Origin of the sequence: Acidovorax sp. SUPP2539, from assembly GCF_030158975.1 — a bacterium.
Taxonomy (GTDB): Bacteria; Pseudomonadota; Gammaproteobacteria; order Burkholderiales; family Burkholderiaceae_C; genus Paracidovorax.
Window position 1 is genome coordinate 729,458 of record NZ_BQXJ01000002.1, and the last position, 54,964, is coordinate 784,421.

General features: G+C 67.4%; 54 protein-coding genes and 1 pseudogene (2 of these 55 cut by a window edge). 35 read left to right on the forward strand and 20 right to left on the reverse strand.

Annotation, left to right across the window (positions count from 1 at the left end; all coding sequences use genetic code 11):
* From AVTE2539_RS10905 to AVTE2539_RS10940, 8 genes are all read left to right on the forward strand, one after another.
* Positions 1-705: the 3' portion of an SMP-30/gluconolactonase/LRE family protein gene (locus AVTE2539_RS10905; protein WP_284410707.1), read on the forward strand. It extends 267 nt beyond the left edge of the window; only the last 705 of its 972 coding nucleotides appear in the window; the start codon falls outside the window, past its left edge; the stop codon is at positions 703-705.
* A 128-nt stretch (positions 706-833) separates the two neighbouring features.
* The gene (glcE, locus tag AVTE2539_RS10910; protein WP_284410508.1) at positions 834-1,958 is read left to right on the forward strand and encodes a glycolate oxidase subunit GlcE; all 1,125 of its coding nucleotides are present in this window, start codon (positions 834-836) and stop codon (positions 1,956-1,958) included.
* Positions 1,959-1,962: 4 nt separating this feature from the next.
* Positions 1,963-2,766, forward strand: coding sequence for a YoaK family protein (locus tag AVTE2539_RS10915; protein ID WP_284394659.1), 804 nt, complete (start codon positions 1,963-1,965; stop codon positions 2,764-2,766).
* Positions 2,767-2,789: 23 nt separating this feature from the next.
* Positions 2,790-4,049: a glycolate oxidase subunit GlcF gene (gene glcF, locus AVTE2539_RS10920; RefSeq protein ID WP_284410510.1), complete on the forward strand. Its 1,260-nt coding sequence runs from the start codon at positions 2,790-2,792 to the stop codon at positions 4,047-4,049.
* A gap of 78 nt (positions 4,050-4,127) precedes the next feature.
* On the forward strand, positions 4,128-5,093 hold the full coding sequence (locus AVTE2539_RS10925) for a ProQ/FINO family protein (protein WP_284410512.1): 966 nt from the start codon (positions 4,128-4,130) through the stop codon (positions 5,091-5,093).
* 115 nt (positions 5,094-5,208) lie between these two features.
* Complete coding sequence (locus tag AVTE2539_RS10930; RefSeq protein WP_284410514.1) at positions 5,209-5,607, forward strand: VOC family protein; 399 nt, start codon at positions 5,209-5,211, stop codon at positions 5,605-5,607.
* Positions 5,608-5,620: 13 nt separating this feature from the next.
* Entirely contained in the window at positions 5,621-6,097 is a 477-nt protein-coding gene (locus tag AVTE2539_RS10935; protein ID WP_284410516.1) for a GyrI-like domain-containing protein, read from the forward strand.
* Positions 6,098-6,163: 66 nt separating this feature from the next.
* The gene (locus tag AVTE2539_RS10940; RefSeq protein WP_284410518.1) at positions 6,164-6,868 is read left to right on the forward strand and encodes a helix-turn-helix transcriptional regulator; all 705 of its coding nucleotides are present in this window, start codon (positions 6,164-6,166) and stop codon (positions 6,866-6,868) included.
* 54 nt (positions 6,869-6,922) lie between these two features.
* On the opposite strand, the gene AVTE2539_RS10945 is transcribed toward AVTE2539_RS10940, so the two are convergent.
* Positions 6,923-8,509 (reverse strand): hypothetical protein, encoded by a 1,587-nt coding sequence (locus tag AVTE2539_RS10945; protein ID WP_284410519.1) that lies wholly within the window; start codon positions 8,507-8,509, stop codon positions 6,923-6,925.
* 667 nt (positions 8,510-9,176) lie between these two features.
* Here AVTE2539_RS10945 and AVTE2539_RS10950 point away from each other — a divergent pair.
* Both AVTE2539_RS10950 and AVTE2539_RS10955 read left to right on the forward strand, forming a co-directional pair.
* Positions 9,177-9,881, forward strand: a complete 705-nt coding sequence (locus AVTE2539_RS10950) for a hypothetical protein (RefSeq protein ID WP_272565948.1) — start codon at positions 9,177-9,179, stop codon at positions 9,879-9,881.
* A 14-nt stretch (positions 9,882-9,895) separates the two neighbouring features.
* Positions 9,896-10,366, forward strand: coding sequence for a hypothetical protein (locus AVTE2539_RS10955; protein ID WP_284410521.1), 471 nt, complete (start codon positions 9,896-9,898; stop codon positions 10,364-10,366).
* 31 nt (positions 10,367-10,397) lie between these two features.
* Here AVTE2539_RS10955 and AVTE2539_RS10960 read toward each other — a convergent pair whose 3' ends face one another.
* The 4 genes from AVTE2539_RS10960 to lplT form a co-directional block, all read right to left on the reverse strand.
* Positions 10,398-10,883 carry a glutathione peroxidase gene (locus AVTE2539_RS10960; RefSeq protein ID WP_284410523.1) on the reverse strand — a complete coding sequence of 162 codons (486 nt, stop codon included), beginning with the start codon at positions 10,881-10,883 and terminating at the stop codon, positions 10,398-10,400.
* Between the two features lie 68 nt (positions 10,884-10,951).
* A complete protein-coding gene (locus AVTE2539_RS10965; RefSeq protein ID WP_284410525.1) occupies positions 10,952-11,965 on the reverse strand; it encodes a TRAP transporter substrate-binding protein in 1,014 nt (337 codons plus the stop codon).
* 202 nt (positions 11,966-12,167) lie between these two features.
* Positions 12,168-13,040 (reverse strand): DMT family transporter, encoded by an 873-nt coding sequence (locus AVTE2539_RS10970; RefSeq protein ID WP_284410527.1) that lies wholly within the window; start codon positions 13,038-13,040, stop codon positions 12,168-12,170.
* Between the two features lie 202 nt (positions 13,041-13,242).
* Positions 13,243-14,523, reverse strand: a complete 1,281-nt coding sequence (lplT, locus tag AVTE2539_RS10975; RefSeq protein ID WP_272565936.1) for a lysophospholipid transporter LplT — start codon at positions 14,521-14,523, stop codon at positions 13,243-13,245.
* Between the two features lie 139 nt (positions 14,524-14,662).
* Between lplT and alr the strand changes: the two genes are divergently transcribed.
* Together alr and AVTE2539_RS10985 are read left to right on the forward strand one after the other, a co-directional pair.
* Positions 14,663-15,769 (forward strand): alanine racemase, encoded by a 1,107-nt coding sequence (gene alr, locus AVTE2539_RS10980; RefSeq protein ID WP_284410529.1) that lies wholly within the window; start codon positions 14,663-14,665, stop codon positions 15,767-15,769.
* A complete protein-coding gene (locus AVTE2539_RS10985) occupies positions 15,769-16,608 on the forward strand; it encodes a hypothetical protein (RefSeq protein WP_284410531.1) in 840 nt (279 codons plus the stop codon). The genes alr and AVTE2539_RS10985 overlap by 1 nt, the downstream gene beginning before the upstream one ends.
* 18 nt (positions 16,609-16,626) lie before the next feature.
* Here AVTE2539_RS10985 and AVTE2539_RS10990 read toward each other — a convergent pair whose 3' ends face one another.
* On the reverse strand, positions 16,627-17,562 hold the full coding sequence (locus tag AVTE2539_RS10990) for a LysR family transcriptional regulator (protein ID WP_284410533.1): 936 nt from the start codon (positions 17,560-17,562) through the stop codon (positions 16,627-16,629).
* 158 nt (positions 17,563-17,720) lie between these two features.
* On the opposite strand from AVTE2539_RS10990, the gene AVTE2539_RS10995 reads away from it, so the two are divergent.
* Complete coding sequence (locus AVTE2539_RS10995) at positions 17,721-19,313, forward strand: ABC transporter substrate-binding protein (RefSeq protein ID WP_284410535.1); 1,593 nt, start codon at positions 17,721-17,723, stop codon at positions 19,311-19,313.
* A gap of 129 nt (positions 19,314-19,442) precedes the next feature.
* Here AVTE2539_RS10995 and AVTE2539_RS11000 read toward each other — a convergent pair whose 3' ends face one another.
* From AVTE2539_RS11000 to AVTE2539_RS11010, 3 genes are all read right to left on the reverse strand, one after another.
* Positions 19,443-20,051 (reverse strand): glutathione S-transferase family protein, encoded by a 609-nt coding sequence (locus AVTE2539_RS11000; protein ID WP_284410536.1) that lies wholly within the window; start codon positions 20,049-20,051, stop codon positions 19,443-19,445.
* A gap of 135 nt (positions 20,052-20,186) precedes the next feature.
* On the reverse strand, positions 20,187-21,164 hold the full coding sequence (locus AVTE2539_RS11005) for a 2-dehydropantoate 2-reductase (protein ID WP_284410538.1): 978 nt from the start codon (positions 21,162-21,164) through the stop codon (positions 20,187-20,189).
* A gap of 110 nt (positions 21,165-21,274) precedes the next feature.
* The gene (locus tag AVTE2539_RS11010; RefSeq protein ID WP_284410540.1) at positions 21,275-21,598 is read right to left on the reverse strand and encodes a hypothetical protein; all 324 of its coding nucleotides are present in this window, start codon (positions 21,596-21,598) and stop codon (positions 21,275-21,277) included.
* A 222-nt stretch (positions 21,599-21,820) separates the two neighbouring features.
* Between AVTE2539_RS11010 and radA the strand changes: the two genes are divergently transcribed.
* From radA to AVTE2539_RS11045, 7 genes are all read left to right on the forward strand, one after another.
* Complete coding sequence (gene radA, locus AVTE2539_RS11015; protein WP_284394641.1) at positions 21,821-23,200, forward strand: DNA repair protein RadA; 1,380 nt, start codon at positions 21,821-21,823, stop codon at positions 23,198-23,200.
* Between the two features lie 82 nt (positions 23,201-23,282).
* On the forward strand, positions 23,283-23,732 hold the full coding sequence (locus AVTE2539_RS11020) for a glycerate kinase (protein WP_272565926.1): 450 nt from the start codon (positions 23,283-23,285) through the stop codon (positions 23,730-23,732).
* A gap of 42 nt (positions 23,733-23,774) precedes the next feature.
* Complete coding sequence (locus AVTE2539_RS11025; RefSeq protein ID WP_272565924.1) at positions 23,775-24,713, forward strand: branched-chain amino acid transaminase; 939 nt, start codon at positions 23,775-23,777, stop codon at positions 24,711-24,713.
* A gap of 5 nt (positions 24,714-24,718) precedes the next feature.
* Positions 24,719-24,925 carry a zinc-finger domain-containing protein gene (locus tag AVTE2539_RS11030; protein ID WP_272549760.1) on the forward strand — a complete coding sequence of 69 codons (207 nt, stop codon included), beginning with the start codon at positions 24,719-24,721 and terminating at the stop codon, positions 24,923-24,925.
* 3 nt (positions 24,926-24,928) lie between these two features.
* Positions 24,929-25,729 (forward strand): glycosyltransferase family 2 protein, encoded by an 801-nt coding sequence (locus AVTE2539_RS11035; RefSeq protein WP_284410542.1) that lies wholly within the window; start codon positions 24,929-24,931, stop codon positions 25,727-25,729.
* Positions 25,726-27,042, forward strand: coding sequence for an O-antigen ligase family protein (locus AVTE2539_RS11040; protein WP_284410545.1), 1,317 nt, complete (start codon positions 25,726-25,728; stop codon positions 27,040-27,042). Before AVTE2539_RS11035 ends, AVTE2539_RS11040 begins: the two co-directional genes overlap by 4 nt.
* Positions 27,043-27,061: 19 nt before the next feature.
* Positions 27,062-28,036, forward strand: coding sequence for a glycosyltransferase (locus AVTE2539_RS11045; RefSeq protein WP_272565920.1), 975 nt, complete (start codon positions 27,062-27,064; stop codon positions 28,034-28,036).
* Between the two features lie 24 nt (positions 28,037-28,060).
* Here AVTE2539_RS11045 and AVTE2539_RS11050 read toward each other — a convergent pair whose 3' ends face one another.
* The 4 genes from AVTE2539_RS11050 to AVTE2539_RS11065 all read right to left on the reverse strand — a co-directional run bounded on the left by AVTE2539_RS11050 (position 28,061) and on the right by AVTE2539_RS11065 (position 32,263).
* On the reverse strand, positions 28,061-28,576 hold the full coding sequence (locus AVTE2539_RS11050; protein ID WP_284410547.1) for a type 2 periplasmic-binding domain-containing protein: 516 nt from the start codon (positions 28,574-28,576) through the stop codon (positions 28,061-28,063).
* Positions 28,577-28,806: 230 nt separating this feature from the next.
* Positions 28,807-30,027 carry a HAMP domain-containing sensor histidine kinase gene (locus AVTE2539_RS11055; protein ID WP_284410549.1) on the reverse strand — a complete coding sequence of 407 codons (1,221 nt, stop codon included), beginning with the start codon at positions 30,025-30,027 and terminating at the stop codon, positions 28,807-28,809.
* A 3-nt stretch (positions 30,028-30,030) separates the two neighbouring features.
* Positions 30,031-30,747, reverse strand: a complete 717-nt coding sequence (locus tag AVTE2539_RS11060) for a response regulator (protein ID WP_272549751.1) — start codon at positions 30,745-30,747, stop codon at positions 30,031-30,033.
* 181 nt (positions 30,748-30,928) lie between these two features.
* A complete protein-coding gene (locus AVTE2539_RS11065) occupies positions 30,929-32,263 on the reverse strand; it encodes an AmpG family muropeptide MFS transporter (protein WP_284410551.1) in 1,335 nt (444 codons plus the stop codon).
* Between the two features lie 109 nt (positions 32,264-32,372).
* On the opposite strand from AVTE2539_RS11065, the gene AVTE2539_RS11070 reads away from it, so the two are divergent.
* From AVTE2539_RS11070 to AVTE2539_RS11080, 3 genes are all read left to right on the forward strand, one after another.
* Positions 32,373-33,044 carry a helix-turn-helix domain-containing protein gene (locus tag AVTE2539_RS11070; protein ID WP_284410553.1) on the forward strand — a complete coding sequence of 224 codons (672 nt, stop codon included), beginning with the start codon at positions 32,373-32,375 and terminating at the stop codon, positions 33,042-33,044.
* Between the two features lie 135 nt (positions 33,045-33,179).
* On the forward strand, positions 33,180-34,106 hold the full coding sequence (locus AVTE2539_RS11075; protein ID WP_284410554.1) for a DMT family transporter: 927 nt from the start codon (positions 33,180-33,182) through the stop codon (positions 34,104-34,106).
* Between the two features lie 112 nt (positions 34,107-34,218).
* The gene (locus tag AVTE2539_RS11080; protein ID WP_284410557.1) at positions 34,219-35,118 is read left to right on the forward strand and encodes a M48 family metallopeptidase; all 900 of its coding nucleotides are present in this window, start codon (positions 34,219-34,221) and stop codon (positions 35,116-35,118) included.
* Positions 35,119-35,146: 28 nt separating this feature from the next.
* Here the strand turns inward: AVTE2539_RS11080 and AVTE2539_RS11085 are convergent, their stop codons facing one another.
* Positions 35,147-35,785, reverse strand: a complete 639-nt coding sequence (locus AVTE2539_RS11085) for an MBL fold metallo-hydrolase (protein ID WP_284410559.1) — start codon at positions 35,783-35,785, stop codon at positions 35,147-35,149.
* A gap of 106 nt (positions 35,786-35,891) precedes the next feature.
* On the opposite strand from AVTE2539_RS11085, the gene AVTE2539_RS11090 reads away from it, so the two are divergent.
* Entirely contained in the window at positions 35,892-36,737 is an 846-nt protein-coding gene (locus AVTE2539_RS11090; protein WP_284410561.1) for a hypothetical protein, read from the forward strand.
* An 89-nt stretch (positions 36,738-36,826) separates the two neighbouring features.
* On the opposite strand, the pseudogene AVTE2539_RS11095 reads toward AVTE2539_RS11090, so the two are convergent.
* Positions 36,827-36,940: pseudogene (locus tag AVTE2539_RS11095) on the reverse strand (exodeoxyribonuclease III); the annotation flags it as partial.
* A gap of 418 nt (positions 36,941-37,358) precedes the next feature.
* Here AVTE2539_RS11095 and AVTE2539_RS11100 point away from each other — a divergent pair.
* The 5 genes from AVTE2539_RS11100 to AVTE2539_RS11120 are packed head-to-tail and all read left to right on the forward strand — an operon-like array spanning position 37,359 to position 43,846.
* Complete coding sequence (locus AVTE2539_RS11100) at positions 37,359-39,218, forward strand: ATP-binding cassette domain-containing protein (RefSeq protein WP_284410562.1); 1,860 nt, start codon at positions 37,359-37,361, stop codon at positions 39,216-39,218.
* The gene (locus AVTE2539_RS11105; protein ID WP_284410565.1) at positions 39,193-40,590 is read left to right on the forward strand and encodes an ATP-binding protein; all 1,398 of its coding nucleotides are present in this window, start codon (positions 39,193-39,195) and stop codon (positions 40,588-40,590) included. Before AVTE2539_RS11100 ends, AVTE2539_RS11105 begins: the two co-directional genes overlap by 26 nt.
* Positions 40,568-41,770 (forward strand): hypothetical protein, encoded by a 1,203-nt coding sequence (locus AVTE2539_RS11110; RefSeq protein ID WP_284410567.1) that lies wholly within the window; start codon positions 40,568-40,570, stop codon positions 41,768-41,770. The genes AVTE2539_RS11105 and AVTE2539_RS11110 overlap by 23 nt, the downstream gene beginning before the upstream one ends.
* Positions 41,757-42,701, forward strand: a complete 945-nt coding sequence (locus AVTE2539_RS11115; RefSeq protein WP_284410568.1) for a phospholipase D-like domain-containing protein — start codon at positions 41,757-41,759, stop codon at positions 42,699-42,701. The genes AVTE2539_RS11110 and AVTE2539_RS11115 overlap by 14 nt, the downstream gene beginning before the upstream one ends.
* Positions 42,701-43,846, forward strand: coding sequence for a hypothetical protein (locus AVTE2539_RS11120; RefSeq protein WP_284410570.1), 1,146 nt, complete (start codon positions 42,701-42,703; stop codon positions 43,844-43,846). The genes AVTE2539_RS11115 and AVTE2539_RS11120 overlap by 1 nt, the downstream gene beginning before the upstream one ends.
* A 259-nt stretch (positions 43,847-44,105) precedes the next feature.
* Here the strand turns inward: AVTE2539_RS11120 and AVTE2539_RS11125 are convergent, their stop codons facing one another.
* Complete coding sequence (locus tag AVTE2539_RS11125; RefSeq protein ID WP_284410572.1) at positions 44,106-44,921, reverse strand: exodeoxyribonuclease III; 816 nt, start codon at positions 44,919-44,921, stop codon at positions 44,106-44,108.
* Here AVTE2539_RS11125 and pyrE point away from each other — a divergent pair.
* Both pyrE and AVTE2539_RS11135 read left to right on the forward strand, forming a co-directional pair.
* Positions 44,920-45,618: an orotate phosphoribosyltransferase gene (gene pyrE, locus AVTE2539_RS11130; protein ID WP_284410574.1), complete on the forward strand. Its 699-nt coding sequence runs from the start codon at positions 44,920-44,922 to the stop codon at positions 45,616-45,618. The genes AVTE2539_RS11125 and pyrE overlap by 2 nt on opposite strands.
* Positions 45,619-45,623: 5 nt before the next feature.
* On the forward strand, positions 45,624-46,295 hold the full coding sequence (locus AVTE2539_RS11135; protein WP_502868902.1) for a DUF4124 domain-containing protein: 672 nt from the start codon (positions 45,624-45,626) through the stop codon (positions 46,293-46,295).
* 36 nt (positions 46,296-46,331) lie between these two features.
* On the opposite strand, the gene gatB is transcribed toward AVTE2539_RS11135, so the two are convergent.
* Genes gatB through gatC form a run of 3 tightly spaced genes read right to left on the reverse strand, consistent with a single transcriptional unit; the run spans position 46,332 to position 49,607 of the window.
* Positions 46,332-47,792, reverse strand: coding sequence for an Asp-tRNA(Asn)/Glu-tRNA(Gln) amidotransferase subunit GatB (gene gatB / locus AVTE2539_RS11140; protein ID WP_284410576.1), 1,461 nt, complete (start codon positions 47,790-47,792; stop codon positions 46,332-46,334).
* Positions 47,793-47,794: 2 nt separating this feature from the next.
* On the reverse strand, positions 47,795-49,297 hold the full coding sequence (gene gatA, locus AVTE2539_RS11145; protein WP_284410577.1) for an Asp-tRNA(Asn)/Glu-tRNA(Gln) amidotransferase subunit GatA: 1,503 nt from the start codon (positions 49,295-49,297) through the stop codon (positions 47,795-47,797).
* Between the two features lie 10 nt (positions 49,298-49,307).
* On the reverse strand, positions 49,308-49,607 hold the full coding sequence (gene gatC / locus AVTE2539_RS11150; RefSeq protein ID WP_284394626.1) for an Asp-tRNA(Asn)/Glu-tRNA(Gln) amidotransferase subunit GatC: 300 nt from the start codon (positions 49,605-49,607) through the stop codon (positions 49,308-49,310).
* A 207-nt stretch (positions 49,608-49,814) separates the two neighbouring features.
* Here gatC and AVTE2539_RS11155 point away from each other — a divergent pair, with 207 nt between their 5' ends.
* The 4 genes from AVTE2539_RS11155 to mrdA all read left to right on the forward strand — a co-directional run bounded on the left by AVTE2539_RS11155 (position 49,815) and on the right by mrdA (position 54,527).
* A complete protein-coding gene (locus AVTE2539_RS11155; protein ID WP_092745880.1) occupies positions 49,815-50,858 on the forward strand; it encodes a rod shape-determining protein in 1,044 nt (347 codons plus the stop codon).
* 181 nt (positions 50,859-51,039) lie between these two features.
* On the forward strand, positions 51,040-51,957 hold the full coding sequence (mreC, locus tag AVTE2539_RS11160) for a rod shape-determining protein MreC (RefSeq protein ID WP_272565891.1): 918 nt from the start codon (positions 51,040-51,042) through the stop codon (positions 51,955-51,957).
* Between the two features lie 64 nt (positions 51,958-52,021).
* Positions 52,022-52,540 carry a rod shape-determining protein MreD gene (mreD, locus tag AVTE2539_RS11165; protein ID WP_272565890.1) on the forward strand — a complete coding sequence of 173 codons (519 nt, stop codon included), beginning with the start codon at positions 52,022-52,024 and terminating at the stop codon, positions 52,538-52,540.
* 46 nt (positions 52,541-52,586) lie between these two features.
* Positions 52,587-54,527, forward strand: a complete 1,941-nt coding sequence (gene mrdA, locus AVTE2539_RS11170) for a penicillin-binding protein 2 (protein ID WP_284394624.1) — start codon at positions 52,587-52,589, stop codon at positions 54,525-54,527.
* 15 nt (positions 54,528-54,542) lie between these two features.
* Here mrdA and AVTE2539_RS11175 read toward each other — a convergent pair whose 3' ends face one another.
* Positions 54,543-54,964 carry the end of a DMT family transporter gene (locus AVTE2539_RS11175; RefSeq protein WP_284410578.1) on the reverse strand. The gene runs 493 nt beyond the window's last position, so the window shows 422 of its 915 coding nt (coding positions 494-915); its start codon lies off the right edge, out of view; its stop codon occupies positions 54,543-54,545.

Sequence of the window (54,964 nt, forward strand, 5' to 3'; positions counted from 1 at the left end):
CCGGTGGCCCGGCTGCCGATCGATCCGGCCACGGAGCGGGCCAACGATGGCAAGTGCGACGCGCTGGGCCGATTCTGGGTGGGCACGATGCACGAGCCCGCCGCGGGCCCCCGCCAACCGGTCGCCGCGCTGTACTGCGTGGATGGGCGCGGCGACGGGGCTCCCCTTGTGCGCCGGATGCTGGACGGGGTGGCCACGGCCAACGGCCTGGCCTGGTCGCCCGATGGCGGCACGCTGTACTGGGTCGATACCCCCTCGCACACCATCCGGGCCTGGGCGTGCGATGCCTCGGGCGAGCCCGTGGGCGCGCCGCGCGTGCTGCATGCCTTCGCGCCCAAGCCCGATGGCTGGAAGCCCGGCCAGCCGGGCTACGGCGGCCGGCCCGACGGCGCGGCGGTGGATGCCGAAGGCCACTACTGGTGCGCCATGTACGAGGGCGGCCGCGTGCTGCGGCTGTCGCCCGGCGGCGAGATCGTGGCCGACATTCCCGTGCCGGCGCAGTGCCCCACCATGCCCTGCCTGGGCGGCGACGGGCCAGAGGGCGCCACGCTGTTCGTCACCTCGGCCCGCCAGGGGCGCCCGGCCGACGAACTGGCGCGCGAGCCGCATTCGGGCCACCTGCTGGTCGCTGGCGAGCGCCTGCCGGTGGCCGGGCGGCCGGTGAACTGGTACGAAGAGGGACCGCTGCCCGCCGGCCTCGCCTGAGCACTGGGGCGCCGCGCCGGATGGCCTGCAGCCGGGACGGTGGATTCACGCCCGGCGTTCAAAAAATTCACGGCCGGCCGAGCCCCGCTGGCACCCGTTGGCGAAGGGGGGCCGGTACGATCCACGCCATGGACTCCGCCCTCCGCCAGATCATCGACCGCGTGCGCGACAGCGTCCAGCGCCAAGCCCCCGTGTGCATCCGCGGCGGCGGCACCAAGGACTTCCACGGCGGCGCCGTGCTGCAGGGCGAGCGCCTGGACACCACGGCCCTGTCGGGCATCGTGAACCACGAGCCGAGCGAGCTGGTCGCCACCGTGCGCGCCGGCACGCCGCTGGCCGAACTGGAGGCCGCGCTGGCGGCCCACGGCCAGTGCCTGCCCTTCGAGCCGCCGCATTTCGGCCCGGGCGCGACCGTGGGCGGCATGGTGGCCGCCGGCCTGTCGGGGCCCGCGCGCGCCAGCGTGGGCGCGGTGCGCGACTACGTGCTGGGGCTGGAGCTGGTCAACGGCCGGGCCGAGCTGCTGCGCTTCGGCGGCCAGGTGATGAAGAACGTGGCGGGCTACGACGTCTCGCGCCTCATGGTGGGCGCCTGGGGCACGCTGGGCGTGCTCACCGAGGTCAGCCTGAAGGTGCTGCCCGTGCCGCCGGCCGAGGCCACCCTGCGCTTCGATGCCAACCCCGCAGACGCGCTGCGCCGGCTGCAGGCCTGGGGCGGGCAGCCGCTGCCCCTGAACGCCAGCCGCTGGGAAGGCGGTCCCGGGGGCACGGGCACGATGTGGGTGCGGCTGCGCGGGGCCGTGGCCGCCGTGGAGGCCGCCTGCCGCAGCATGGGGGGCGAGCGCCTGGACACCGCTGCCGCGGCGCCCGCCTGGCAGGCCTGCCGCGAGCAGACCCTGCCGTGGTTCGCCGCCCGGGCCGAGCGGCCGGACCTGGCCCTGTGGCGCCTGTCGGTGCCCGCCGCCGCACCGATGCTGGCGCTGCCCGCCGGTGTGGCGCCGCCGCTGATCGAATGGCACGGCGCCCTGCGCTGGGTGCAGGCCCCGCCGGAAGCGGGCGCGGCGCTGCACGAGGCGGCGCAGGCCGTGGGTGGGAATGCTTCTCTTTTTATAGCAAACAAGGCAATCGGTACTAGGGTATCAGGCCATTTCGATCCGGTATTGCCCGCTACGCTGGCACAGATCCATGCGCGGCTGCAGCAGGCGTTCGATCCGGCGGGCATCTTCAACCCCGGCCGGATGGGCCCGGGGCGGTAGCGCCATGCGGCTGCTGCGGCACCTCACCGGCCGGCACCGGACCCCGTCCACCAACCGGCTGCTCGGCCTGCTGCTGGCCTTCAACGCCGGGGCGGTGAACGCGGGCGGCTTTCTGGTCGTGCATCGGTACACCTCGCACATGACGGGGTTCCTGTCGATGGTGGCCGACAACCTGGTGCTGGGCAACATGGCGCTGGTGCTGGGCGCGGTGGGCACGCTGTGGGCCTTCATGTCGGGCGCGGGCACCACGGCCATCCTGGTCAACTGGGCGCGCCACCACCGCCTGCGCAGCGGCTTCGCGCTGCCGCTGCTGCTGGAGGCCGTGCTGCTGCTGGTCTTCGGGCTGCTGGGCGCCATCACGCTGGAATGGCGCACGCCGTTTTCCGTGCCGCTCACCGTGCTGCTGCTGGCCTTTTTGATGGGGCTGCAGAACGCGGTGGTCACCAAGATGTCTTCGGCGCAGATCCGCACCACGCACATGACCGGCGTGGCGACCGACCTGGGCATTGAGATCGGCAAGATGCTGTACTGGAACCGCAACGGCACGCCGCCCGAGGCGCAGGTGCATGCCAACCAGGCGCGGCTGCGGCTGTTCGCCAGCCTGCTGGCCATGTTCACCGTGGGCGGCATCGTGGGCGCGGCCGGGTTCAAGCACGTGGGCTTCATCTGGGTCGTGCCGCTGGCCGCCATCCTGCTGGGCCTGTCGCTGCCGCCGCTGGCGGCCGATTTCGAACACCTGGCCCGGCTCTGGCGCGCCCGCCGCGCGCTGGCCCAGCGCGCGCCGCACGCCGAGCCCCCCGGCCCCTGACCCTCCCACCGCCGAGACACGCCATGCAAACCACGCTCGCCCCCGAATTCCAGGGCACGCCCGAAGGGCAGGAGGCCGAAGCCATCCTGCGCAAGTGCGTGCATTGCGGCTTTTGCACCGCCACCTGCCCCACCTACCAGCTTCTGGGCGACGAGCTGGACGGCCCGCGCGGGCGCATCTACCTCATCAAGCAGGTGCTGGAGGGCGAGCAGCCCACGCGCAAGACGCAGCTGCACCTGGACCGCTGCCTGACCTGCCGCAACTGCGAGACCACCTGCCCGAGCGGCGTGCAGTACGGCCACCTGGTGGACATCGGCCGCAAGATCGTGGACGAGAAGGTGCCGCGCCCGCTGGGCGAGCGCGCCCTGCGCTGGGCGCTCAAGGAGGGTCTGCCGTCGCCCTGGTTCGGCCCGGCCATGAAGGCGGGGCAGGCCGTGCGCGGGCTGCTGCCCGAGGGCCTGCGCGCCAAGGTGCCGGCGCCGCGCGACGCCGGGGCGTGGCCCGGGCGTGAGCACGCGCGCAAGGTGCTCCTGCTGGCCGGCTGCGTGCAGCCCGCCATGGCGCCCAACATCAACGCCGCCACGGCGCGCGTGCTCGATGCGGCGGGCATCCAGACCGTCATCGCGCCGCAGGCCGGCTGCTGCGGCGCGGTGCGGTTCCACCTGAACGACCAGGCGGGCGGCAAGGCGCAGATGCGCGCAAACATCGACGCGTGGTGGCCGTTCGTGGAGCAGGGCGGTGTGGAGGCCATCGTCATGAATGCCTCGGGCTGCGGCGTCACCGTCAAGGACTACGGCCACCTGCTGCGGGACGACCCGGCCTATGCCGAGCGCGCCGCCCGCATCAGCGCGCTGACGCAGGACCTGTCCGAGTGGCTGCCCGAGCTGCTGGCCGGGCTGGCCGGCACGCTGCGCGGCCGCGTGGTGCCGCCCGACACGCTGTTCGCCTACCACCCGCCGTGCACCCTGCAGCACGGCCAGAAGCTGCGCGGCGGCGTCGAGACGCACCTGAGCGCCCTGGGCTTTCGGGTGCGGGTGGCGCGCACCGAGTCGCACCTGTGCTGCGGCTCGGCCGGCACCTACTCGGTGCTGCAGCCGGAGCTGGCCTATCCGCTGCGCGACCGCAAGCTCGCGGCGCTGGGCGAGGCGTTCGGCGAGCCGCCGCCCGGGGCCATCCTGTCGGCCAACATCGGCTGCATCACCCATCTGCAAAGCGGCACGCCGCTGCCGGTGCGCCACTGGGTGGAAGTGCTCGACGAGGCGCTGTCGCCCGCCGCCCGCTGACCCTGCCGGCCCCGAGGCTGGCATGATGGTGGGTTTTGACCGCCGCGCTGACGCGCACCAACCGCGTTTTCCTCTGCCATGACCGACTCCGTGACCGCACAAGAACAACAGAACCACGTCCCCGCGCCGGCCCCCACCTCGGCGGCCGTGACCGACGCTTCCAGCGCACCGGTGGTGACCGACGCCGCTGCCGCCACGGCATCGCCCGCGGCCGATGGCCCGCAGGCGGGTGAAGGGCCGCAGGAGGCCGCGCCGCGCGCCGACCGCCCCGCCTCGCGCCGCGGCGGCCGCAACCGCCGCAAGCCCGGCGGTGCCCCGGTCGCCGAAGGCGCCGCGCCCGCAGCGCAGGCCGCGCCCCGCAACGGCAAGGGCGCCGCCCCGCAAGGCTCGCAAGGCCCGCGCCGCACGCATCCCGCGCTGGAACAACTGGCCGCGCTGTACCCGCACCTGTTCGGCGCGCAGTTCCTGCCGCTCAAGCGCGGCATCTTCCAGGACCTGCAGGCCGCCCACCCCGATCTGTTCGAGCGCGATGCGCTCAAGCTCGCCCTGGGCATCCACACCCGGTCCACGCGCTACCTGCAGGTGGTGGCCGAAGGCCGCCAGCGCCACGATCTGCAGGGCCATGCCGTGGAGGCCATGGCCCCCGAGCATGTGCACCATGCGCTGCTGGAAGTGTTCCGCCGCCGCAAGCCCCGCGACGGCGAGGACATGACGGCCAAGCTGCGCCGCCGCATCGCGCAGGCCTACGAGGCCTCGGGCCTCACCCGCGAGGCGTACGACGCGCTGGTGCGGGGCCGCGACGAGGCCGCCAATGCCCTGCTCGACGAAGCCTTCGCCGAAGTGGCCGAGCGCGACGCCAAGGCCGAGGCGCTGCTGCGTGCCTTCGAAGCCAGCGGCAGCACGGTGGCGCAGTTCGCCGACATGTACGGCATGGACCCGCGCACGGCCGAACGCTCGCTGCACCGCGCGCGCCAGCTGCGCGCCGCGCCGTTGGCGGCTGCGGCCGCACCGGCCGCCGACGCGCTGTCCGAGCCCGCCGCCTGAGCCCGCCGCCTGAGCCCGCGCGGCCGGGCCGGCGCAGCCTCCTGACACGACGCTGTCAGGAGGCCCCCCGCACCATGGCGTCCTTCGCAACAAAGACCGAAAGGACCTTTCCGCCATGACCTCTTCTGCCCCCGCTTCTTCCGTTTCCGCCATCAGCTGGTTCGAGATCCCCTGCGCCGACCTCGGCCGCGCCCAGGCCTTCTACGAACAGGTGCTGGGCCGGCCCATGCAACGCCAGACGATGGGCGGCGATCCGCTGGCCGTCTTCGCCTACGACCGGCCGGCCACCGGCGGCTGCCTCATCCAAGGCCCGAGCCGCCGCGTGGCGCCCGATGCCGGCACGCGCATCTACCTCGACTGCGCCCCGGGCCTGGACGCCGCCGTCGAGCGCATCGCCCCGGCGGGCGGGCGCGTGATCGACGCCTGCATCGAGCTGCCGAACGGCATCGGCTTCATCGCGCACCTGTGCGACACCGAGGGCAACACCGTCGGCCTGCACGCCATGGCGCGCTGAAGGAGCGGGCCGCATGACCCCCACCCTGGAAACCTTCGGCGCCTTCACCGTCGCCGGCATCACCACGCGCACCTGCAACCTCCAGGAGCGCGACCCTGCCCAGGCCCGCATCGGCCCGCTGTGGCAGCGGTTCGCCGCCGAGGGCGTGGCCCAGCGGTTGCAGCAGCCCGGCCTGGCGCCGCCCCGCGTGGTGGGCGTGTACAGCCGGTATGCGTCCGACCACGAGGGCGAATTCGACGTGCTCGCGGGCGTGGCCCTGGACGGCGCCGGTGCCGCGCCCGCGCCCGGCCTAAAGCGCGTGCAGGTGCCGGCCGGCACCTACCTCGTGTTCCGCCGGCAGGGCGCGCTGCCGCAGGCCGTGATCGACACCTGGGGTGCGGTGTGGGCGCACTTCGGGCAGCACCCCGTGCCGCGCCGCCGCTTCGACGTCGATTTCGAGGCCTACGAGGGCCCCGACCAGGTGGCCGTCTGCATCGGCGTGCAGGGCTGACGCGCCCTGTGCGGGGCAGGGCACAATCCTCGCCCACGCCCCGCTCCCGCCCCGATTGCCTCACCCATGCGCCGCGCCGACCGCCTGTTCCAGATCGTCCAGCTCATTCGGGGCCGGCGCCTGTCCACGGCCGACTTCCTGGCGAAGCGGCTGGAGGTCTCGGCGCGCACCATCTACCGCGACGTGGCCGACCTGCAGCACCAGGGCGTGCCCATCGAGGGCGAGGCCGGCGTGGGCTACCGCCTGGGCGCAGGCTTCGACCTGCCACCGCTCATGTTCAGCCAGGGCGAGGCCAACGCGCTGGTCGCCGCCGCCCGGCTGGCGCAGTCCTGGTTGGACACCGGCCTGGCCGGCGAGGTGGAAAGCGCCCTGGGCAAGATCCTCTCGGTGCTGCCGCCCGCGGCGCGCGCGGCCGCCGAGGCCCAGGCGCTCTATGCCCCGGCCGTGGCGGTGGACCCGCGCACCCAGGCCCTGCTGCGCCCGCTGCGCGAGGCCGTGCAGTCCCGCCACGTGGTGCGGCTGAACTATGCCGACGAACAGGGGCGCCCCAGCGAGCGCCGGGTGCGGCCGCTGGGGTGCTTTTACTGGGGCAAGGTCTGGACGCTGTCCACCTGGTGCGAGCTGCGCGATGACTTTCGCGGCTTTCGCGTGGACCGGATCGTCTCGCTCGACGTGCTGGACGAGCGCTTCACCGTGGAGCCCGGCCGCTCACTCGCCGACATGCTGCGCCACGTGTGGGGCCGTCCCGGGGTCGGGCCCGGCGGCGGCTGAGGATGGGCCGCCAGCAGGCGCCTGCCTGCGGCCCCTGGCAAGGGCCGGTGCCTGTCAGCGCGGCAGTTCCAGCTCGGGCGGGGTGCACAGGCGCCCGTTCCAGCAGGCCCCCAGGACCAGGGTCCGGGCGCCCGACGCGCTTTGCATCAGGCCGCGCAGCAGGCCGTTGCGGTCCACCGTGAACTGCTCGGCTCGGTAGGCCTCGCTCGTGGTGCCGCTGGGGGCCGTGCAGGTGCGCGTGCCTTCCGAGTCCAGCCCCTCGCCCGACAGGCGGTAGGTGCCGCGGTACTCGCAGGCCGTCAGCAGGTCCGCGGTCCGCGTGTCCATGCGAAAGATGCCGTCGCGCACCACCATGTCGATGCTGGTGGCGGTCGGGGTGGGTGACCAGAACGGATACACCTGGGCGGAGAAGGCCTTGTTGAAGCGCACCAGATGGTCTTCATAGCGGAAGCGGGAAATGCGGCGCGGCGTGTCGAAGGGCAGCGTGATGGTCGCGGTCGTGGGGCTGTCGAACACGATGGTTGCTGCGCCCATGGTCGTGGCCACTTCGGCCGGGCGGATGGCGCCACCGATCACCGGGCCGTTGCGGAATTCGGTCAAGGGCACCGTGAACTGGGCGTTGGTGTCGCGGTTCGCGGTGCTGCCCTGCATGAACAGCGAAGAGCCGTCGGTGCGGTAGCCCAGGTAGGACAGGACCAGCGCGCGGCTGCCGATCTGGGTGTCGATCTGCAGGCTGCGGCCCGGCCGGCCGTTCACCTCGCTGTCGAAGGCCCAAATGCCTGGCTGCACCACGATGTCGGTTCGCGACGAGCCGGACGCGCAGGTGGCCGGGCTGCCGAGCATGACGGCGCCCGCATGGCAGGCACCCATGAAGAAGGATTCGATTCCGTCCTTGCGCAGCGTGCCGGTGGCCAGGCCGTAAGTGTCGACGGCGAACTGCTCGATCCGGTACGGACTGCGCTGCTGGGTGCCGGAGGGGTCCACGCAACTGGCGGTGCCGTCGGATTCGATGCCCTGTCCGCGCTTTTGGTAGGTGCCCGAGTAGGAGCACAGGCGGCCGTCGGACGTGGTCAACTGGCTCATCAGGAAATTGCCGTCGCGCAATTCGACGCGGTAGGAGGCGGCGGGCGTCGTGGACAGGCGGGTGGAATAGGTCTGCAAGGTGTATTGCGTGCCGCCGATCGGGAGGCCATACGTGAAGCGCGAGATGCGGCGCGTCACGTCGCCCGGCAGCGTGACGGTGCCGGAGGTGGGCGAGTCGAAGGCCAGCTGGATCTCGCCCGGGCTGCCCGCCACTTCGCCGTTGCCCGCACCGCCGCCGATCACGGGCGGCCCGTTGCGGAACTCCTGCAGCGGGCCCCGGAAGGCCGAGCTGTCTCCGCCGCGCAGGCCGCTGGCCTGCAGGAACACGGACGACCCGTCGGCGCGGTAGCCCAGGTAGGACACGATGAGGGCGCGGCCCTGTTCGGTATCGATCTGCAGGCTGCGCCCAGGCTGGCCGTTCAGCTCGCCGTCGAAGGCCCACAGGCCCGGCTCCGGCTCGGCATTGGGCGGGGTGGTGGTCTGCGCCCAGGCCGAAGAGGCCAGGATCAGGCCCCCGGCGCAGAGCGCGAGTGTCTTGGTCATTGCAAAGCGGGACATGCGGGAAGTTCCTCCTAGGGTTGAAATCAGGGTGCCGTGGCCTGCAACAGGCCCGGCGCGAAATGCCTGCCAGCCCCGTCGAGGCGGGCGGCAGTTCTGCGAAAAAAAGCGGGATCCGGCTGGCTGACGCCATTCGCGACCCTGCCGGGGAAAGGCGGTCCGGCGCCCCCATCACCCGGTTTTGGATTTGCTCCTGTTTTTGTAGCGATATGCCCTAGAAAATCATGCGCTGCAGGCCTTTTTCTCCAAAAAATTCCGTATCACCCACCTTCAGCGTGATCTTCACCGCCGCAGGACAAGGCATGCGAAAAGTTCCTTCCGGCATATGGAATGAGGGGCGAAGACCCGTAATAGATACAAATTCAACGGGCCTGCCAATCCCCCCTATGGTGGGGTGTGGGCTTTGACAAGCCCGCCCGGCGGGGCGAACGGCGCTGTGGCGCGGGGTTGCGCCCCTCGATCGATCCGACACTTTCCTACGTATTGAAACCTCTTTGACCGATGGTTTCGCCCGATCGCCGCTCAGGCGGTTACTTTCGGCGCGTGCATGCCGCCATGCACCGGTGCGCAAAAAACCAAGCCTCCCGACGCGGCCCCTGCTGCGCGCGGCCGGCGGCCACAACGCAAAACAGCGCCGTTTCCCATCCAGACGAGGAGACCACAACGCATGCAGAACGACGATCCGAAAGACCGTGCCGCCTTCGACTCGGCCATCCAGGCCCTGAAGGCGGAGATCGCCAACGCCGGGGCCCACCTCTCGCTGGATGCCTCGGCCCGGCTGGCCTACACCCGGCAGATCCAGGCCATGGCCAACGACCTGCAGTTCGAGGCGATGAGCGGCCGCATCACCTGGGCCCAGGCGGCCGAGCAGGCCCAGGTGGCGCGCAACACCATCATGGAGATCATCCGCGGGCGCAGCACGCCCATCGGGCGCGCCATGGCGCAAAGCCTGAAGGCCGAGGGCCGGACGCTCAACGAGCTCATCGCCCGCAAGGCCCAGCAGATCCACGGGCCCACCGTGCAGTTCGACCGGCTCACGGCGGCGCAGCAGAACGCGGTGTACGGCGAGATCGTCCAGTCCGCCGGCCGCTCCAACCCCAAGGTCACGCAGACCATGCGCGGCCTGTCGCGCGCGGGCCGGGGGCTGATCGTGCTGTCCATCGCCCTGTCGGTCTACAACGTGGCGACGGCTGATGACAAGACCGCCGCGGCGGGCAAGGAACTCGCCGTGGCCGGGGCGGGGATCGGCGGCGGCATCGCCGGGGGGGCGCTGGCGGGCCTGGCCTGTGGGCCCGGAGCGCCGGTGTGCGTGACCATCGGGGCGTTCGTGGGCGGCGCGCTGGCGGCCTTCGGCGTGGATTTCCTGTGGTGAGCGGCGGGCCGGCGATGCGCATCCTCACCCCCGCCGACATTTCCCTGGCACCCTTGCCCGCCGAGGGCGGCGAGGCCCCGATGCAAAGCCGGGTCGTGCAGGGCGGCCTGCCCCTGCAGGCCCGCGTGGACGGGCTGGTGCTGGAGGCGGCCTTCGAGTGCCGGGGCTTTCACCTGCTGTTCACGACCGACGACGTGCCGCAGGAAGACCTGCTGCACATCACGCTGTTCGATGGCCAGTGGCAGCCGCTGGACGCGGCCACCATCGGCGGGGCCTACACCACCGGGCGTTTTTCGCTGATCGGGCTGGAGGGCGAGCACACCGTGCGGTTCCGCTTCATCGGCGACACGGACTGGAGCGTGGAGATTTTGCCCAGCCCGGGCTTTCGCATGCCGCTGGTCTCGGAGCCCCGGGGCGTCACGCGGGCGCTGGGGTTCTCCAGGCACTTCGTGGTGCGCGGCGATCCGCAGCCGCAGGGCCGCTAGGAAGGCATCGGCCCGCCGATCGCCTCGTCCATCAGCCGGCCAGCGCGGCGGCGATGTCCGGCGCGATGGACTGCGGCGTGTCCCGCGGGCCGTAGCGGCGCAGAACCTGCCCGTCCCGGCCGATGAGGAACTTGGTGAAGTTCCACTTGATCGCCTGGGTGCCCAGCAGACCCGGGGCCTCGGCCTTGAGCCAGCGGTACAGCGGGTCGGCGTCGGCGCCGTTCACGTCGATCTTGGCCATCATCGGAAAGCTCACGCCGTAGTTGAGCTGGCAGAAGCTGGCGATCTCGTCGTTGCTGCCCGGGTCCTGGCGGCCGAACTGGTTGCAGGGAAACCCCAGCACGGCCAGCCCCTTAGGGCCGTATTGCTGGTGCAGGGCCTCCAGCCCGGCGAACTGCGGCGTGAAGCCGCAGGCGCTGGCCGTATTGACGATGAGCAGCAGCTGCCCCGCGTACTGCCGCAGGGGCACGGTCTGGCCGTTCATCTGCCGGGCCTCGAAGTCGTAGACGCTGGTCATGGCGGGCATCCCTTGCAAGAAAGTTGGATGGATCGGATCGATCGGGCGCCGCCACGCCGGCAGGGGATTCACCGGGTCTTGGCGGCGGCAGCGGCATTCTCGCCGGAGAAGTACGGAATCATCATGCGGTTGCCGTCGGCGCCGGTGTCGCGGATGTATTCGAGCGAGAACTGCTCGCCCAGGCGCCGCAGCTCGCGGCGCAGCTCGAAGTCGGGCGTCTCCACCTTGATGCCGTTGCGCGCCAGCTCGGCGATGGAGGCGGTGGACGCGGCGCCGCTCGCGTTCCATCCGCGCACCTGGGCCTGGGCGGCGGCCTCCTCGACGATCTTGCGCGTGCCTTCGGGCAGGGCCAGCCACTGGGCCTTGTTCACCAGCACCAGGTTCTTCGGGTACCAGGCATGCACGTTGTAGAAGTACTTGATGGGCAGCTCCCACACCTTGTTCTCCACCCCGGTGACGGGGGAGGTGAACAGCGTGTCGATCTGCCGGTCCAGCACGGCCTGGTTGATGCCCTTGGTGGGCACGTCCACCGGCGTGGCGCCCATCAGCTGGGCGATGCGCACGGTGCTGGGGCTGTAGCTGCGCATCCTGGCGCCGCGCAGGTCGCTCACGTGGCGGATGGACCGCGTGGTGAACAGCCCCTGGGCCGGCCAGGGCACGGCGTACAGCGGCACCAGGCCCTGCCGGTCCAGCGCCTCCTGCAGCACGGGGCGCTGCGCCTTCCACAGCCGCAGCGCGTCGTCGTAGCTGTCCACGATGAAGGGAATGGCGTCGGCGCCGGCCAGCTTGGTGTCGGCCGCCAGCGAGCTGAGCAGCACCTCGCCCGCCGCGATCTTGCCGGCGCGCACCTGGCCGGCGATCTCGGACAGCCGGGCCACGCTGTTGTCGGGGCGCACGTCGATCACCAGCGCGCCCTTCGTGCGGTCGTTCACCTCCTGGGCGAACTGCTGCAGGTTGACGGTGTGGAACACCTCGGGCAGGTAGCCCGTGGCGAGGGTCCACTTCGCCTGCGCCGACGCGGCACCGGGCAGCGCCAAGGAACCGAGCGCCATGAAGAGCGCGCACCACGAACGACGTTTCATACCGAATCTCCGAAAGCGCGCAGCGCCGGCCTGCGGATGCATGACAACGGCGTACGCTGATGACGTAACTTGCAATGACTATACCGGCGCCCCGCGGGCACGCAAGCACCGGCCGGGAGAGCCCTGTTTCCCATGGCGGCCAAGGGCCTTTGGGCCCCGGCCCTGCGGCGGGGCAGCGCCTGTGCGGCTGCCCGCCGGGCGCTCAGCGCCGCAGCGATGCGAGGAGGGCGGCGAACACGATCAGGCCCCCGCCCAGCAAGGTGCGCGGCTGCAGCTGCGCGGCCGACAGCAGCACCGAGGACACGCTGGCGAACACCACCTCCGACAGCAGGATCACCGCCGTGGTGCCCGCCGCCAGCCGCGACGCCCCGTACTGCAGCGCCCCGTTGCCCAGCCACAGCGCCACCGCCAGCAGGGCGGCCGTGGCGACCCAGGTGGCGTTCACCGGGGGAAACGCCTCCACCACGCCGGCCTGCAGCCCGATGCAGGCCACCACCAGCGCCATCAGCATGCAGCCGCCGAACATGACGAACATGCGCGCCTGTCCCGGCACCGCATGCAGCCGCCGCAGCGTGACGTTGGTCAGCGCGAAGAAAAAGCCGCCCGCCAGCGCCAGCCCGTCGGCGAGCGACAGGTTCTGCACCAGCCGGGACGGCGAGGTGCCCTCGGGCAGCAGCACCAGCACCACGCCGGTGAAGGCCAGCGCCAGCCGCAGCAGCGCCATGGGCGTGGGCCGCTCGCCCAGCACCCGCCAGGCCAGCAGCAGGCCCCAGACCGGCATCAGATAGAACAGCAGGACCACGCGCACCACGTCGCCCACGGTCACCGCCCAGTTGAAGGCCACGTTGTTCAGCCCCGAGCTCAGGGCCAGCAGCCACAGCTGCGGGTGCTGGCGCACCTGCGCCCACAGGCCCGGCCGCAGCGCCAGCAGCCCGGCCAGGATGGCGCTGTACATCACGGCGGTCGCCCACAGCGGGTGCAGCCCCGCCCCGTGCATCACCCGGAATGGCCACCATGCCAGGCCCCAGACGAAGGCATTGAACAGCAGGGCGAAATAGGGCAGCGGCGATGGCATGGAGCGTCGTGGTGCGGCAGGGGTGCCTCCGCTTCGCAGTCGGATGGGCACGGAAAAAGAGGGGCCGCAGCATCGGCATGATTTTCTGCCCTCGGATGAAGGCAGTTTCATGTCCGGCTGTGGTTAAGTTGTACTTTCCATTGCGCAGGCCGGCAGGCGGCCGCGCGTGGCGCCCGGGGCGCGCCGCGGCGGCCGGTGGCGGTCAGTGGTGGTGATCGTGCCGCGCCAGGTGCAGCAGGTGGTCCACCTCTTCGCGGTAGCGCACGCAGTTGTGCTGGTGCCAGCGGCGGATCAGCCACATCACCCCGGCCACCACGAGGCCAAATGCGGTGATGGCGCCGAACACCGACAGCCCCATCTTGAGCGACAGGCTGTAGAACGCGCCCAGCGCCAGGATGCAGGCCTGCTCGTTGAAATTCTGCACCGCGATGGAGCGGCCCGCGCCCATGAGGTTGTGGCCCCGGTGCTGCAGCAGCGCGTTCATCGGCACCACCAGGTAGCCGCCCAGGCCGCCCAGCAGGATGAGGAAGGGAATGGCGACCCAGATGCTTTTGATGAACACCATCAGCACCAGCAGCAGGCCCATGGCGATGCCCAGCGGGATCACCTTGGTGGCCATGTCCAGCCGCATGCGCATGGAGGCCACCACCGCGCCCACGGCCGTGCCGATGGCCACTACCCCGGTGAGGGCCGAGGCCTGCGTGGTGTTGTAGGACAGTGCGGCCGCGGCCCAGGCCAGCACGATGAACTTGAGGTTGCCGCCCGCGCCCCAGAAGAGGGTGGTGGTGGACAGCGAGATCTGGCCCAGCTTGTCGCGCCACAGGCGGTTGTTGCAGGCCCAGAAGTCCGGCAGCATCGCCAGCGGGTTGGAGGGCAGCGGGCGCATCTCCACGCCGGTGTGGGGAATGCGGGTGTTGAACCACGCGGCGACCAGGTACAGCGTGATCAGCGCGGCGATGGCGGCCTCGGCCGCGGTGTCCACGCCGGTGTCCACGAAGGGCAGGTCCACCGACAGCAGCAGGCCGGCGATGGCGGGCCCCACGAGCTGGCCCCCCAGCAGCACGCCCAGGATGATGGAAGCGATGGTCAGCCCCTCGATCCACCCGTTGGCCTTGACCAGCTGCGAGGCCGGCAGCAGTTCGGTGAGGATGCCGTACTTGGCGGGCGAGTAGGCCGCCGCGCCCAGGCCGACCACGGCGTAGGCGATCAGCGGGTGCGAGCCGAATAGCATCATGAGGCAGCCCACGACCTTGATCGCGTTGCTGAAGAACATGACCTTGCCCTTGGGCATCGCATCAGCGAAGGCCCCCACGAACGGCGCGAGCACCACGTAGAACAGCGCGAACATCGGCACGAGCGCCGCACGCTGCCATTCCGGCGACCCGTTGGTGCGCAGCAATTCCACGGCGGCCACGAAAAGTGCGTTGTCGGCCAGCGAGCTGAAAAACTGCGCCGACATGATGGTGTAGAAACCGCGCTTCATCGAATGGCTGTTGGGTGCATCAGTTCGCCTGATGCCCTGTTAAATATCGGAACCCGCTGCAAGTGACTGGCGGTTATATCACGCGGTTTCTAGAGGGCGATGCCAGAATTCCTTCCTTTTCGCTCCGCAGATCCACCCCATGCCGCGTCCCATCCAAGCCACCATCCACACTGCTGCACTGCAACACAATCTCGAGCGCGCCCGCGCCAGTGCGCCGGACGCCCTGGCCTGGGCGGTGGTGAAGGCCAATGCCTACGGCCACGGCATCGAGCGCGTGTTCGAGGGGCTGCGTGCGGCCGACGGCTTCGCGCTGCTGGACCTGTCCGAGGCCGAGCGCCTGCGCGCCCTGGGCTGGCGCGGCCCCATCCTGCTGCTGGAGGGCGTGTTTGAGCCGCGCGACCTGGAGCTGTGCTCGCGCCTGGGGCTGTGGCACGCGGTGCATTGCGACGAGCAGATCGACTGGCTGGCCGCCCACAAGACGCAGGCGCCGCACCGCGTCTTCCTCAAGATGAACACCGGCATGAACCGCCTGGGCTTCACGCCCGAGCGCTACCGCTCGGCCTGGGCGCGGCTCAATGCGCTCACGCAGGTGGACGAGATTTCGTACATGACCCACTTCAGCGACGCCGATGGCCCCCGCGGCATCGCGCACCAGATGCAGGCCTTCCAGGCCGCCACGCAGGACCTGCCCGGCGAGAAGAGCGTGTGCAACAGCGCGGCCACCCTGCGCCATGCGGTCGATGCGCGCGTGCGCGGCGACTGGATCCGCGCCGGCATCGTGCTCTACGGCGGGGCGCCGGACTACCCCGAGCACGACGCCGCCCACTGGAACCTGCAGCCGTCGATGACGTTGTCGGCCCGCGTGATCGCGGTACAGCACGTGCAGGCCGGCGACACGGTGGGCTACGGCTCCGCCTTCACGGCCGACGCCCCGCTCACCATCGGCGTGCTGGCCTGCGGCTATGCCGACGGCTACCCGCGCCACGCCGGCACCGGCACGCCCGTGCTGGTGAACGGCGTGCGCACGCGCGTGGTGGGCCGGGTGAGCATGGACATGATCACGGTGGACCTCTCCCCCGTGATCGCGGCGGGCGTGGAGGCGGGCTTCGGCGCCGAGGCCACGATGTGGGGGCGCGCCGCCAGCGGTGCCGTGCTGTCGATCGACGAGGTGGCGCATGCCGCCGGTACGGTGAGCTGGGAGCTGATGTGCGCCCTGGCCCCGCGCGTGCCGGTGGCGGTTGCCTGATGCGCCCGGGGCATCGCGCGCCGGCCGCCCGATCCGGCAAGGGCTCGACCTGGCGGCGGGTGCAGGCGCCCGACCGCGAACTGGTGCACACCCTGCGCCAGCGCCACCGGCTGCACGTGCACGGCTGGTGCATCGGCGCCTTCATGATGGCGTTGATGTGGGCCACCTCGCACACCCAGAAGGTGATGGGCGTGGACTCGCTCGCGCTGCGCTACGGCATCACGCTGGGCGTGGGCTATGTCGCCTACCTGCTGGTGCTGCGGGCCTGGGCGGCCTGGCTGGTGCGGCCGCCCCGCCAGCGGGACGACAGTGGGTGGACCGACGGCATCGACCTGCCGTCCGACATCGACCTGCCGACCGGCGGCGCGCGGATGCCCGTGCCGCGCAGCGGGGGCGGCGGCGACTTCGGTGGTGGCGGGGCGAGCGGCGATTTCGGCGAGGGTTTGGGGAGCGGCCTGGGCGAGGGCTTGAGCGATGTGGCCGGCGGGGCGCTGGAGGCCGCCAGCGGCGCGGACGAGGGCGCGGTGGTGATCGTGCCCGTGGTGGCCATCTTCCTCATCGGCGCGGCCATCGTGCTGGGCGCGGGCGCGCTCGCGCTGCTGTACTTCGGCTTCGACGTGCTGCTGGCCGTGGCGGTGGAACTGGCGTTCTCTTACGCCACCGCGCGCGCTGCGATGGGCGTGGAGCGGGCCGGCTGGCTCTCGGCCGCGGTGCGGCTGACCTGGAAGCCGCTGCTCGGCGCACTGCTGTGCGCGGTCGTGCTGGGCGCGGCCATCGACCGATTCCTGCCGCAGGCCAACTCCCTGCCCGAAGCCGTGCGCCTGCTGCGCGCGCGCTGAAGCCCGCGGGGCCGGGTTCTACTTCGGCGCGTGCAGCAGCCGCAGGAAGGCCTGGGCCGGTGGGCTCAGCGGCCGGTCGGCCCGCACCAGGCTGCCGTAGGCCTCCAGCGTGTGCTGGAAGCGGTAGGGCAGCACGTGCAGCAGGCCGTGCTCTGCATCGCGCTGCGCCACGGCCTCCGGGATCACCCCGATCAGTTCGGAGCGCCGCACCAGGTTGATGGTGGTGAGGATGGAGCCGGTCTCGATCAGCCCCTGCGGCAGCGCCGCGCCGTGGTCCTTGAACTCCTGCGCGATCAGGTCGCGCATGGGGCTGCCGGCCGGCTGCAGCACCCACGGAAAATCGAGCAGCGCCGCAAAGCCCACGCGCGCCTTGCCCGCCAGGGGATGGCCGTTGCGCACCACCACCGCCAGGCCTTCGCCGTCAATGGGCTGGAAGGTGCAGTCCCGGCCCGAATCGCCGGAACGCCGGCCCACCACCACTTCGAGCACGCCCTCGCGCAGCTGCGCCAGCAGCCGGTCGCTCGTGTCCACGGCGATCTCCAGCGCCAGCAGCGGGAACACCGCCTTCAGCCCGAGCAGCGCGTCGGTCAGCCGGCCCGGCGAGGCCGCCATGATGCTGCCGACCGACAGCTTGCCCGCGCTGCCCAGCCGCATCTCGCTGAGTTCGCGGTTCAGCGCTTCCATGCTGCCGCGGATGCTGCGAAAGTAGCCGGTCACCCGCTCGCCCGCGGCGTTCAGCCGCAGGCCGCGGCCCACCCGGTCGAACAGCGGCTGACCGAGGGCGGCCTCCAGTTCGTGGAGCATCTTGGTCGCGGCCGGCTGGCTCAGGCCCAGCGCGCCCGCAGCCGCTCGCAGCGTGCGGTGCTCGGCGATGGCCAGCATCAGCGCGACCTGCCGCATGCGCAGCCGGTTGAGCAGCTGCGGGGTGCTTTCCTGCGGATCGATGGAGCCCATGGGGGATGGCCTGTGTGAGGGGTGGAAGGCAACGCGACGGGCCCCTGAATTTACCCGGCTACGGGGCCTGCATAACGTTAGAACCACAAAGTCGTTCGCCGCGCGGAGGGCCGCGGGCATAGTGGCCGCACTCTTCGTTGCTTCAGGGCCTTTGCACCATGCGCTTTTCGCTTTCCCTCGCGGCCACCCTGGCCGCTGCCGCCTTCACCATGGCCACGCCGCTGGCCGCGCAGGCCGCCACCTTCCGCTTCGCCCGCTCGGCCGACGTGTCCTCCTGGGACATCCATGCGCAGAACGTGGGCGTGAACAACGCCCTGCATTCGGCCGTGTACGAAACGCTGGTCGAATACAACAGCAAGACCTTCAAGCCCGAGCCGCAGCTGGCCACCGCCTGGAAGCGGGTCAGCCCCACGCAGCTGCGCATCACGCTGCGCCAGGGCGTGAAGTTCAGCGACGGCTCCGCCCTCACGGCCGACGACGTGAAGTTCTCGCTGGAGCGCGCCAAGGCCAAGACCTCCAACTACGCCGTGTACACGCAGGGCATCGACCGCGTGGACGTGGTGGACGCGAACACCGTGGACATCTTCTCCGAGGTGCCCAACCCGGTGCTGGTCAACCAGCTGACCGAACTGCGCATCATGAGCAAGCCCTGGGCCGAGAAGAACAACGCCACGGCCCCGAAGGACATCAAGACCAGCGACGAGCCCTACACGCATCGCAACACGCTGGGCACGGGCCCGTTCGTGCTCAAGTCCTGGGCGCCCGACCAGCGCCTGGTGCTGGCGGCCAATCCCCACTGGTGGGGCAAGGGGAAATTCGGCGGCAACGTGACCGACGTGGTCTACACGCCCATCAAGTCCGATGCCACGCGCACGGCGGCGCTGCTGTCGGGCGAGGTGGACTTCGTGCTCGACCCCAGCCTGCAGGACGTGGCGCGCATCCGCCAGCAGCCGCAGCTGAAGGTGCTGGACGGTGCCGAGAACCGCACCATCTTCCTGGGCCTGGACCAGTTCCGCGACGAGCTGCAGAACTCCAGCGTGAAGGGCAAGAACCCGCTCAAGGACGTGCGCGTGCGCAAGGCGCTCTACCAGGCCATCGACATCAACGCCATCCAGCGCGTGGTGCTGCGCGGCCTGGCCCAGCCCACCGGCGCGATCATCGCGCGGCAGGTGAACGGCTGGACCCCGAAGGCCGACGTGCGCTGGCCCTACGACCCCGCCGCCGCGCAGAAGCTGCTGGCCGAGGCCGGCTACCCGCAGGGCTTCGACGTGGACTTCGCCTGCAGCGCGGGCCGCTACATCAACGACGAGCAGCTGTGCCAGGCCATCACCGCCCAGTGGGCCAAGGTGGGCGTGAAAGCCAGGCTGCGCTCGCTGCCGTTCGCCACCTACTTCCCGATGATCCAGCGCAACGAGGCCAGCATCTACCTGCTGGGCTGGGGCGTGCCGACGTTCGATGCGTTCTATTCGCTGCAGTCGCTGATCCGCTCGCCCGGTGCCGGCGGCGACGGCAACTTCAACCTGGGCCGCTTCAGCGACCCGCAGCAGGACGCGCTGATCGAGCGCATCAAGAAGGAAACCGACGCCGCCACGCGCAACAGCCTGATCGAGCAGGCGCTGGTGCAGGACCACCAGCTCATCTCGCACATCCCGCTGTACAACCAGGTGATCCCCTGGGCGGCCTCGCAGAAGGTGGAGATCATCCACCGCGCGGACAACCGCATCGACTGGCGCCTGCTGAAGGTCAACTGAGCCGCCAGGCCATATCGTTGCCGGTCATCGCGCCCGGCCCTTCACGAACCGCCCCGCGGGCCGCCCGGCCCCGGGGCTTTTTCTGGAGGGGCGCCGCCTCGCGCGGCATCCGTCCCCCCCCGCAGGACATCAATCCAACGACCGCTGCACCGCCGGCCGCGCCGCCACGCGCTGCGCGTGCGCATGCACCTTGGGGAACCGGGCGATGTCCACGCCATCGCTTTGCAGCCATCCACCGATGGTGAACAGGTAGCCGTCGCTCACCGAATAGGCGTCGCCCAGCACCCACGGCCCCTGCAGCTGCAGCTCGATCAGCGCGAAGCATTCGGTCATGTTGGCGCCGACCTTGCGCTGCATCGCGGCGATGGCCTCGGGCTCGTCGGCCCAGCGGTTGGCGCGGGGTCGGTGGGCATGGGCCACGTGCACGGTGGAGGCGAGGTAGCTGTTGAACTCCTGCATCCGCGCGAACCCGTGGGGATCGGTGGGCGCCAGCCGCGCGTCAGGGAACCGCTGGGCCACATAGGCCAGCAGCGCTGGCGTCTCGGTCAGCACGCCCTGCTCGGTGACCAGGGCCGGCACGCGGCCCTTGGGGTTGATGGCCAGGTACTCGGGCGTGCGCTGCTGCTGCGCCTTGAAGTCCATGCGCTCCAGCGCGTGATCGGCGCCGGCTTCGTTCAGCGCGATGCGAACGGCCTGCGCGCAGGTGCCGGGGGCGTAGTAGAGGGTCAGCGAGGCCATGGGGGCTCCAGTGGGTTGGCGATGGGAAAAGGAACGGCCGCCGCCCGCGGCCTGGTGGTTCCAAGCAAAAACCGCGGGAAGGCAATGAGTACTAGGGCATCTTGCTATGGTTTTTGATATGCCCGTCCGTGCGCATCAGTGCAGGCCACGCACCCGCGCCATCAGCCGCACCAGGCCCAGCAGGGCGTCGGTGTGCGGCGTGGGCACGGCGGTGAGGCGGCCCAGCTCGTGCACCGCGCCCACCAGGGCGTCGATCTCCAGCGGCTTGCCGGCCTCCACGTCCTGCAGCATCGAGGTCTTGAACGCGCCCAGCTTGCGGGTGACGGCGTGGCGGTCTTCGGGCTGCTGGTCGATCGGCAGGCCCAGCCGTTCGCCGATGGCCTTGGCCTCGCGCATCACGTCGGAGATGAAGGTGCGCACCAGGTCGTCGTCGAGGATGCGGTCGGTGGTGGCACCGGTGAGCGCGCTGATGGGGTTGACCGTCAGGTTGCCCCAGAGCTTGAACCACACGTCCTGCTGGATGCGGGAGGACACTTCGGCCTCGATGCCGCCGCGCCGCAGCGTGTCAGCCAGTGCCTGCAGCCGCGGTGTAGGCGCGCCGGCGGGCTCGCCCAGGATGAGCCGGTTGCCGAAGTGGTGGCGCACCACCCCGGGCGCATCGAGCGAGCAACTGGTGTGGACCACGCCGCCGATCACCTGGCCGGCCGGCACGGCACGCGCCATGGCGCCAGAAGGGTCTACGGACTGCAGTGCCTGGCCTTGTGCGGGGCCGCCGCAGCCGTCGAGGAACCACCACGGCACGCCGTTCATGGCCGTGAGCACCAGCGTGTGGGGGCCGATCAGCGGCGCGATGCGGGCGGACACGTCGGGCAGAGCGGGGGCCTTGACGGCCAGCACCACCAGGTCCTGCACGCCCAGGGCGGCCGGATCGTCGTGCGCGCGCACCGGCGTGGCGTGCACGGAACCATCGGGTTGAACGAGGCGAAGGCCCTGCGCATCGAGGGCCTGCCGCGTGGCGCCGCGCGCCACCATGGACACATCGCCGCCTGCTCGCGCCAGCGCCACGGCGAGCCAGCCGCCGATGGCGCCCGCGCCATAGATACATGCCTTCATCGAAACATCCGCCTCTGCAGGGACCGGCCGAACGGCCGCGAAGCGGTGGATGTTAAGCGCTCCCCGCGGCGTGCGCCGGGGGAGGCGGCAGGGGCGCGGTCAGCGCGCGATCACTTGGCGTCGCTGGCCGGCTCGGAGGCCGCGGTGGCCGGCGCCGGCGTGCTGCCGCCGAACACGGCGCCGCCGGCCGGGGCGGAGGAAGACGGGGTGGAGGACATGCCAGCGTCCGACGCAGGCGTGGCCGGCGTGGCAGGGGCGGGGGTGGCGGGGGTCGTCGGCGCCGGGGTGGTGACGGGTGCGGTGTTGGTGGGCGTGTCGGCTGGCTTGTTGCGGTCGCAGGCGGTGAGCGCCAGGGCGGACACGACGATCAGCGGGGCGGCGGCGAGCCAGCGGCGGGAAGGGGTGGCCGAAGCGTTCATGGTGTTTGGGGTCATGGGTTGTATCTCCTTGAATGGCGTGCGGCGGACTGCCGCTGGAATGGGCATGCTAGGCAGGCTCCAGCAGGCGCGGGGTAGGATAGGGTTGACATCGCAATTGCTTACTTTCAGGCCGTGCACCCCCGCTGGCGCCCGGCTTGGAGCCGCTGCGGGCCGGCCGCCGCCGGGCATGCCGCCCCGCTGCGATCCCCCCTGCTGCCCCGTTTTCCGATCCCTGCCATGGCCAAAGAAAAAACCCTCTTCACCTGCTCCGAGTGCGGCGGCACCAGCCCGCGCTGGCTGGGCAAATGTCCGGCCTGCGGTGCCTGGAACACCCTGGTCGAAACCGTGGCCGAGGCCGGCCCGGGCAAGAACCGCCTCAGCGCGCCGCAGTTCTCGGGCCTGGCCCAGGCCCAGGCGGTGATGCCGCTGGCCGCCATCGAGGCGACCGACATCGCCCGCACGCCGAGCGGCATCGACGAGCTGGACCGGGTGCTGGGCGGCGGCATCGTGGAGGGCGGCGTGGTGCTGATCGGCGGCGACCCGGGCATCGGCAAGTCCACGCTGCTGCTGCAGGCGCTGGATGCGCTGCAGCGCGTGGGCCTGCCCACGCTGTACGTGACGGGCGAGGAAAGCGGCGCGCAGGTGGCGCTGCGCTCGCGCCGCCTGGGCCTGGACCACAGCCAGGTGAACGTGCTGGCCGAGATCCAGCTGGAAAAAATCCTCGCCACCATCGATGCCACCCAGCCGGCCGTGGCGGTGATCGACTCGATCCAGACGGTGTACTCCGACCAGCTCACGAGCGCGCCCGGGTCGGTGGCCCAGGTGCGCGAGTGCGCCGCGCATCTCACGCGGGCGGCCAAGGCCTCGGGCGTGACCATCATCCTCGTGGGCCACGTCACCAAGGAGGGGGCGCTCGCCGGCCCACGCGTGTTGGAGCACATGGTCGATACGGTGCTGTACTTCGAAGGCGACACGCACAGCCAGTTCCGCCTGGTGCGCGCCATCAAGAACCGCTTCGGCGCGGTCAACGAGATCGGCGTGTTCGCCATGACGGAAAAGGGCCTTAAGGGCGTGACCAACCCGAGCGCCATCTTCCTGAGCCAGCACAGCGAGCCCGTGCCCGGCAGCTGCGTGCTGGTCACGCTGGAGGGCACGCGGCCCATGCTGGTGGAGATCCAGGCGCTGGTGGACGAGGGCGGCCCCAGCCCGCGCCGGCTGTCGGTGGGGCTGGACCGCGACCGCCTGGCCATGCTGCTGGCGGTGCTGCACCGGCATGCCGGCGTGGCCTGCATGGACCAGGACGTGTTTGTCAACGCCGTGGGCGGCGTGCGCATCAGCGAGCCCGCGGCCGACCTGGCGGTGATGCTGTCCATCACCTCCAGCCTGCGCGGCAAAGCACTCCCCCGCGGGTTCATCGCCTTCGGCGAAGTGGGCCTGGCCGGCGAGGTGCGCCCGGCCCCGCGCGGTCAGGAGCGGCTCAAGGAGGCGGCCAAGCTGGGCTTCAGCGTGGCCGTGGTGCCCAAGGCCAATGCGCCCAAGAAGCCCATCGAGGGCATCACCATCCATGCGGTGGAGCGGGTGGAGGAGGCGATGGAAGTGGTGCGCGGCATGGGCTGAAGGCCGCCCGCCGGGCGGCGATGCCGCGCCTACGCACCATCCACACCCGGCCCCGGCGGCCGCCATAGGACAATCTCGCCCCATGAATCTGCGCAACCTCTTCATTCCCGTCGGCATCGCGGTGCTGGTCTTCGCGGCCCACCGCTCCTATGGCTGGCAGGGCGTCATGGCGGTCGGGGGCGGGCTCGTGATGTGGGCGCTGCTGCATTTCACCCGGCTCATGAACGTCATGCGCAAGGCGGCCGACCGGCCCATCGGCCACGTGGGCAGCGCCGTCATGCTCAATGCCAAGCTGCGCAAGGGGGTCAATCTCATGCACGTGGTGGCCATGACGCGTTCGCTGGGCGAGCCGCTGTCGGCCGACGGCGAGGAGCCCGAGCGCTACCGCTGGACCGACGGCACGCAGTCGCACGTGACGTGCGAATTCCGGGCCGGCAAGCTGGTGGAATGGGCGCTCGTGCGGCCCGTGCCGCAGGAGGATGCGCCCCAGGCGCCGGCGGATGTGGCGGCCCCTGCCCGCGCAGACTCGTAAAATCGCGGGTTTTGCGACTTCCAGCAATTCCAAAGGAACCCCATGAGTCCCGTAGCTCCCTCGATGGCCGACCGTGACGGCAAGATATGGATGGACGGCCAGATGGTCGATTGGCGCGACGCCAAGATCCATGTGCTGACCCACACGCTGCACTACGGCTGCGGCGCCTTTGAAGGCGTGCGTGCCTACAAGACGGCCGACGGCACGGCGATCTTCCGCCTCGAGGAGCACACCGAGCGCCTGTTCAACAGCGCCAAGATCCTGCGCATGACCATTCCGTTCACCCGCGACGAGGTGAACGAGGCCCAGAAGGCCGTGGTGCGCGAGAACCAGCTCGAATCGTGCTACCTGCGCCCGCTGACCTGGATCGGCTCGCAGAAGCTGGGCGTGTCCCCCAAGGGCAACCAGATCCACCTGATGGTGGCGGCCTGGGCCTGGGGCGCCTACCTGGGCGAAGAGGGCATGAAGCGCGGCATCCGCGTCAAGACCAGCAGCTACACGCGCCACCACGTCAACATCACCATGACGCAGGCCAAGGCGGTGAGCAACTACACCAACTCGATCCTGGCCAACATGGAGGCCCTGGACGACGGCTACGACGAGGCCCTGCTGCTGGACGCCTCCGGCTTCGTGTCCGAGGGCGCGGGCGAGAACGTCTTCATCATCAAGAACGGCGTGGTGTACACGCCCGACCTGTCGGCCGGCGCGCTCAACGGCATCACGCGCAACACCATCGTCCACATCTGCAAGGACCTGGGCCTGGAGCTGGTGCAAAAGCGCATCACCCGCGACGAGGTGTACATCGCCGACGAGGCCTTCTTCACCGGCACCGCCGCCGAAGTGACGCCCATCCGCGAACTCGACCGCCTCGCCATCGGCAGCGGCTCGCGCGGCCCGATCACCGAAAAGATCCAGAGCGCCTTCTTCGACATCGTGAACGGCCGCAATCCCCAATACGCCCACTGGCTCACCAAGGTCTGAAGAACATGTCGCAAGCCATCGTCGAACTGGTCGCCAAAGACCTCAACCCCCAGGGCGGCGTCTTCTGCCCGAGCCCCAAGGCGGACATGAAGATCTGGAACACCCACCCCAAGGTGTACCTGGACGTCGCCCACACGGGCGAGGCCAAGTGCCCCTACTGCGGCACGGTGTACCGCCTGAAGGCGGGAGAACGCGTCCATTCCGGCCACTGATTGATGCCGGCTGAACGCGGCAGCGCGGCCCGCCCCACGCTCACGGTGGCGGTGCTGACGCTGAACGAGGGCCACCGCATCGAGGCCTGTCTGGCGAGCGCCTCGTTCGCCGACCAGATCGTGGTGGTGGACAGCGGCAGCACGGACGACACCGTGGCCGTGGCGCGGCGCCTGGGTGCCCAGGTGCATGTGTATCCCGACTGGCAGGGCTTTGCCGTGCAGCGCAACCGCCTGCTGGCGCACGCCACGGGCGACTATGTTTTCTTTCTCGACGCCGACGAGGTGATGGGCCCCGACTTCCGCGAGGAACTGCAGGCCATCGTGCGCTCTGGCGAGCGCGCAGTGTGGAAGATCCGCTGGCGCATGGTGGCCTTCGGCCGCGAACTGCGCTACCTGCGCACCACCTCGACCGTGGAGCGCCTGTTCCGGCGCGACATGCTGCGCGAGTACGTGGGCGTGGTCCACGAGGAGGCCGTGCTCACCGAGCCCGGCGTGCCGCGCCACGTGATGCGCGCGCGGCTGCTGCACCACTCGCGCGAGACCGTGCGCGGCAGCCTGGAAAAGCTCACGCAGTACGCCATGCTGGGCGCCGCCAAGCGCGCGGCGGCCGGCAAGCGCGGCGGCGTGGGGCGCGGGCTGGCCTCGGGCACGAGCATGTTCGTGCGGCTGTACGTGCTGCGGCTGGGGTTCCTGTGCGGCGGTGCCGGTTTCCTTTACTGCCTGTTCGTGGCCCTGGAGGCGTTCTTCCGGTATGCCGCGCTGGAGTACGACAGCGACCGCCTGAGCGAGAGCGTGCGCCGGTGAAACCTTCGGATGTCTTCGCGCGCCTGTCCGGCGTGGCGGCTTTCATGGTGCCCGGCCTGGCCCTGTGGCTGCGCTCGGGCTATTCGTGGGGCGCGGTGGTCCTGCTGCTGTGCAGCCTGGCCACGGCCGGCGTGTGGCTGCGCCGGCCCCCGGGCCGCGAGGCCTGGTGGCTGTTCGCCTCCATCGTCGCCATGGGCTTCGTATGGGCCCTCGATTTCGACCCGGCCCAGGGCGGCTGGTCCAACCTGGACCGGCCGTCCAAGTACCTGCTGGCGCTGCCCTGCCTTTTCTACCTGCTGGCCTACCCGCCGCGTGCGGTCTGGCTGTGGTGGGGCCTCGCCGTGGGGGCGTGCGGCGCGGGGCTCATCGGCATCTACCAGACCGGCGTGCTGCACCTGCTGCGCGCCAACGGCTACACCAATGCGATCCAGTTCGGCGGCCTGAGCCTGCTGCTGGGCCTGATGTGTTCGGCAGCCCTGCTCGTGCAGTGGGGCCGCTGGGCGCCCTGGCAGCGCGTGGGCTGGGTGGTGTGCATCCTGCTGGGCTTCGAGGGCTCGCTGCTGTCGGAGTCGCGCGGGGGCTGGCTCGTGCTGCCGCTGGCGCTGCCCGTGTGCGCGTGGCTGCAGGCCCGCTGCGGCCAGCGCCGGCTGGCGATGGTCGGGGCGGCGCTGATCCTGGCCGGCATGGCGGGCCTCATGGCGCTCAAGGCGCACGACGTGCGCTCCCGCGTGGACGAGGCGCGCCAGGAGATCACCCAGTACGAATCCAAGGGCGATGCGGCCAGCTCGGTCGGCCAGCGGCTCGCGCACTGGAAGCTGGCCTGGTCGATGGGCCTGGACCGGCCGCTCACCGGCTGGGGCCGCTACGGCTACGAGGCCGAGAAGCAGCGGCGCGTGGCCGCGGGGCAGGCCCATCCGTTCGTGCTGCGGTTCAGCCATGCGCACAACGAGGTGCTGGACATCTTCGCCAAGCGCGGCCTGCCCGGCGTGGCGGTGCTGCTGCTGTTCTATGCGGTGCCGCTCGCGCTTTTCTGGCCGACGCGCCGGCGCGTCTGCCGGACCACGGAGCACGGCACCATGGACCCCCAGGTGCTGTGCCTGCGCATGGTGGGCGTGCTGCTGCCCATCGCCTACATCGGCTTCGGGCTCACGCAGGTGTTCCTGGGCCACAACAGCGGCACCATGTTCTACCTGTTCATGTGCATGCTGGTGCTGGCCATCCTGCAGGGCCGCGAGCGCGATGCGCTGCGGCGGCGGGCTGCGCCGGCCGCCGTGCCGCCGGGCCCGGGCCGGCCCGCCGCTGCCTCCTCCTGACCGCCAAGAAGGTTTCGCCATGCACGTGCTGCTCGTCAACAACTCCCCGATCCCGGTCTACGGCTATGGCGGCACCGAGCGCGTCATCTGGGACCTGGGCCAGATGCTGGTGCGCCTGGGCCACCGCGTGAGCTACCTGGTGCCCGAGGGCTCCACCTGCGACTTCGGCGCGGTGCTGCCCATCCGGCCCGATGCGCCGTGGGATTCGCAGATTCCCGCCGACGTGGACATCACGCACTTCCAGTTCAACCCCCGCACCGAGATCGGCACGCCCTACCTGGTCACCGAGCACGGCAATGCCCGAAAGCCCAAGCCGCTGCCGCGCAACACCGTGTTCCTCTCGCGCGACCATGCGGCGCGCTACGGCTCCACCGAGTTCGTCTACAACGGCCTGCAGTGGGAGAGCTACGGCGCCGTGGACTTCGCCCGGCCCCGCGACCACTATCACTTCCTGGGCAAGGCCGCGTGGCGCGTGAAGAACGTGAGCGGCGCCATCCGCGTGGCCCAACTGGCGGGGGTGGAGCTGGACGTGCTGGGCGGCGACCGCATCAATTTCCGCCGGGGCTTTCGGTGGACGCTGTCGCGCCGCATCCATTTCTTCGGCATGGTGGGCGGCGCGCAGAAGACCGAGCGGCTCAACGCCTCGCGCGGGTTGATCTTTCCGGTGCGCTGGCACGAGCCCTTCGGCCTGGCCGTCATCGAGAGCCTGTACTTCGGCTGCCCCGTGTTCTCGACGCCCTACGGCGCGCTGCCGGAACTGGTGCCCGCCGAATGCGGCGTGCTGGCGGACAACGCCAGTGCCCTGGCCGAGGCGGTGCGCGCCAACCGCTTCGACCCCCGCGCCTGCCACGACCATGCCGTGCGCCACTTCGGCGCCGAGCGCATGGCGCGCGACTACCTGCGCATGTACGAACGCGTGCTGGCGGGCGAGACGCTCAATGCCCAGGCGCCCGTGATCCAGGGAGAGGCCCGCTCGCTCGCCTGGCGCAACTGAGCCGGGGCGGGCGCGGCGCCGCGCTCAGACCGCCGCGTGGACCGTGAACCCCATCGGCACCGGGCCGAAATCCTGGATCACCTTCAGGCCCAGCGACCGCGCCGCCTTGGCCGTGGTGATGCAGCCGTCCGTGCGGCCGTGCCGGCATTCCACGGCGGCCTGTGCATTGCTGTTGACGAAGCACAGCTCCGTGCCGGGGGGCGCCAGTTGCTGCGGCGCGGGGTGGGTCGAGATGGTGCGGGGCGCCTCGCCCGTGCGTGACGCGAGGATCATGTTGAAGGTGGGCATCACGAAGACATCCACCATCTGGAAACGGTTCAGGTTGGAGAACACGAGATTGTGCAGGTCGGGATAGGCCACGCACCCCAGCACCGCGATGGCTGGGTCGTCATTCAGCGACTCGGCGGCGATCTCGAAGGTGGGGTGCAGGTGCACGGTGCCTTTGCGGCCGTTGCGCCGGAACCATTCGTGGGCTGCGGCTTCGCAGTTGGTGCCGGCCGGCCCGAGGGTGTGGATGACCCGGATGTCTTTGACTGCCATGGTGGAACTGGGTGGATCGGTGTTCAAAATGGACGCCTCGGTCTTGTATTCCGTTGGGCGGAATGCAGGATAAGGGAAACCGCCTTCCGAAGCCACCCGGATTCCGGGGCCAAGCCGCTGACCGAACGAAACAGATGTGACCATGCGCAACATCAAGCGCATGCCCTTGCATGGCGGCCCCACCCGTGTACCGAGACCGGTGCGGCGCGTGCCGCGCCTTCGCAAGGAGGTCAGGCGCTCGCCAACGGCAGGCTCAGCACGAAGCAGGCACCGCCCTCGCCATCGGGGCGGTCTTCGCAGCGCACCGTGCCGCCCGAGCGTTCCGCGATGGAGCGCACCAGCGCCAGCCCCAGGCCCACGCCGCCGGCGCGCTCGCTGGCGCCGGGCAGCCGGTAAAAGGGTTCGAAGATGCGCTCGCGCTGCGCTGGCGGCACACCGGGGCCCTGGTCGCACACGCGCACTTCGGCGTGGGTGCCGGTGCGCTGCAGCCCCACCGTGATGTCGCCCTGGCTGTAGCGGCGGGCGTTTTCCAGCAGGTTGCGCAGGGCGCGGCGCAGCAGCTTGGCCACGCCGTTCACCTCCAGGCCGTCCGCGCTGGCGGCGCCGGCTTCCAGCTCGGCATCCACCCGCACGCACTCCTCGGCCGCCAGGCCCAGCAGGTCCACCAGTTCGACGGTGCCCATGTCCGCCTCGCGCGCATCCAGGCGGCTGGCGAGCAGGATCTCGTCCACCAGCTGGTCCAGCTCGGCGATGTTGCGCAGGATCTCGTCGCGGAATGCCGGGGACGGGGCCGAGCCCTGCATCAGCTCCAGCCCCATGCGGATGCGCGTGAGCGGCGAGCGCAGCTCGTGCGAGGCATTGGCCAGCAGCGACTTGTGGGATTTGACGAGCGTCTCGATGCGTGCGGCCGCGGCGTTGAACTGGCGCGCCAGGTCGGCCACTTCGTCATGTCCGGTCTCGGCCACGCGCACGGAAAGGTCGCCTTCGCCGAAGCGCTGCACGCCGCGCTGCAAGGTTTCCAGCCGCTGCAGCAGCCGCCGGATGATGGGGAACACGCCCACGGCCACGGCCACGCCGACGAGGCCCAGCATCCACAGGAAGCCGAACGGCGGGCGGGTCCAGAACGCCACCTCGCCGCGCCGGTCGGCGCCGGGCGGCTTCGGGCGCGGCGCCATCTGCAGCGAGAACACCTCGCCGCCCTCGGCTTCCACCCGGAACTCCAGCCCCTCGGCCGGCCCGTTCGGGATGCGCGTGGCCAGCCCGCGCAGCACCGGCTCGCCGCGATCGTTGATCAGCACCATCTCGCGGGCGGGCGGGGTGGGGGGCGTCTGCGCGTTCTGGTCCGAGGCGATGCGCCAGGCCCATCCCACGGCCAGGGTGAGCACGGCCACGCCCACCACCACGGCCAGCCAGATGCGCAGATAGAGGCGTCGGGAAAACGGGTTGGACATGGGTCAGTCTTGCTGCTTGGCGAACACATAGCCCACGCCGCGCACCGTGAGGATGCGGCGGGGGTTCTTGGCGTCCTGCTCGATCGCGGCGCGGATGCGGCCCATGTGCACGTCGATGGAGCGGTCGAAGGCTTCCAGCTCGCGGCCGCGCACGGCCTCCATGATCTGGTCGCGCGTGAGCACGCGGCCCGCGCGTTCGGCCAGCGCCACTAACAGGTCGAACTGGTAGGAGGTGAGCTCGGCCGCCTGGCCGCTCACGGTGACGGTGCGCGCATCGCGGTCGATCTCCAGCGAGCCGAAGCGCAACACCTGCGCGGCGGGCGTGCCGCCGTCGGTGCGCCGGCGCAGGATGGCGCGGATGCGGGCGAGCAGCTCGCGCGGCTCGAACGGCTTGGGCAGGTAGTCGTCGGCGCCCAACTCCAGGCCGATGATGCGGTCCATCGGGTCGCCCTTGGCGGTCAGCATGAGCACCGGCACCTGCGCCGCCGGCCCCTGCAGCGAGCGGATGCGGCGGCACACTTCGAGCCCGTCCATGTCCGGCAGCATGAGGTCCAGGATCACCAGGTCGGGCAGGGGCCCCGCATCGCCCCCCTGCAGGCGCGCCATGCCGCTCTTGCCATCGGCCATGTGCGTCACTTCCAGGCCCGACTGGCCGAGGTATTCCCCCACCATCTGGGCGAGGCGGAAGTCGTCTTCGATCATCAACAGTTGAGAGCTCATGGCGGGTGTCCTTGGGGGAGGCTTCATCGTCGCGTCGGGGGGCGTCGTTGCGTTGAAGTCCCCGTAAAGTTAGGTAAACCAGGGGCATCCCCCCAGCCGGGGCCATTTTGCGGCCGCGCAGGCCGGGCCGGCGTGGCGTGCGCCATATGCTACTGAATTGATAGCTATGGCGGCATGAAAATCACCGGCGTGGGGGCGTTTCGATCCTGGAGGCCAGCGCCACCAGCACCAGCACCGGCAGTCCCAGCAGCGCCGTTCCCACGAAAAACTCGGTATAGCCGAAGGCGTCCACGAAGCGCCCCGAAAAGCCCGCGATCCACTTGGGCGCCAGCAGCATCATGGAGCTGAACAGCGCGTACTGCGTGGCCGAATACTGCACGTTGGTGAGGCTGGACAGGTAGGCGATGAATGCCGCCGACGCGATGCCCCCCGCCAGGTTGTCGGCCGACACCACGAAGACCAGCCCGGTCACGTCGTGCCCGCGCAGGCCCAGCCAGGCGAACAGCAGGTTGCTGCAGGCGCTGAGCACCGCGCCCAGCATCAGCACGCGCATCACGCCCAGGCGCATGGACAGCACGCCGCCCACGAAGGCGCCGGCCAGCGTCATCAGCACGCCGAACACCTTGGTGACCGCGGCGACCTCGTCCTTGGTGTAGCCCATGTCCACGTAGAACGGGTTGGCCATGATGCCCATCACCACGTCGCTGATGCGGTAGACGGCGATGAGCGCCAGGATCAGCGCCGCCTGCCAGCGGTAGCGCCCGATGAAGTCCGCGAACGGGTCGACCAGCGCGCCGCGCAGCCACTCGGCCGGGTTGCGCGCCGGCGGCAGCGGGCGCGGCACGGGCTCGCGCGACAGCAGCACGGTCGCGGTGCCCACCAGCATCGAGGCGGCCATCGTCAGGTAGGCCGCCTGCCAGGCGCCGTGCTGGTAGCCGGCGAGGCCGGGCAGCTCGGCGCGCGCGGCCACCCACAGCACGCCCGCGCCGGCCCAGATCATCGCCAGGCGGTAGCCGGTCTGGTAGGTGGCGGCCAGCGCCGCCTGGCGGTCGGCGTCGGCCGATTCGATGCGGAAGGCGTCCAGCGCGATGTCCTGCGTGGCCGATCCGAACGCCACGGCCAGCGCGCACCACACCAGTGGTTCGAGCGCCACGCGCGGGTCGTTGAACGCCATGCCCACGAGGCCCGCCATCACCATCGCCTGCGACGCCACCAGCCAGCCGCGCCGGCGCCCCAGCCAGCGCGTGAGCAGCGGCAGCGGCATGCGGTCCACCAGCGGTGCCCACATCCACTTGAACGCGTAGGCCAGGCCCACCCAGCTCAGGTAGCCGATGGTGGTGCGGTCCAGGCCCGCCTCGCGCAGCCAGAACGACAGCGTGCCCAGCACCAGCAGCAGCGGCAGCCCGGCGGAGAACCCCAGCGCCAGCATGCGCAGGCTGGCCGGTTCGAGGTAGACGAGCCAGGCCTCGCGCCAGCTGCGGCGGGGGGCGGTGGCGGGGGCGTGGTCTGGGGGCATCGGAAGGGGTGGGCGGGGGCGGGCCGGGTAGGGGGATCGCAGGGATTATCCGCACCCCTTCCCCGGGGCGCGCCGGCCGTGCTTGCGCCGTGCCGCTACGATGCGCGCCATGGGCCCCGCCGCCGTCCTCCATCCCACCTGCTCGGTGCGCTGCTACAGCGGCGAACACGCCGCGCATGCGCACGGCCACGCGCAGGTGCTCTACGCGCTGCACGGGCGCATGGAGCTCGAGGTGGCGGGCCGCGCCGCCTTCGTGGACACCACCTGCGGCATGGTCATTCCGGCCGGCACGGCGCACGCGTTCCTGGCCCCGCCCGGCGCGCGGATGTTCGTGATCGACGCGCCCGACCAGCCCGGCGTGGGGCGCGTGCGGCGCTTCGCCATCGCGCCCGAGCACCGGGCCTTCGCCGCCAGCGACGATGCTGCGCTCCGGCTCGCCCAGATCCTGCAGGCCCCGCGCGTGCTCGCGCGCCGCGCCATCGCCCCGGAACAGCTGGAGCGCGCCGTGCGCGCCGCCCTGCACGAGGACTGGCCCACGGTGCGCATGGCGGCCCTGTGTTTCCTGAGCCCGCAGCGCTTTCATGCCCGCTGGCTGGCGCTGACCGGCCGCACGCCCCAGGCCTGGCTGCGCGGCGAGCGCCTGGATGCCGCCGCCCGCGAACTGGCCCAGGGCGTTCCGCTGGACACCGTGGCCCTGCGCACCGGCTATGCGAGCGCGAGCGCCCTGGCGTATGCGCTGCGCCGCGACCGGGGCACCGGCGCCCGCGCGCTGCGTGCCTGAATCAATCGCTATTGTTTTTGTAGCGATATGCCCTAGTGTTGATTGCGGTGGAGGCCGATTCGGCGCATGGCCTGCCGGCCCGCACTTCGCGCGTTGCTCGACATTGGCGCCGCCCGCCCGCGGCACCATGGCGGCATGACGACCCCTTCCCCCCATTCCACCCGCGGCATCGCTCTGGTGCTGCTCGCCTCCACGCTCTGGGGCACCACCGGCACGGCGCAAAGCCTGGGCGCGGGCGGCCTGTCGCCCTTCTGGGTGGGGGCCGCGCAGCTGGCGGTGGCCAGCGCCTTCTTCTCGGTGCTGCTCATCGCTGCGCGCGGGCTGGCGCGCCAACGCGCGCAGCGACGCGGCCCGGCACCGGACCCCACCCCCTCGGACCGCCTGCCCGCGCATTGGCTGGCGCTGGCGTCGGCCGGCGTGGCGGGCTACAGCATCTGCTTTTATGCCGGCGTGCAGCGCACCGGCGTGGGCGTGGGCACGGCGGTGGCCATCGGCAGCGGCCCCATCTGGGCGGGACTGATCCAGGCCGTGCTGCTGCGCTCGCCCCTGATCGGCCTGTGGTGGCTGGGCACCGCCGTCAGCGTGGCCGGCGGCGTGCTGATGGTGCTCAGCAAGGGCGCGGGGGCCGGGCCGTCCTGGCCGGGGCTGGCGCTGTGCCTGCTGGCCGGCCTGTCGTACGCCAGCTACGCGCTGGTGAACAAGCGGCTGGTGGCGCGGGCCTCCACCGGCTGGGTCAACTTCTGCGTGTTCACCGGCGCCGCGCTGCTGGCGCTGCCCATGGCATGGCTGCTGGCCGGCGTGCCGCAATGGAGCCTGCCGTCGCTGGCCGTGGTCGTCTATCTGGGCGTGGTGGTGTCCGGCCTGGCCTATGTGGCGTTTTCCAGCGGGCTGCGCCACATCGCCGGGGCGACCAGCGTCACGCTGACGTTGGTCGAGCCGGTGGCCGCCTTCGTGCTGGCCGTGGCGATCGTCGGGGAGCGGCAGCCGCTCGCCGCCTGGAGCGGCCTGGGGCTGGTGCTGCTGGGCTTGCTGGTGGTGATCCGCGCGGAGTTGCGCCGGTAGGAGCGCAGGGCGGCGGGGCGGGCGGCGCCTCGCATCGGCACCTTGAAAAAGGGTTCAGGGATGGCTTCCGGCTGACAGACCGGGCCCCCGGCCTGCGGCTAGACTGCCGCCCATGTCGCACCTGCCCACCCCCGATTCCCGCGCTCCGGCGCCTGCCGAGACCGATTCCGCCACGGCCTGTTGCCGGTTCTGCAGCCTGCGCGGCAGCGCCTGGAACGCCCGCCGCGGCTTCTTGCTGGCGGCTGGGGCCGCCGTCGCGGGGCCCGCGCTGGCGCAGGTGGACGTGGGGTCCGCCTCGGGCATGCGCAAGCTGGTGCCGGCCGAGACGATCGAGACTGCCGCCAACCAGCAGTACAGCGAAATGATGGGCAAGGCCAAGGCGCAGCGCGCGCTGGCTGGCCCCGACAATGCGCAGCTGCAGCGCCTGCGCGCCATCGCCCAGCGCCTGATCCCCTACACCGCCCAATGGAACGACCGGGCCCGCCAGTGGCAGTGGGAGGTCAACCTGATCGGCAGCAAGCAGATCAACGCCTTCTGCATGCCGGGTGGCAAGATCGCCTTCTACACCGGCATCCTGGACCAGCTCAAGCTCACCGACGACGAGGCCGCGATGATCATGGGCCATGAAATGGCCCACGCGCTGCGCGAACACGCCCGCGCCCGCCTGGCAAAGACCCAGGCCACCAGCGTGGGCCTGTCCCTCGGGGCGCAGTTGCTGGGCCTGGGCGACCTGGGCAACGCGGCGGCCAACCTGGGCACGCAGCTCATCACGTTGAAGTTCAGCCGCGGCGACGAGACCGAAGCCGACCTGGTGGGCCTGGAACTGGCCGCCCGCGCCGGCTACAACCCCGACGCCTCGGTGAGCCTGTGGCGCAAGATGGGCGAGGCCACCAGCGGCCAGGGCGGCATCGCGTTTCTCTCCACCCACCCCAGCGGGCCGGAGCGCATCCGCCAGCTGGAGCAGAACGTGCCGCGGGTGCAGGGGCTGTACCAGGCGGCGCGCCGGGGGTGAGTCGACCGGGATCGGCGTGGGGCGTGGATCAGGTCCCGCCCACGTAGGGGTTGCTCTTGCGCTCGCGCCCGAAGCTGCTCTCCGGCCCGTGCCCCGGGATGAAAACCGTGCCGTCGCCCATCGGCCACAGGCGCTGCGTGATGCTGTCGATGAGCTGCTGGTGATTGCCCTGGGGAAAGTCGGTGCGGCCGATGCTGCCGGCAAACAGCACGTCGCCCACGAAAGCCCGCTCGATCTGGGGCGCGTGGAACACCACGTGGCCCGGCGTGTGGCCGGGGCAGTGGCGCACCGACAGCGTCTCGTTGCCGATCTGCACCGTATCGCCATCGTCCAGCCACCGCGTGGGCGTGAAGGCCTCCGCAGGCGGAAAGCCGAACATCGCGCTTTGCTGCGGCAGCCCGTCGATCCAGAACTGGTCCCCGGGATGTGGCCCGACGATGGGCAGCGCCCGGGTGCGGGCCAGCTCGCCCGCTCCGCCCGCATGGTCGATGTGGGCGTGGGTGAGCCAGATCTGCTCCAGCTTCAGCTGCCGCCGCTCCGCCTGGGCGAGGATGGCCGGCAGGTCCCCACCGGGATCGATCACCGCGGCCAGAAGGGTTTCGTCGCACCACACCAACGAGCAGTTCTGCTGGAAAGCGGTGACGGGTAATGTGAAATATTGCAACATCGTGTAAGTTAGTATTCAGGCTTCACGGCGATGATTTCGGGTTCGCGCTTCAGCATTCATCGGAGGGCTGGCGCCATTGTCGTCAATGCGAAAGAGAGAGGGAGCGATGTTCAAGAAGCTGGTGGCTGCGGCCTTTGTTTTCGGTGCGGGCGTGGCCCATGCGTTCATCCCCCAGGCGGGGACGTGGGTGGTGACCTCCGAGGTCAACGGCAAGCCCGGCCGCGGCTTCGGCATCGACGTGCAGAACGGCACGCTGGTGATGCAGATGTATGCGTACGAGAACACCGGCAAGTCCACGTTCTACCTGGCCGTGGGCAATGTGGTGGACAACCAGGTCACGGCCGATCTCAAGTCCTATGAAGGCGGCCGTTTCCTGGGCAGCGAAGACCGCTCGGGCACTGAAAAGGGCAACGCGGGCGCGGTCAAGATCCGCTTCGTCGACGGCGTGAGCGGTTTCATCACCTTCCCCGGCGAGAGCGAAAAAGCCATCTCGCGCTTCAACTTCGGTTACGCGGCCGTACCGCAAAGCCTGAAAGGCAGCTGGCTGTTCACGACATACTCGCCCACGCTGGGCTGGGGCGTTGAGACTCCCACGTTCACAGCCGTGGGCAATGCCACCAGCACCGGTAGCGGGACGATCTCCGCGCCGTCCAGCAACCTGATTTGTGAACACCAGGTCAGCGGCGGTCTGGCGGGCTTCGTGTTTTGCGTCAAGTTCTTTTCCAACTCCAGCACCACGCAGCACACCTATCTCTTCAAGTACAGCGTGAACGAGGGCGAGGGCGACTGGTATCCCAACAACGGCAAGACCGGTTATGGCTTCTACGTCAAGCGCCTGATTACCGATGACGGTCAAGTCGCAGGGCTGATCCGCAAGGACGAAGAGGCCTTCGTAGCGCCGGAGCAGGCCCAGGCCTTCGCGGCCGAACTGGCCGCAGCCGCTCACCGCTGACCGACCCATGCCCGCAACGGGAGACGGCCGCCCGGCAGGGCCGTCGTCCTGCAAGCGGGTGGATGCCCGCCGCACGCCGCGTGCTGCGCTTACAGCACCATGTCGTACCCGATCGTGATCGGCGCATGGTCCGAAAACTTCTCGGTCTTGTAGATGTGCTCGGTGCGGGCCAGGGCTGCGATGGCCGGCGTGGCTAGGTGGTAGCTAGTGAGTCAAAATACCCACAATCTTGTGGGATTGGGAAATTTCGTCGATATGGGATTGGCAAGACGCCTAGATAGTGTCCGTACAGCACTGGCACCAGCGAACGCGAGCGAGGGGAAGGCCTGTCATGCCAGGGGCTGCGATTTGGTAGTCACTTCAAAGAACCCGCATCCATCTTGATGATCGCGAAGGGGGCACATCGGGCACCCCTTGACCGGATGGCAAATCCGGAATCGACCTCGTGCAAGACCAAGCAGGGGCCAACGCGCATCCTCGCGTTAAGCCTGCCCTACGGGTGGGAAAACTTGCGCAACGCCGCTAGCGTCTAAATTTCAAGAAGCCCTCCCTCAGTACGCCTTGGCCTGGACGCGAGCCTGCGCGGTAGGCACAATCAAGCTTGCAGAATGAGAATCCGTCATGCCCGCTTACGAAATTAGGACGATGAACGTCCATGAGTCAAAAAAAAACTTAGTCCTCGCGAACAAGCAGGGGCAAGAGTCGCACGTCTCGGTTCACCGATTCGCCATGCTAGGGCCGGGCGATGCCATTCACCTCGTCGACGCAGGTTCCAATCCACATATAACTGTTCGTCCAACAGAGGCGAGGGGCGAAATCATCGTTTTGCCCAGATTTGAGAGTCATAGAGACGTCCGGCTAGGCGCGGAGCGTATGCCGGTCATCTTCACCGAGATTAGTACCGAGGAGGAGCTTCGTGAGTATCGACGGCTTTCCCAATTTCACTACAAGGGTGTGGATCTGCGACCTAGTCATGAACGGGTTGGCAGTGTAAAAGGGACAGGAGGACGAAAGGCAATCCTACTGGCGGTGTTCCAAAGGGAGGGCATGACGCGAGCAGTTGGGTATATTGAAATTCAAATGCCACTGCTGATGTGCAAGCCAAGGCATGACCTATTCTCCCGCCCGTTTCAGAGCAAAGCCAAAGGGATCAGTTGGAATACTTGGCTCGGTGACGGACAAAAGCATGTAAATCGGATTGCAAGAATTGCTAGAGTAGTTATCGATCCTGAATTTCGGGGTATCGGCCTATCAACCATGCTAGTGGAAGAGGCAAAAACATTCTGTCGCGACAGATGGCACATTGGAGGAGCACGCCCCCTGTTCCTTGAAATCTCCGCTGAGATGCTTCGCTACATGGATTTTGTATCCCGTGCTGGACTTCGATTCGTAGGCAACACTGAAGGTAATCTGCAACGCATTGCGAAGGATTTAAAGAGCATTGAGAATGGCGCCAGCGGCAAGTCTGGAATAATGAGTTTGCAGCGCAAATATCATTCCGCCTTCACAGCCTACTGTGAAAAAACAGGAAAGACCTTCGCTGAAGCGCGACTTATCCTATCGGAGCTTTTAAGCTCTGAAGACCCTCGCTCGGAAATGGCATCGGATGAGTGGCTGGCATTCAGGCCGATCCTTCGGTTACCTATTCCATACTTTCTTACGGGATTAGATGCAGAATCTGAAGAATATATTGATGAGGGTCTAAGTACGCGCGGCCACGAGCGCCGTCGTCTGCCGGCAAAGGCTACAGGCGCTAACCTTATTGACACACTCGAATATAAAGGGATTGAGGTATCTGTCCACTATTCAATACCATTGACGCCATATGTCCGGTTGATAATGGATAGCTTTGGTATTGATACAAATGAAATACATACAAAAATCGTTGGCCCAGTTGACGTTTCGCTGTCCAGAGGAAATGTAACTTTAATAACTGGGGCAAGCGGTGCTGGCAAATCTGTACTCTTACAGACATTGTCCGGGTCAGAAATGCCCGAAGGCTTGCTTAAGGTAACTCAAGACGCGCCGGTAGTCGATAAATGCCGCACCCTCACGCCCTTGCCAGACGGAGTACCGATCTTTCAGTATTTCGCGGACCAATACGGAGCTGAGCGCGTATTCGATGCACTCTGTCACGTTGGGTTAAGCGAGGCAATGATCTTCATTAAGCCTTTCGAACTTCTCAGCATGGGTCAGCGATATCGAGCAATGTTTGCGGACCTGATACTGTCCGACGCAAAGCTATGGCTTATTGATGAATTTTGCAGCAATCTAGATCCAATCACTTCAAAAATATTGTCTATTAGACTGCGTAGGTTGGCAATAAGCAAGGATTGCTTCGTTGTAGTCGCAGCAGCTAATACGTCCAACTATATCGATGCCCTTGCGCCAGACAGGATTCTTGTGGTGCGGACCGGTGGCGAAGTTCGATCAATGAGTATGAGGGAGTACAACAATGGCTTTTTCAACAAAGGTTTCTGACGCCTTCGGTCGGGTCATAGAAGCGTCCGCGTATGGCATTGTTGATCCCGTGGTCAAATGTCGCTATGTACAAAAGGGAGGAAATTTAATCGTTGGGCGCACTAATGGTGACCTAAGTCCCAAAAATCTCATTTATATTGGCAAGGTTCTTGAATCGTGCCCTAGTAGCAATATGCTGGCAAGCGACGTTTGGCTGGATGTCGCATTTCCTCACGTAATTTATATTTCAGGAACGCGAGGCAGCGGGAAGAGTTTTGATTTAGGCGTACTTATAGAAGGCATATCTCGGCTAGCCACGCCGAGCCCCATACAGCAACAGGTCGAACCAATAACAACGATCTTGTTGGATACGCAAAGTCAATTTTGGACTTTAAAATATGGGCCAAACCAGGAAATTCCAGAGCATAAGATACAGCTTGACGGGTTGGGAGATTGGAAGATCGCACCAAACCAAATTACAGATATTGAAATATTCAGCCCTCGCGGGTCTGCTAAGCTGCTGGGGGACGAGACAGAATTTTCAATCCGCCCGAGCGACGTCGATCTCTCCGAATGGTGCGCCCTCCTTGGCCAAGAGGTTTATAGCCCGCAGGGCCATGTGCTCCGTGCAGCATTAAAACGGTTAGAAGGCACGAATTTTTCAATAGCCGACTTGCTCGCCGATATTAACCGGGATGCGAATTGGCCCGGTATTTCAGAGATCACTAGAAACGCAGTTAGCTACAAGCTAGAAGACTATTCAGATTCTGGCCTGTTTGATCCTAACGGACTTCAAATTGTCGACCTTCTCAAAGAGGGGCGATGCAATGTTTTCATGTTGCGAGAGCTAAGCGATGGTGACAAATCGCTGGTTGCTGCCATTGTTGCCAAGTCGCTATTTAGAGCGATGGGCGAGTTTCACAGTCGAAAAAAGCTTGCGAAGTTTAAAGGCGAGAACATCTCCAGAACTACGCTGCCAGGCCGAGTATGGCTATTGATTGATGAAGCTCATGTCGTGGCCGGAAAAGGTGGCAACAGCCCTGCCCGCGATGCGCTGGTGGAGTTTGTCAAACGAGGTCGTGATGCCGGGCTCTCGCTAGTATTGGCTACACAACAGCCTTCAGCAGTGGATGACCGGATACTGAGCCAAGTAAACCTGTCGTTGAATCATCGCTTAACCTTCCAAAGCGATGTATCGTCGGCCATCTCGAGAATACCCACCAAAATTGTGTCCACCATGAGGACTGGTGGGGCTACTATCTCTGATTTCGGGGATATGTTGCGTTACTTAGATTCTGGCGACTGCTTTCTTGGTGATCAAAGCACAAGCCGCTGTATTCTTATCAAAATCAGACCAAGGGTGACTGCACATGGTGGGTATAGCCCAACCTGAAAATTTCAGTGCCTTTCTAAGAAAGGTTGGCTACTCAGTAGGTCTAGAGAATACGTTAAGCCGATTCTCTGACTTCTGCTACCTCTATGCCAATACGCCGCAACTAAAAAGTAGCGATTGGTATGATCTGGTGCAAAAAAAATGGGATCTAAAAACAGAAAATATTGCTGATGTATTTTCATCTCTGAAGATTGCCAAAATTACGCCGCAAGGAATTTTTGCTGGACCATTCGGCGAAGCGGGAGCACTTTGTATTCACTTGCTGCGCAAACCCGAAGAAATATCCACAGCATTAAGCCACCTCTTGGCTCTGTCAATAATGCTGGCGGATGGAGACATATTTTTCAATTGTCTATCGGCACAATTTACGACTGCAGACATTCCCAAACGACTCACCGGCATGGTGCTGGGCAAAAGACAAGAGCTTTTTAGAATATTTAAGAGCCAAGCTGAGCAAGAAGCAATTGCGGCGGCGATTACCATTGAACGGCAGCGAAATAACAAAGGTAGCGGCAGCAAGGGCGCCCGGCTAGGCGGAGCGGGCGGCTTAGGGCTGGCTGGGGGGCTAGGGCACTTGGGACTGCCCAAGGCGAAAGATGTCCATGCGATGGAATTGCCTTCGGCTGACTATCTACGGCACATTGTGCCGTCGCGTAAGGAGTGGGCACGCAGTCTCGGACTTTGCAACAAAGACGGGGAAGTGACGTCGCAAGGCTGGCGATGGCTCCAGATCCTAGCCAGCAGCGGCTTCGTCTTTCAAAGCGGCGAATACAGCCTTAGGCCCACGAAATTCGAACTAGAACATCATCGCTTGGCGGCGATCCCTGAGTTGGCAGCTTCTGCCCCGCGCACGTGGGACTACATTTCAGTAGCTGCACGCGGTCTAGCGACCAGCGACCTGTATGAAACCGAGCCAGATGACGATGCACTAAGCTCGTTGACAATGAGCTTATTCGCTGTGTTCCGTGAACTTTCACAAGATCGGCGCATGGTTCGAAACGAGCTTCCGCTCTTTGTCGCGCTTGCTACATACATGGCGATAACGAGAGCATACGGAAGAAATTTGGTCGACTATGATGCTTGGCTGAGGAGTGACGTCCCTTTGCAGAGGGGAATCAAGACTAGATCATCTCGAACAATAGAGCTGGGTATCCTTATCGCTGCCAATGGCCACAATTAAATTCCACCGAAAATTCGTCGTTGACCTCGTGGATTCGGGTGACGCTCAGTTACCCAACCGAGTATTCAAAAAATTATTCACCGAAGAAGGTGAATTCCGCCCTGATCGTGACGATCATCGATATCGAGGTATTGACGACGCTTGGATTCGGGTCGTCAGCAGAGGAAATTCTGCCTATCGCGTCATTTATCTTCGTGAAAATGATGGCATAACTATTTATCGGGCCGGTCCTCATTCAGTTGAGGACAACCTAGCTGCGCCCGGTCGCGTAGAAGGCTTCCATATCGTTTCGCAGGAAATAATGGCGGAAGCATTCCGGCCAGTCGGTGGAAATGCCATTTCTCAGGAAATGGCTCGAACAAGGCTTAGTACAGAGCAAGTCGAAGCGTCCCGGTTCATGAAAAACCATGAGAACCGGCGCCTTTATGAACAAGTAATTGGCAGGAGACTCATTCCTCACAAAGAAGTAATTCTCGTCTCCCCATTCTTATCTTTGGATATACTAAAGCCTACAAAAATCTTGGGGCAGATGCTGGACGAATGGATTTGCGACAATTGCAGTGTCACCCTCATTACGAAGCCGCCAAACGCAAACGAACTTGCAGCATACAGTGCACTTGAGAGTCGTGGATTCTCAATTATCTATGTCGCCCGACTACATGCAAAAGCCTATGTATTCAGAGTTGACAGAGGCAAGCTTAATGAATATCAATCTGCTGCCGCAGATTTGGTCGTGATGGGCTCAGCTAATTTGACAAATTCAGGATTCAACCCTGATGGCATACGAACTTCAGAGCCGCAGCTAGAGCTCAATTATAAAATAGCGGACGAGGATCAGGATGAATTTGAAAACTTCCTCGCTTATTTGGCGGGGGCCGGCGTTGGCCATGATGTCGTTCGAAATAATATTTCCAGCCTAGGAGCAAGATAATGACGCCTGAAGAATTTTATGCTGCGTGTAAACTCGCTGGTAATCCGTTTCGTTCAAACGCTGTTACTGACGATGATCCGCGCGTAAAGATTTGGGTTGGTTATGACCGACAAAAATCTCAGCTTGAAAAGATTTTAGATAGAGTTCGAGCAGATAAAGTTGGACTTACGAACTTTATACTTTTGTACGGCGCTTTTGGCACTGGCAAATCTCATGCACTACTGTGGGCGAGGCATCGTGTTCGCGAACTTGATGCCGGGATAGCGTACTTCGTGCCAACGTTGAAAAAGGATAAAGGCAAACTTTCCTTTGCGTCGGCTTTCAGTGAGGATCTGATCGCGAGAGGTACATTACTGGTCGATTTGATGGAATTCAAGACCTTTTGTGAAACTAGAATTCTTGAGACAAAGCAAAAGCATTCTCAGCAAATAACGTCAGAAGTAGCAATTGAAGAGTTAATCAAGTCTCGCGAGCTGGCCGAATTTGTGAAGGGCTTGATGCACTGTGAGAACGAATTAGGTGTAAAAACATATCTCACCCGAGAAAAGCTTTCTGACTATCAGGCGGTGATGCTCTTCTCAAAAATTGTAAACCTCTTCGTTCAAGAGTTTCCGAGCCCACAGGGTAACAAGCGTTTTCGGCAGGCTGTATATCTTCTAATCGATGAGCTTGATGATCTTCAGCGGCAGCCGCCTAAAGAGACTCTTGAAACAAATGACATACTGCGGCATCTGTATGATGCATGTCCAAATTGTTTCGGACTCGTTTGCGCACTGTCAGCCGAAGTCACCACGCTTACAAACTCGTTTACGGATTATGTTCTATCCCGCGTTACGCGCCAAATCCATTTCGATCTTCTGGATCGTACGCTTGCCATCGATTTTGTGAAGGCCATCCTCGTGAACAACCGACCACAAGGTGTTGCGCCCTCCAGCGAGTATTTTCCTTTCGATGAAGAGGCTGTAACTGCAATCATGTCGCAGCTACGTGAGATAACTCCCAGAAAAATCGTGAACACAATGCAGCAGGTAATCGAGGAATGCCGAATATCCGAAGCCAATCCGAACGCAGGGCCGATCACAAGCAACGTATTGGATGAGCTAGAGGTTTTTGATGCAGTGTTCGGGGACGGCACGGCCGCATAAAGTTCGCGGCTTGGCAACCTGTAGGCCGGTGGAGTCTTATGGCATGGGACTCAGAAGGAGTATCCCACCGGACGGCAGAGTTCTATAAATAGGGTGGCATATACATAGAACCAGTGGACGGTAGAACACTAGGAAAAGCGCCACCGGACATGCGTGTCCCATCGGTTTGGGGCATCTTTGAAGATTGGTACTACAGGAGCTGAGGGCTCATCTGTATGTCTTGTGCGAGAGCTTCTCGCCTAGCCACTCCCGCACGAACCTACAACTTAAAGTCGTAATCGATGCTTAGCGGAGCATGGTCGCTGAACTTCTGCGCCTTGTAGATGTTGGCGGTGCGTGCAACCTCGGCTAGGTCAGGCGTCGCAATTTGGTAATCCAGCCGCCATCCGACGTTGTTCGCATAGGCCTGCCCACGGTTGCTCCACCACGTGTAGGCGGTGTCCGTGGCGTCTGGTTGTAACTGACGGTAAACGTCTATCAGGCCGCCGCCTTCATCAGTTATGTGCAACAACTTTGTCATCCACTCGCGCTCCTGCGGAAGGAAGCCGCTGTTCTTCTGGTTGCTGCGCCAGTTCTTGAGGTCGATGGCCTGATGGGCGATGTTGATGTCGCCGCAGAGGATGAACTCGCGCTCGCCTTTGGTGCGCATGAGGTGGGGATGGAACTCGTCCAGGAAGCGGAACTTGGCCAGCTGGCGCTCTTCGCCCGAGGAGCCGCTCGGAAAGTACGCGCTGATGATCGACAGCTTGCGCGCGGGCGTGTCGAAGCGGGCTTCCACGTAGCGGCCCTCGGCATCGAACTCCTGCGAGCCGTAGCCGATGCGCACGTCGCTCGGCTCGTGGCGCGAGTAGATGCCCACGCCCGAGTAGCCTTTCTTGGCCGCGAAGTGAAAGTGCCCTTTCAGGCCCGCCAGGTGCTCGAAGCGGCCCAGCATGTCGGCCGACTGCGCCTTGATCTCCTGCACGCAAATACAATCCGGCCGCGTTGCGGCGATCCATGCCTCCACCCCCTTGGATGCGGCGGAGCGGATGCCGTTGAGGTTGAGGCTCGTTAATTTGAAAAGGGGTGAATCCATGGTGACAGACAAGGCGCAATCGGTGGAACAGGACCGCCTGGCGCAGGACTTCGTGCAATTCGCCGTGGAAGCGGGGGTGCTGCGCTTCGGCGAATTCAAGACCAAGGCAGGCCGCTTGAGCCCGTATTTCTTCAACGCCGGGCTGTTCGACGACGGCGCCAAGATGGGCAGGCTGGCCGAATTCTATGCAAAAGCCCTGCTGGCGAGCGGCATCGAGTTCGACATGGTGTTCGGGCCGGCGTACAAGGGCATTCCGCTGGCAGCGACGGTGGCCGTCGAACTGGCGCGGCACGGGCGCAACATGCCCTTTGCCTACAACCGCAAGGAAGCCAAGGACCACGGCGAAGGCGGCACGCTGGTGGGTGCCCCGCTGCGCGGCCGCGTGTTGATCGTGGACGACGTGATGTCTGCTGGCACCGCGGCGCGCGAGTCGATCGCGCTGATCCGCGCCGCGGGCGCCCAGCCCCATGCCATGGCCATCGCCCTCGACCGGCAGGAGAAAGCGACCGAGAACGGCCAGGATGTGGAGCACAGCGCCGTGCAGTACGTGCGCGACCATCTGGGCATGCAGGTATGCACCATCGCCAAGCTGGCAGATTTATTGCAGTATTTGGCCCAGAGTGGGGAGCCGGGCGTGCACACCCACCATGAACACGTGCTGGCATACCGCCAGCGCTACGGCGTGCAAGGGGGGTAGTTCGTTTGAGCAAGACGGCCTGGAGATTCGGCTGGTGGGTGATCGCCCTCTCGGGCCTGGCGGGCACGCCGGCCGGGGCGCAGCCGAGCGGCTCTCCGACCGCCGGCATCTACACCTGCGTGAATGCCCAGGGCCGTCGCCTCACGGCGGATCGGCCCATCGCCGAGTGCGTGGACCGCGAGCAGCGGGTGCTGGGGCCATCGGGCACCGAGCGCCAGCGCCTGGGCCCCACCCTCACCGACCAGGAGCGCGCCGCCCTGGAGGCCCAGCGCCGCAAGGAGGCCGAGGAGCGCGCCCGCATCGCCGACGAGCGCCGCCGCGAGCGCGTGCTGGTGGCCCGCTACCCCGACCAGGCCTCGCACGATGCCGAGCGCGCCGCGGCCATCCAGCAGGTCAACGAGGTCACGGCCGTCGCCGAAAAGCGCGTGGCCGACCTGCAGCGCCAGCGCAAGGCGCTCGACACCGAAATGGAGTTCTACCGCCGCGATCCCAGCAAGGCGCCCATGCTCCTGCGCCGCCAGATCGCCGAGCAGGAAGACGCCCTGGCCGAGCAGCAGCGGTTCATTGCCGGGCAGGAGCAGGAAAAGCGCCGCGTGCACCAGCGGTTCGACGCCGAACTGGTGCAGCTCAAGAGCCTCTGGGCGGGGCAACGCCCCGCCGCCATGCCTTCGCAGTGAAGGCGACCCGCCCCGGTGGCCGGGGCAGGGCGGGCGTCAGGAAGACGCCGCTGCGAGCCGGGCGCGCAGCAGATCGTTCACCTGCTGCGGATTGGCCTTGCCCTTGCTGGCCTTCATGGCCTGGCCCACGAGCGCGTTGAAGGCCTTGTCCTTGCCCGAGCGGAACTGGGCCACGTTGTCGGGGTTGGCGGCGATCACGTCGTCGATGATCTTTTCCAGCGCGCCGGAGTCGTTCATCTGCTTGAGGCCCTTGGCCTCGATGATCGCGTCCACGTCGCCCGCAGCCGCGTCGCTCCACAGCGCCTCGAACACCTGCCGGGCGGCGTTGTTGGAGATCGTGCCATCGGCGATGCGGGTGACCAGTTGCGCCAGTTGGGCGGCGCCCACGGGGGCCGAGGCGATGTCGCTTTCGCCGGCATTCACCCGCCGCGACACCTCGCCCATGATCCAGTTGCTGACCAGCTTGGGTTGCTGGCTGGCCTGCGCTGCCGATTCGAAATACGAAGCCATCGCCTTCGACTGGGTCAGCGTGGTCGCGTCGTATTCCGGCAGGCCGTAGTCGGCCACGAAGCGCGCGGCCATGCTGCGGGGCAACTCGGGCATCAGCGCGCGCTGCTTGTCCACCCATTGCTGCGAAATCTGCAGCGGCGGCAGGTCCGGATCGGGGAAGTAGCGGTAGTCGGCCGCGTCTTCCTTGGTGCGCATGGCGCGGGTCTCGCCCGTGCCGGGGTCGAACAGCACCGTGGCCTGCTGGATCGCGTGGCCGTCCTCGATCTGCTCGATCTGCCAGCGGATCTCGTAGTCGATCGCCTGCTGCATGAACTTGAAGCTGTTCAGGTTCTTGATCTCGCGGCGCGTGCCCAGCGGGGCTCCGGGCTTGCGCACCGAGACATTGGCGTCGCAGCGGAACGAGCCCTCCTGCATGTTGCCGTCGCAGATGCCGATCCACGTCACGATCTTGTGCAGTTCCTTGGCGTAAGCCACGGCCTCTTCGGACGAGCGCATGTCGGGCTCGGTCACGATCTCCAGCAGCGGCGTGCCGGCGCGGTTCAGGTCGATGCCGCTCTGGCCAATGAAGTCTTCGTGCAGCGACTTGCCCGCGTCTTCTTCCAGGTGGGCGCGCACGAGCTTGACGGTCTTCTTCTCGTCACCGAGAAAGAACGACACCTCGCCGCCCTGCACCACCGGGATCTCGAACTGGCTGATCTGGTAGCCTTTGGGCAGATCCGGATAGAAGTAGTTCTTGCGGGCGAAAACGCTTTCCGGCGCAATGGTGGAGCCCAGGGCCAGTCCTAATTTGATAGCGCAGGCCACGGCCTCGCGGTTCATCACGGGCAGGGTGCCCGGCAGGGCCAGATCCACCGCGCAGGCCTGCGTGTTGGGCGCGGCACCGAAGGCGGTGGGGGCGCGGCTGAAGATCTTGGATTTCGTCGCAAGCTGGGTGTGGGTTTCGAAGCCGATGACGACTTCGTAGCCGTGGATCAATGGGGCGGTCATGTTCAGAGGCCTCCCGGCGTGCGGAGGTGGAAATCGGTGGCTTGCTGCAGGCGGTGGGCGGCGTTGAGCAGCCGGGCTTCCTGGAAGTAGTTGCCGATCAGTTGCAGGCCCACGGGCATGCCGTCCTCGCCGAAGCCGGCGGGCACGCTCATGCCGGGCAGGCCGGCGAGCGAGGCGGGCAGCGTGAAGATGTCGGCCAGGTAGTCGGCCAGCGGGTCGTTGCCGTGCTCGCCGAGCTTCCAGGCCACCGTGGGTGCCACCGGGCCGGCGATGAGGTCGCACGACTGGAAGGCATTCTGGAAGTCGTCGGCGATCATGCGGCGGATCTTCTGCGCCTGCAGGTAGTAGGCGTCGTAGTAGCCGTGCGACAGCACGTAGGTGCCGATCATGATGCGGCGCTTGACCTCGTCGCCGAAGCCCTCGGCGCGCGTCTTCTTGTACATGTCCACCAGATCGGTGTAGTCGCTGGCGCGGTGGCCGAACTTCACGCCGTCGAACCGCGAAAGGTTGGAAGAGGCCTCGGCCGGCGCGATCACGTAGTACACGGGAATGGACAGCTCGGTGCGCGGCAGGCTGATGGGCACCAGTTTCGCGCCGAGCTTCTCGTATTCCTGGAGCGCGGCATCCACCGCGGCGCGCACGCCGGGCGCCAGGCCCTCGCCGAAGAACTCGGCCGGGATGCCGATGCGCAGCCCGTCGATGCCGTCGTTCAGCTGGCGGGTGAAGTCCTGCGCCGGCAGGTCGAGCGAGGTGGAGTCGCGGTCCAGGTCCGGGCCGCAGATGGCCGACAGCAGCAGGGCGCAGTCCTCGGCCGAGCGGGCCATGGGGCCGGCCTGGTCCAGGCTGGAGGCGAAGGCGATCATCCCGTAGCGCGAGGCGCGGCCGTAGGTCGGCTTGATGCCCGTGATGCCGCAGAACGAGGCGGGCTGGCGGATCGAACCGCCCGTGTCGGTGCCGGTGGCGGCAGGCGCCAGGCGCGCGGCGACCGCCACGGCGCTGCCGCCCGACGAGCCGCCCGGCACGCGGGTGGTGTCCCAGGGGTTGCGCACCGGCGCGGGCGCATCGAAGCCCACCGGGGCCACGGCGGAGTTCTCGTTGGCCGAGCCCATGGCGAACTCGTCGCAGTTGAGCTTGCCCAGCGTGACCGCACCGGCGTTGGCCAGTTGGCCGACGACGGTGGCGTCGAACGGCGACTGGTAGCCGGCCAGCATCTTCGAGCCGGCCGTGCTGGGGAAGTCGCGCGTGACGAAGATGTCCTTGTGGGCGATGGGCACGCCGGCCAGCGGGCCCGCCGTGCCTGCAGCGATGGCCGCGTCCTGCGCGCGGGCCTGCGCCAGGGTGGCTTCTTCGTTCATGGCGACGTAGGCGCCCAGGTTCTGGTGGGCCGCGGCGCGTGCCAGGAAGTGCTGGGCGGCTTCGACAGCGGAGACGCGGCGCTCGCGCAGTTCGGTGGCCAGGGCGGCCACGCCCAGGTCGTGCAATGCGGTGGTGGAGTTAGTGGTCATCGGGGCGCCCTTATTCGATCACCTTGGGCACGAGGAACAGGCCGTTCTCCACGGCCGGCGCGCTGCGCTGGTTGGCCTCGCGCTGATCGGGTTCGCTGGCGATGTCCTCGCGCAGGCGCAGGGCCACGGCCTGGACGGCGGCGACCGGGTGCGCGAGGGGGGCGATGCCGGTAGTATCCACAGCCCGCATCTTCTCGACGATGCCGAAGAAACCGTTGATCTGCGTGAGCATGCGCTCACTGTCGTCCGAGCTCAATTCAAGCCGCGCCAGATTGGCGATGCGACCGATGTCTTGGGGTGTCAGTGCCATAGGGGAAGGGGGGTGGGAAACCGGATGTAAAGCTGAAATCCGGGCCATGCCGGAGGGAGTTATTCACAGGGGATGCGGTATTATCCCGGCTTTGCCGCAATACCCTCCCAACTGCCGGTCATTGTGCGAAAAAATCCAATAAACACCCCCTAATATCACCCGGCGATGGCAGGCCGACGTGCATGCCGTGCCTGAGAGGATTTTTGAATGTTCGGAGCTTTCCGTCGGTACTTCTCCACCGACCTTGCGATTGACCTTGGCACCGCCAACACCCTGATTTTTGCCCGCGACAAGGGCATCGTGCTCGATGAACCCTCGGTCGTCGCCATCCGCCACGAAGGCGGCCCCCACGGAAAGAAAGTCATCCAGGCCGTCGGCCGCGAAGCCAAGGCCATGCTGGGCAAGGTGCCCGGCAACATCGAAGCCATCCGTCCGATGAAGGACGGGGTGATCGCGGATTTCGTGATCACCGAGCAGATGATCAAGCAGTTCATCAAGATGGTGCACCCCCGCACCCTGCTCACCCCCAGCCCCCGCATCATCATCTGCGTGCCCTGCGGCTCCACTCAGGTGGAGCGCCGCGCCATCAAGGACGCGGCCGAGGCCGCCGGTGCCACCGCGGTGTACCTGATCGAAGAGCCCATGGCCGCCGGCATCGGCGCCGGCCTGCCGGTCTCCGAAGCCTCCGGCTCCATGGTGGTCGACATCGGCGGCGGCACCACCGAGGTGGGCGTGATCTCGCTGGGCGGCATGGTCTACAAGGGCAGCGTCCGCGTAGGCGGCGACAAGTTCGACGAGGCCATCATCAGCTACATCCGCCGCAACTACGGCATGCTGATCGGCGAGCCTACGGCGGAAGCCATCAAGAAGAACATCGGTTCGGCCTTTCCCGGCTCCGAAGTGCGCGAGATGGAAGTCAAGGGCCGCAACCTCAGCGAAGGCGTGCCGCGCAGCTTCACCATCTCCAGCAACGAGGTGCTGGAGGCGCTCACCGACCCTCTCAACCAGATCGTCTCCGCCGTCAAGAACGCGCTGGAGCAAACGCCCCCCGAACTGGGTGCAGACATCGCCGAGCGCGGCATGATGCTCACCGGCGGCGGCGCCCTGCTGCGCGACCTGGACCGCCTGCTGGCCGAGGAAACCGGCCTGCCGGTGCTGGTCGCCGAAGACCCCCTGACCTGCGTGGTGCGCGGGTGCGGCATTGCGCTGGAGCGCATGGACCGCCAGGGCAGCATCTTCACGAGCGAGTGACACGCCCGGCCCTGGCGCGAAGCCGGGGCCCTGGAAAAAGACATGGATCAACCGCTGGCCGTCCTCCTTCCGCCCCTGCCGGGCGTGCAGGGCTGCGGGCGGGCCAACGCTGCCGCGCTCCTGGCGCGGCCCCCGGCCGCTGCCTGGCCGGTTGTCGCCTGATCCCACGGCCTGCCTGCCCATGCCCCTCGGTACGCTCGAACGGTCCGCGCCGCCCTTCTTCAAGCAAGGGCCCTCGCCGCGCTCCCGACTTGCCCTCTACAGCGCCCTGGCGCTGTTTTTGATGGTGGCGGATGCCCGGTTCCAGGTGACCGATCCACTGCGCAAGGCCGTGGCCGTGGCGCTCTACCCGCTGCAGTGGACCATGCTGCAGCCGGTGGAGTTCGCCGCCAAGGGGGCGGGCTATTTCCAGTCGCTGCAGGTGGCCCAGGCCGATGCCGACACGGCCCGCCGCAACATGGCGCAGATGTCCGAGCGCGCCAACCAGGCCGAGCAGCTCTTGCAGGAGAACGCACGGCTGCGCAAGCTGCTGGAGTTGCGCGAGCGCCTGACGACGCCGTCGCAGGCCGCGCAGGTGATCTACGACGCCGCCGATCCCTACACCCGCCGCGTGATGATCGACCAGGGCCAGGTGGCCGGCGTCGAACTCGGCTCGCCGGTGATGGACGAGTCCGGCATGCTGGGCCAGGTCACCCGCGTGCACCCGTTCCTGAGCGAGGTGACCCTGCTCATCGACCGCGACCAGGCCATTCCCGTGATGAACCTGCGCACCGGCGCGCGCAGCGTGGCCTATGGCGATCCGGTCATCGCCCACGGCGGCGGGATGGAGCTGCGCTTCATGCCCGGCAATGCCGACGTGCAGGAAAACGACCTGCTCACCACCAGCGGGGTGGACGGCCTGTACCCGCCGGGGTTGCCCGTGGCGCGCGTGGTGCGCGTGGAGCGGCGCGCCGACTCGGCCTTCGCCCGCATCTACTGCGCGCCGCTGGCGCAGGTGAACGGCGCGCGTCACGTGCTGGTGCTCAAGCCGCTGACGGCCGACCTGCCGCAGCGCCCCGCGCCTGCGCCCGCCGCGCCGGTGCGCAAGGGGCGCCGATGATCCGCTCTGCCCTGCGCCCCCGCGGGCCTGCCGTGGCCGCCGCATCCCGTCCCGGGAGGTCCGCATGATCATGCCCCGCGGGCAGCAACTGCTGCTGCCGGTCCGCCCCCTGTTCATCGTCGGCAGCCTGCTGGTGGCGCTGGCGTTCAACATGCTGCCGCTCGGGCGCGTGGTGTGGACGCCCGACCTCGTGATGGTGCTGCTCGTGTTCTGGGGCGTGCACCAGCCCCAGCGCGTTGGCATGGGCGTGGCCTTTGCCATGGGGCTGTGCATGGACGTGTACCAGACCGCGCTGCTCGGCCAGCATGCCCTGGCCTATTGCGCCCTGATGTACGGCGCCCTGTACATGCACCGCCGCCTGCTGTGGTTCAGCGTGCCGTCGCAGGCGCTGCAGGTGTTTCCGCTGTTCATCGCGGCCCATGCGATCGAACTGCTGATCCGCATCGTGTCGGGCGGCATCCTGCCCGGCTTCGAAGGCCTGGTGGCGCCGTGCCTGGAGGCCTTGCTGTGGCCGCTCGCCAGTTGGATACTGCTGGCGCCGCAGCGCCGTCCGCCCGACCGCGACGAGAACCGCCCGCTGTGAGCGCGAATCGCCGCCAGCCCCCTGATCTGACCGTTTCTTTGCCGACATGACCGAACTGCGCAACACTGAAGCCGATGCGTCGCGTTTCCGCACCCGTGTGTTCGTGGTGGCGCTGGTCGTGTTGATGGCGCTGTGCCTGGTGGTGGCGCGGCTGGTGTACCTGCAGGTGGTGCGCCACGACGACCTCGCCGAGCAGGCCGAGAGCAACCGCACGGCCGTGGTGCCCATCGTGCCCAACCGCGGCCTCATCATGGACCGCAACGGCGTGGTGCTGGCCACCAACTATTCGGCCTACACGCTGGAGATCACACCCTCCAAGGTCGAGTCGCTGGACGACACCATCGATGCCCTGTCGAAGGTGCTTGACATCCACCCGCGCGACCGGCGCCGGTTCAAGCGGCTCATGGACGAGTCGCGCAACTTCGAATCGCTGCCCATCCGCACGCGCCTGTCCGATGAGGAAGTGGCGCGCTTCACCGCGCAGCGCTACCGATTTCCCGGCGTGGACATCAAGGCCCGGCTGTTTCGCAATTACCCCATGGGCGAGGTGGCCAGCCACGCGATCGGCTACATCGGCCGCATCAACCAGCGCGAGAAGGAGCGCATCGACGACTCCGAAGACGCGGCCAACTACCGCGGCACCGACCACATCGGCAAGCTGGGCGTGGAGCAGGGCTTCGAGAGCACCCTGCACGGCCAGACCGGCGTGGAGCGCATGGAGACCTCCGCCGGCGGCCACGCCGTGCGCCGGCTGGCCAGCCACCCGGCCACGCCCGGCAACACGGTGATGCTGTCCATCGACATCAAGCTGCAGAAGATGATCGAGGACATGTTCGGCGAGCGGCGCGGCGCGCTGGTGGCCATCGACCCGCGCAACGGCGAGGTCGTGGCGCTGGTGAGCAAGCCCACGTTCGATCCGAACCTGTTCGTGGAGGGCATCGACAGCGAGAACTGGCAGGCGCTCAACGAGTCGATCGACAAGCCGCTGCTCAATCGCGCGCTGCGCGGCACTTATCCGCCGGGCTCGACCTACAAGCCCTTCATGGCGCTGGGGGCGCTGCAGCTGAACAAGCGCTCGCCTACGCAGGTGTACAACGACCCGGGCTTCTACACCTACGGCGGTCACACCTTCCGCAGCCACGAGGGCGGGCTGGGCGGCGTGGACATGCATCGCGCCATCCAGTTCTCCAGCAACACGTATTTCTATTCGCTGGCCGTGGACATGGGCGTGGACACCATCCACGATTTCATGAAGCCGCTCGGCTTCGGGCAGGCCACGGGCATCGACATCAACGGCGAGGTGCGCGGCGTGCTGCCCAGCACCGAGTGGAAGCGCAACACCTACCGGCGCCCCGAGATGCGCCGCTGGTACTCGGGCGAGACGGTGTCGCTGGGCATCGGGCAGGGGTACAACAATTTCACTATGCTGCAGCTGGCGCTGGCGGAGGCCACGCTGGCCAACGGCGGCACGCGCTATCGGCCCCACCTCATCAAGGCCATCAAGGACACGGTGACGGGCCAGATCACCGAGGTGCAGCAGCCCCCGGGACAGGACCTGGGCTTTTCGCCGAAGAACGTGGAGATCGTGCGCAATGCGCTCGTCGCGGTGAACAAGGGCGGCACCGGCACGCGCGTGTTCGCGGGCGCGCCCTACACCTCGGCCGGCAAGACCGGCACGGCGCAGGCGGTGAGCCTGGGGCAGAACGTCAAGTACAACGCCAAGGCGCTGGAGGACCACCAGCGCGACCACTCGCTGTTCGCCGCCTTCGCCCCGGCCGAAAACCCGCGCCTGGCGCTGGCCGTGATCGTGGAGAACGCCGGCTTCGGCGCCGCGCATGCCGCGCCCATCGCGCGGCGCGTGTTCGACTACTGGCTGCAGGGCGACTACCCCAACGAGCAGGACATGGCCGCGGTGCGCAAGGGCCAGGCGGCAGCCCCCATCGGCACGCCGCTGCGCGCGGCCGACGTGCCGCTCATCGAGCCCTGAGGCCGCCCGGCGCGGTCAGTTCCCGGGCTGCGCGCCGCCGGCACCCGCAGTGCGCCGCGGTGCGGGCTGCCACTGGCTGAAGATCAGCGCCGCCACGATCAGCGCCGCACCGGCCACCCCGGCGATGCCCAGGCGTTCGTCGATCAGCACCCAGGCGGTGAGCGCGGCGAACACCGGCTCCAGCCCGAACACGATGGCGCTGCGCATCGCATCCACGCGCTGCTGGCCCCAGGCCTGCAGCGTCACCACCACCACGCTGGCCAGCAGGCCGAGGTACACCAGCGCGATCCACGACGGCACCGAGAGCGTGGCCAGCGATGCCCACGTGCTGCCCAGCCCCCCGTGGCGCACGGCGATCAGCACGCTGGAGGCCGCCAGCATCATGGTGGCCTGCGCCGCGGCCATGCGCGTGGCGCGCACGGGTTCGGCGGCCGTGC

Bases quoted from the DNA above. Each gene is read 5' to 3' on its own strand.
- glcE (WP_284410508.1), top strand. From the start codon at position 834: ATGGACTCCGCCCTCCGCCAGATCATCGACCGCGTGCGCGACAGCGTC.
- AVTE2539_RS10915 (WP_284394659.1), top strand. From the start codon at position 1,963: ATGCGGCTGCTGCGGCACCTCACCGGCCGGCACCGGACCCCGTCCACC.
- glcF (WP_284410510.1), top strand. From the start codon at position 2,790: ATGCAAACCACGCTCGCCCCCGAATTCCAGGGCACGCCCGAAGGGCAG.
- AVTE2539_RS10925 (WP_284410512.1), top strand. From the start codon at position 4,128: ATGACCGACTCCGTGACCGCACAAGAACAACAGAACCACGTCCCCGCG.
- AVTE2539_RS10930 (WP_284410514.1), top strand. From the start codon at position 5,209: ATGACCTCTTCTGCCCCCGCTTCTTCCGTTTCCGCCATCAGCTGGTTC.
- AVTE2539_RS10935 (WP_284410516.1), top strand. From the start codon at position 5,621: ATGACCCCCACCCTGGAAACCTTCGGCGCCTTCACCGTCGCCGGCATC.
- AVTE2539_RS10940 (WP_284410518.1), top strand. From the start codon at position 6,164: ATGCGCCGCGCCGACCGCCTGTTCCAGATCGTCCAGCTCATTCGGGGC.
- AVTE2539_RS10945 (WP_284410519.1), bottom strand. From the start codon at position 8,509: ATGTCCCGCTTTGCAATGACCAAGACACTCGCGCTCTGCGCCGGGGGC.
- AVTE2539_RS10950 (WP_272565948.1), top strand. From the start codon at position 9,177: ATGCAGAACGACGATCCGAAAGACCGTGCCGCCTTCGACTCGGCCATC.
- AVTE2539_RS10955 (WP_284410521.1), top strand. From the start codon at position 9,896: ATGCGCATCCTCACCCCCGCCGACATTTCCCTGGCACCCTTGCCCGCC.
- AVTE2539_RS10960 (WP_284410523.1), bottom strand. From the start codon at position 10,883: ATGACCAGCGTCTACGACTTCGAGGCCCGGCAGATGAACGGCCAGACC.
- AVTE2539_RS10965 (WP_284410525.1), bottom strand. From the start codon at position 11,965: ATGAAACGTCGTTCGTGGTGCGCGCTCTTCATGGCGCTCGGTTCCTTG.
- AVTE2539_RS10970 (WP_284410527.1), bottom strand. From the start codon at position 13,040: ATGCCATCGCCGCTGCCCTATTTCGCCCTGCTGTTCAATGCCTTCGTC.
- lplT (WP_272565936.1), bottom strand. From the start codon at position 14,523: ATGAAGCGCGGTTTCTACACCATCATGTCGGCGCAGTTTTTCAGCTCG.
- alr (WP_284410529.1), top strand. From the start codon at position 14,663: ATGCCGCGTCCCATCCAAGCCACCATCCACACTGCTGCACTGCAACAC.
- AVTE2539_RS10985 (WP_284410531.1), top strand. From the start codon at position 15,769: ATGCGCCCGGGGCATCGCGCGCCGGCCGCCCGATCCGGCAAGGGCTCG.
- AVTE2539_RS10990 (WP_284410533.1), bottom strand. From the start codon at position 17,562: ATGGGCTCCATCGATCCGCAGGAAAGCACCCCGCAGCTGCTCAACCGG.
- AVTE2539_RS10995 (WP_284410535.1), top strand. From the start codon at position 17,721: ATGCGCTTTTCGCTTTCCCTCGCGGCCACCCTGGCCGCTGCCGCCTTC.
- AVTE2539_RS11000 (WP_284410536.1), bottom strand. From the start codon at position 20,051: ATGGCCTCGCTGACCCTCTACTACGCCCCCGGCACCTGCGCGCAGGCC.
- AVTE2539_RS11005 (WP_284410538.1), bottom strand. From the start codon at position 21,164: ATGAAGGCATGTATCTATGGCGCGGGCGCCATCGGCGGCTGGCTCGCC.
- AVTE2539_RS11010 (WP_284410540.1), bottom strand. From the start codon at position 21,598: ATGACCCCAAACACCATGAACGCTTCGGCCACCCCTTCCCGCCGCTGG.
- radA (WP_284394641.1), top strand. From the start codon at position 21,821: ATGGCCAAAGAAAAAACCCTCTTCACCTGCTCCGAGTGCGGCGGCACC.
- AVTE2539_RS11020 (WP_272565926.1), top strand. From the start codon at position 23,283: ATGAATCTGCGCAACCTCTTCATTCCCGTCGGCATCGCGGTGCTGGTC.
- AVTE2539_RS11025 (WP_272565924.1), top strand. From the start codon at position 23,775: ATGAGTCCCGTAGCTCCCTCGATGGCCGACCGTGACGGCAAGATATGG.
- AVTE2539_RS11030 (WP_272549760.1), top strand. From the start codon at position 24,719: ATGTCGCAAGCCATCGTCGAACTGGTCGCCAAAGACCTCAACCCCCAG.
- AVTE2539_RS11035 (WP_284410542.1), top strand. From the start codon at position 24,929: ATGCCGGCTGAACGCGGCAGCGCGGCCCGCCCCACGCTCACGGTGGCG.
- AVTE2539_RS11045 (WP_272565920.1), top strand. From the start codon at position 27,062: ATGCACGTGCTGCTCGTCAACAACTCCCCGATCCCGGTCTACGGCTAT.
- AVTE2539_RS11050 (WP_284410547.1), bottom strand. From the start codon at position 28,576: ATGGCAGTCAAAGACATCCGGGTCATCCACACCCTCGGGCCGGCCGGC.
- AVTE2539_RS11055 (WP_284410549.1), bottom strand. From the start codon at position 30,027: ATGTCCAACCCGTTTTCCCGACGCCTCTATCTGCGCATCTGGCTGGCC.
- AVTE2539_RS11060 (WP_272549751.1), bottom strand. From the start codon at position 30,747: ATGAGCTCTCAACTGTTGATGATCGAAGACGACTTCCGCCTCGCCCAG.
- AVTE2539_RS11065 (WP_284410551.1), bottom strand. From the start codon at position 32,263: ATGCCCCCAGACCACGCCCCCGCCACCGCCCCCCGCCGCAGCTGGCGC.
- AVTE2539_RS11070 (WP_284410553.1), top strand. From the start codon at position 32,373: ATGGGCCCCGCCGCCGTCCTCCATCCCACCTGCTCGGTGCGCTGCTAC.
- AVTE2539_RS11075 (WP_284410554.1), top strand. From the start codon at position 33,180: ATGACGACCCCTTCCCCCCATTCCACCCGCGGCATCGCTCTGGTGCTG.
- AVTE2539_RS11080 (WP_284410557.1), top strand. From the start codon at position 34,219: ATGTCGCACCTGCCCACCCCCGATTCCCGCGCTCCGGCGCCTGCCGAG.
- AVTE2539_RS11085 (WP_284410559.1), bottom strand. From the start codon at position 35,785: ATGTTGCAATATTTCACATTACCCGTCACCGCTTTCCAGCAGAACTGC.
- AVTE2539_RS11090 (WP_284410561.1), top strand. From the start codon at position 35,892: ATGTTCAAGAAGCTGGTGGCTGCGGCCTTTGTTTTCGGTGCGGGCGTG.
- AVTE2539_RS11100 (WP_284410562.1), top strand. From the start codon at position 37,359: ATGCCCGCTTACGAAATTAGGACGATGAACGTCCATGAGTCAAAAAAA.
- AVTE2539_RS11105 (WP_284410565.1), top strand. From the start codon at position 39,193: ATGGCTTTTTCAACAAAGGTTTCTGACGCCTTCGGTCGGGTCATAGAA.
- AVTE2539_RS11110 (WP_284410567.1), top strand. From the start codon at position 40,568: ATGGTGGGTATAGCCCAACCTGAAAATTTCAGTGCCTTTCTAAGAAAG.
- AVTE2539_RS11115 (WP_284410568.1), top strand. From the start codon at position 41,757: ATGGCCACAATTAAATTCCACCGAAAATTCGTCGTTGACCTCGTGGAT.
- AVTE2539_RS11120 (WP_284410570.1), top strand. From the start codon at position 42,701: ATGACGCCTGAAGAATTTTATGCTGCGTGTAAACTCGCTGGTAATCCG.
- pyrE (WP_284410574.1), top strand. From the start codon at position 44,920: ATGGTGACAGACAAGGCGCAATCGGTGGAACAGGACCGCCTGGCGCAG.
- AVTE2539_RS11125 (WP_284410572.1), bottom strand. From the start codon at position 44,921: ATGGATTCACCCCTTTTCAAATTAACGAGCCTCAACCTCAACGGCATC.
- gatB (WP_284410576.1), bottom strand. From the start codon at position 47,792: ATGACCGCCCCATTGATCCACGGCTACGAAGTCGTCATCGGCTTCGAA.
- gatA (WP_284410577.1), bottom strand. From the start codon at position 49,297: ATGACCACTAACTCCACCACCGCATTGCACGACCTGGGCGTGGCCGCC.
- gatC (WP_284394626.1), bottom strand. From the start codon at position 49,607: ATGGCACTGACACCCCAAGACATCGGTCGCATCGCCAATCTGGCGCGG.
- AVTE2539_RS11155 (WP_092745880.1), top strand. From the start codon at position 49,815: ATGTTCGGAGCTTTCCGTCGGTACTTCTCCACCGACCTTGCGATTGAC.
- mreC (WP_272565891.1), top strand. From the start codon at position 51,040: ATGCCCCTCGGTACGCTCGAACGGTCCGCGCCGCCCTTCTTCAAGCAA.
- mreD (WP_272565890.1), top strand. From the start codon at position 52,022: ATGATCATGCCCCGCGGGCAGCAACTGCTGCTGCCGGTCCGCCCCCTG.
- mrdA (WP_284394624.1), top strand. From the start codon at position 52,587: ATGACCGAACTGCGCAACACTGAAGCCGATGCGTCGCGTTTCCGCACC.